This is a genomic window from Streptomyces sp. NPDC049040, assembly GCF_043197715.1.
GTDB lineage: Bacteria > Actinomycetota > Actinomycetes > Streptomycetales > Streptomycetaceae > Actinacidiphila.
The window spans coordinates 1-55936 of the sequence record NZ_JBICTO010000007.1 but is presented as its reverse complement, the minus strand read 5'-3'; the positions used below and the strand labels follow the sequence as shown (position 1 = coordinate 55936).

Below are 55936 nucleotides of genomic sequence, written 5' to 3'. Positions count from 1 at the left end.
AGGACTGAGAGGTCAGGCCTGGCGGGACGTCCTCAGGAGAGACCGGGCCGGTCCTGAGGGGGGATGAGGTCGGACAGCCCGGACCAGGCGAAGTTCATCAGCGTGGTGGCGAGGTCCCGGCCCGACCCGGCGGGGGAAGGGGACGACACGGCCCATCCGGCCAGCGACTCGGCTGCGCCGACCAGGGCGTGGGCGTAACCCAGCACGTCCTGCGAGCCGCAGGCCGCCGCGATCAGCGCGGCGACGAAGTCGACGATCTCGGCCCGCAGCACGGCGACCTCCGCCGCGAACGGCTCGCCCACCGTGCGGGCCTGGCTGTAGAGGATCGTCCAGCCGTCGGGGTGGGCCGCGGTGTGCTCGAAGAAGCCGAGCAGCCCGCTCCACAACTGCCCTTCCGGCGGCGCCCCGACCTCGACGGCGTCGCGCACGGCCGCGGTCAGGGACTCGGCCTCACGCCGGATGCACGCGCTGAAAAGCTCGTCCTTGGAGTTGAGGTAGAGGTAGACCAGGGGCTTGCTGACCCCGGCCGCCTCGGCGATCTCGTCCATGGAGGCGGCCCGGTAGCCGCGCCGGGCGAAGGTGGCCACCGCGGCGTCGAGCATCTGCCGCTCGCGCTCTGCCCGCGGCACCCGCCTGCTGCCGGCAGCGGGCATCAGGCGGTACGCGGCGCGCTGTCCCTCGCGGCGTCGTCGGCCGCGTCCTCCTGCTGGGCGTTGGCGGCCAGGTTGAGGCGGGTGCGCTCGACCTTCTGCGACACCGCGAGCGCGGCCTGCTCGCGCACCCCGCGCAGCAGCACCCAGCTCAGCGGGGCGGAGACGACGAGGGCCAGGAGTGCGACCCACAGGTAGTTCGAGTCACCGAGCCCGGCCGGCAGGATGTGCAGCCGCACCAGGCCCCAGATGACACCGAAGCTGGCGACGATGAGGCCGAAGCGCAGGGCGGTGTATCGGAGCATGCTCCCAGTGAAGCACGGCCCCGCCGCGCACCGACCGCCGCCCCCGCACCGGGGGCCGGGTCACAGGATGCGGAGCATCACGATGTCGTCGCGGTCGTCACCGGGCGCGACCCGGATGGCGCCGGGGATCCGCCCGACCTCCTTGTAGCCGCAGGCCGCGTAGAAGGAGTCCGCGCCCGTGCCGCCGCGGCAGGTGAGCCGGATCGCCTCGACGCCGTGGAAGCCGCGGGCGGCCTCCTCGACGGCGGACATCAGGGTGCGGCCGAAGCCGCGCCCCTGGTGGCGGGGGTGGACCATGACCGTGTAGACCCACACCCAGTGCGTCATGAGCCGGTGCGCGTTGTACGCGAGGAAGGCGGTGGCGGCGACGCGGCCGTCCTCGTCCCGGCCGACGAGGAGCCGCCGCGACCCGTCGGCGACCGCGGCGAGCGACCGGTCGAGGTCGGGCCTGATGTCCTCGGGCACGACGGGCGGCACGAAGCCGACCGCGCCGCCCGCGTTGGACACCTCGGCCCACAGCGCGAGGATCCCCTCGCGCAACTCCTCGTCGATCACCGGGTCCAGCTCGCACGTAAGGGTCATACGAGCAGGGTAGCCATTACGCCCCCGAGGGCGCCGTGGCCGGGGTCACACCCGCATCGGCTGCGGCGACTCCCGCCGCGAACCGTCGGGGCCCGGGTACTCGCGGATGATCTCGTAGCGCGTGTTGCGCTCCACGGGGCGGAAGCCGGCGTCCCTGATGAGGTCGAGGATGTCGTCCCTGGTCAGCTTGTTCGGGGTGCCGTAGTCGTCCGCGTCGTGGGTGATCTTGTACTCGACGACCGAGCCGTCCATGTCGTCGGCGCCGTGGTTGAGCGCGAGCTGCGCCGTGGACAGGCCGTGCATCACCCAGAAGACCTTGACGTGCGGCACGTTGTCGAAGAGCAGCCGGGAGACCGCGAAGGTCTTGAGCGCCTCCGCGCCGGTGGCCATCGTGGTGCGGGCCTGGAGGGTGTTGCGGACCTTGCCGTCCTTCATGTCCACGAAGTCGTGCTGGTAGCGCAGCGGGATGAAGACCTGGAAGCCGCCGGTCTCGTCCTGCAGCTCGCGCAGCCGCAGCACGTGGTCGACCCGGTGCCTGGGCTCCTCGATGTGGCCGTAGAGCATCGTGCAGGGCGTCTTGAGGCCCTTGGAGTGCGCGAGGCGGTGGATCCGGGACCAGTCCTCCCAGTGGGTGCGGTGGTCCACGATGTGCTGCCGCACCTCCCAGTCGAAGATCTCGGCCCCGCCGCCGGTCAGCGACTCCAGGCCCGCTTCGATCAGCTCGTCGAGGATGTCGGAGGCGGACATGCCCGAGATGGTCTCGAAGTGGTGGATCTCGGTGGCCGTGAAGGCCTTGAGCGACACCTGCGGCAGAGCTTCCTTGAGCGCCTTGAGCGAGCGCGGGTAGTAGCGCCACGGCAGCGTCGGGTGCAGGCCGTTGACGATGTGCAGCTCGGTGAGGCTGTCGGCCTCCATCGCCTTGGCCAGCCGGACGGCCTCCTCGATGCGCATCGTGTAGGCGTCCTTCTCGCCGGGCTTGCGCTGGAAGGAGCAGTACGCGCACGAGGCGGTGCACACGTTCGTCATGTTCAGGTGCCGGTTGACGTTGAAGTGGACGACGTCACCGTTCTTCTGGGTGCGCACGTGGTGCGCGAGACCGCCCAGCCATGCGAGGTCGTCGGACTCGTAGAGGGCGATGCCGTCCTCCCGGGTCAGCCGCTCGCCGGCGTGGACCTTCTCCTCCAGCTCCCGCTTGAGCCCCGCGTCCATGAACTCCTCCTCCTGCCGACCCCTGCCGGGTCGATCGGCTTCGACACTACGCCCCCGGCCCGCGGCCGGGAGGTGCCCCCGTCACGCCTCCTCGGGAAGCGCCCCCACCCGGTTCTCCCACTTCGTGGACAGCACGATCGTGGTACGGGTGCGGGCCACGCCCTTGGTGCCCGACAGCCGGCGGATGGTGTGCTCCAGCCCGTCGACGTCGCCGACCCTGACCTTGAGCATGTAGGAGTCGTCGCCGGCGATGAACCAGCAGTCCTCGATCTCGTCCAGGTCGCGCAGCCTGCCCGCCACGTCCTCGTGGTCGGCGGCGTCGCTGAGCTGCAGCCCGACCAGGGCGGTGACGCCCAGGCCGAGGGCGGCGGGGGCCACCGTGGCACGGTAGCCGGTGATCACCCCTGCCTGCTCGAGGCGGTTGATGCGGTCGGTGACGCTGGGGCCCGACAGCCCCACCAGCCGGCCCAGTTCCGCGTACGACGCCCTGCCGTTCTCGCGCAACGCCTGGATGAGCTGCCTGTCCACCGCGTCCATCAGAAGGGACCCTCCCGTTCGTGCCACGACTGCGCTGTCTGGACACGAATCTAAGGCATGAAAGGGTCCGCGCCCTGCGCATCTGCTCTTCCGTGCTCCGCCGCACCGGCCTCATGCACCGCACCGGCCTCATGCGCCGCACGGCCCAGCTCGCCCTGCCAGCGCCGGTACAGCTTGTGCGGCACCCCCGCCACGTCCAGCACCCGGCCCGCGACGAAGTCCACCAGGTCCTGGATGTGCACCGCGCCGGTGTAGAAGGCGGGCGACGCGGGCAGGACCACCGCCCCCGCGTCGTCGAGCGCCACCAGGTGACGCAGCGTCGGGCCGCCGAGCGGCGTCTCGCGGACCGCGACCACCAGCGGCCGCCGCTCCTTGAGCGTGACGCTCGCCGCCCGCTGCAGCAGGTCCTTGGACAGCCCGAGCGCCACCCCCGCCACGCACGCGGTGCTGGCGGGCACGATCAGCATCCCCTTGGTCCGGTACGACCCGGAGGACGGTCCCGCGGCCAGGTCGCCGGCCGGCCAGTGGCGTACCGCGGACAGGTCGGGGGGCGGGAAGCGGTCGGCGGTGCCGTCGGCGCCGCGGGCCAGCAGCCGCGCCAGGTCCTCGCGCCAGTGCGCGTCGCGGAAGCCGGCGCCCGTCTCGTCCAGCAGGGTCAGCCTCGCCGCCCTGCTGACCACCAGGTCGACGGCCTCGCCCGCGTGCAGCAGCGCCCGCAGCACGGCGGCGGCATACGGAGTCCCCGAGGCCCCGGACACACCGACCACCCAGGGGTCGCGTTCGCGGTGCGGGTCGCCTTCGGGGATGTCGTCCACGCCGACGAGCGTAACCGGACCAGGGCAAAGCCGCCGAAGCGGGAACCGGGTACGCGCGGTGGGCGTTGTCCACGGTGAAGGCACTGGACTCAGGGGGGTTTCGGTGGCATACGGACAGACGGCGGGCCGGACCGCGCGGCCGCGGACGGGCGCACTCGACACACTGCTCGCGCCGCTGCGCGCAGGCAGCCGGGTGGTCACCGCGGCGGCACTGATGGTGGGCTGGCTGGCACTGCTGTGGGCGCTCGAAGGGGTGAGCGCGCTGAGCGGCCAGCGGCTCGACACCTTCGGCATCACCCCGCGCAAGGGCAGCGAGCTGCTGGACATCGTGCCTGCCGCGTTCATGCACGTCGGCTTCGCGCACCTGGCGTCGAACAGCCTGCCGCTGCTCGTGCTGGGCTTCATCGCCGCCCTGCGCGGCATCGGCCGCTATCTCGCGGTGGCGCTCACCATCGTGGTCATCAGCGGCCTTGGGGTCTGGCTGATCGCGCCCGCGCACACCACCACCCTGGGCGCATCCGGGCTGATATTCGGCCTGTTCGGCTATCTGCTGAGCCGCGGCTTCGTGGACCGGCGACCGCTGGACGTCATCGTGGGCCTGATCGTCGGCGTGCTCTACGGCTCCATCCTGTGGGGTGTGCTGCCGTCCGCCGACGGGGTGTCCTGGCAGGCCCATCTGTTCGGGCTGATCGGCGGGGTGGTCGCGGCGTTCCTCTTCCGGGAGCGCACCGTCGCGGTCTCCGCCTGACCGGCCGGCGACCGGCCGGCCCGGACCGGCCGCCTCCGACGCGCCCCCCGCACACCGCACGTTGCCACGTCGTTGCCGCATCCCGGCAGCCCAGGCCGCCACAAGTCAGCCGGAAACCCCCGCCAGTTCACAGCCCCCGCACAGCTAGGCTTCTGTCAGCCCCCACACCGGCATCACCACCGATCACCGCCTTCCGCGATCCGCTCGCGGGCGTCCTAGGAGTCCGTCATCATCACCATGCGCAAGGGTCTCGCCGCCGCCGGAGTGGTGGCGCTGATAACCACCGGTGCTGCCGCGTGCGGCAACGAGGAGCCCAGCACCCCGCAGGGCAAGGTCAGCAACGCCTTCACCAACCTCGGCGAGCAGAAGTCGGTGACCTTCGGGCTGGCCTTCGACGGCACCCCGGACCAGATCTACGCGGCGCTCAAGGACCAGGACGACTTCGAGCGCGCCGACGCCGCACTGCTCGCCGGCCTGCACGTGAAGTCGTCGCTCAGCGCCGACAAGCCGCTCGCCGAGGTCAGGGGCGACGACAAGACCACCGCGTTCGGCCTGGAGATGACCGGCGGCGCCTCGGGCAAGTCCGAGGGCAAGTCCCTGCTCGGCGTACGGTCCGTGGACAAGAAGTTCTACCTCCGGGTGGACCTCAAGGGTCTCGCCGCCCTCGACACCGGCGACGACTCAGGGCTGGCCGACATCAACGGGATGCTGGGCTCGCTCGACGACATGCCGTCGTCCTTCGGATCCCTCAAGACCCTCGCCAAGGGCGGCTGGGTGTCCCTCGACCCCGACGCCTTCCTCGACTTCGCCAAGACGATGGGCGGTGGCGAGGAGGACTCCACGGGCTCCGACGACGTCGAAGGCTCGGCGCTCGGCGGCCTCGGGCTGCCCTCAGACCTGCCGACGGGACTTCCGACCGAGCTCGGGCACAAGACCTTCGCCCAACTGCTCGCCCCGGTGCAGCAGACCCTGACCAAGGACGCGAAGATCACCGACCTCGGGTCGAAGGACGGCGCCGACCACCTCAAGGTCAGCGTGCCGGCCCGGCAGTTCGCCAAGGACCTGCAGACCTCCTTCGGCTCGCTGACCAAGGAACTGCCCGGCGACCTCCAGGACAGCCTCGACGACGTGCCGAACAAGACGGTGTCGATCGACGTCGCGGTCAAGGACGGCAAGCTCAGCCACATCACCGTCGACCTGGCGCAGCTCGACGGCACCATCCACGGCACGCTCCCGCTCGACCTCTCCGTGGACGGCGGCGCCGACCCGGTCAAGGCCCCCGCGGGCGCCCAGCAGCTCAACCCGCAGGACCTGATAGGCCTGGCGATGTCGAAGTTCGCGGACTTCGGGGTGAAGGCCGAGAAGCTCGACTTCGGCCACCTGCCGGCCGCCTACGGCTCCCCCGAGAGCCTGCTCCAGGGCCTGAAGCCGGACGTCAGCGGCCTCTGAGCCCCGCCCGCGGGCGGCCTCGGCACCTCAGGTGCCGAGGCCGCGCGCGAGCAGGTCGAAGAGGGCGAAGACGAAGAGCGTGATGCCGATCACGCCGTTGACCGTGAAGAAGGCCCGGTTGAGCCGGCTCAGGTCGTGCGGCCGGACGATGGAGTGCTCGTAGAGGAAGGCCCCGGCGACCACCGCGAGGCCGGTCCACCAGAAGCCGCCCGCGCCCGTTGCCACCCCGTACCAGACCAGCAGGCCCGTGGTGACGACGTGGCAGACCCGGGAGCCGTGGAGGGCCGCCGGGATGCCGAAGCGGGCCGGCACCGACTTGACGCCGTGCGCCCGGTCGGCGGCCACGTCCTGGCAGCCGAAGATCAGGTCGAAGCCGCCGATCCAGACCCCGACCGCGAGGCCGAGGATCACCGCGTCCCACGACCAGGAGCCGGTGACCGCGAGCCACGCCCCGATCGGGCCCATCGCCTGCGCGAGGCCGAGGATGGCGTGCGGGAAGTCGGTGAAACGCTTGCCGTACGGGTAGACCACCATCGGCACCACCGCGACCGGCGCGAGCGCCAGGCACAGCGGGTTGAGCAGCGCGGCGGCGCCCAGGAAGACCACGACCGCGATCAGCGCGCCCGTCCAGGCGGACCGCACCGACAGGGCGCCGGTGACCAGTTCACGGGTCGCGGTGCGCGGGTTGCGGGCGTCGATCTCCCGGTCGATGATCCGGTTGCAGGCCATCGCGAAGGTGCGCAGGCCCACCATCGCCACGGTGATCAGCAGCAGTTCGCCCCAGTGCACCGTGCCGTCGTCGCGGAACATCGCGGTGAGGGCGGCGATGTAGGCGAAGGGCAGCGCGAAGATCGAGTGCTCGATCATCACCAGGCGCAGGAAGGCCTTGACCCTGCCGTCGGGGCTCGGCTGCCGTCCGAAAAAGTCCGAAGCGGCGGATTCCGCGCTCACAGGCCGTACTCCCTCCATCGGCGGTCGACCTTCGCCGCCGTCTCCGGGTCGGAGAGCACCATCTCCGGCCAGCCCCCGTCCCGCGTGTAGCCCTCCTCGGGCAGTTTGCGGGTCGCGTCGATCCCGGCCTTGCCGCCCCAGAACTGCTGGTACGAGGCGTGGTCGAGGTGGTCGACAGGCCCCTCCACGACGGTCAGGTCGCGGGAGTAGTCGGTGTTGCCCAGCGCCCGCCAGGCGACCTCGTGCAGGTCGTGGACGTCGCAGTCGGCGTCGACGACCACGATCAGCTTGGTGAGCGACATCATGTGGGCGCCCCAGATCGCGTGCATCGTCTTCTGCGCGTGCTTGGGGTACTTCTTGTCGATCGAGACGATCGCGCAGTTGTGGAAGCCTCCCGCCTCCGGCAGGTGGTAGTCCACGATGTCCGGCACGATGATCTTGAGCAGCGGCAGGAAGAAGCGCTCGGTGGCGCGGCCCAGCGGCCCGTCCTCGGTCGGCGGCCGGCCGACCACGATCGACTGGAACAGCGGGCGCTTGCGCATCGTCACGCAGTCGATGGTCAGCGCGGGGAAGGGCTCCTGCGGGGTGTAGAAGCCGGTGTGGTCGCCGAACGGCCCCTCTGGCAGCATCCTGCCCGGCTCCAGCCAGCCCTCGACCACCACCTCGGCCTGCGCAGGCACCTGGAGCGGCACGGTCTTGCAGTCGACCAGCTCGACCCGCTTGCCCTGCACGAAGCCGGCGAAGAGGTATTCGTCGATGTCGCCGGGCAGCGGCGCGGTCGCGGCGTAGGTGACGGCCGGCGGGCAGCCGAAGGCGATGGCGACCGGGAGGCGCTCGCCGCGGCGCTGGGCGACCTGGTAGTGGTTGCGGCTGTCCTTGTGGATCTGCCAGTGCATGCCGATGGTGCGCCGGTCGTGCCGCTGGAGCCGGTAGAGGCCCAGGTTGCGCACACCGCTGTCGGGGTCCTTGGTGTGGGTCAGACCCAGGTTGAAGAACGACCCGCCGTCCTGCGGCCAGGTGAACAGTGCGGGCAGCGCGTCGAGGTCGACGTCGTCACCGGTGAGCACGACCTCCTGCACGGGCGCGTCGCCCGCCTTGACCTTCTTCGGCGGCACGTGCACCATCCCGGCCAGTTTCCCGAAGGCCTCCCGCACCCCGACGAAGCCGTGCGGAAGCTCGGGCTTGAGCAGCCCGGCGATCTTCTCGCCGATGTCGGTGTACCCCTTCAGGCCGAGCGACTTCAGCAGCCGCCGGTCGGTGCCGTAGACGTTCATCGCCAGCGGCGCGACCGAGCCCCGCACGTTCTCGAAGAGCAGTGCGGGGCCGCCGGACTTGTTCACCCGGTCGGTGATCTCGCCGACCTCCAGGTACGGGTCGACCTCGGCGGTGATCCGCCGCAGGTCGCCCTCCTTCTCCAGCGCCCGGAGGAACGAGCGGAGATCGTCGTAAGCCATGGCGCCAGTCTCGCATCCCGCTCCGGCGGCTTCGTCAGACCCCGGCGTAGGAGTGCTTGCCGCTGACGAAGATGTTCACGCCGTAGTAGTTGAACAGGAAGCAGCCGAAGGCGATCAGCGCCAGGTAGGCGGCCTTGCGGCCCTTCCAGCCGGCCGTGGCGCGGGCGTGCAGGTAGCAGGCGTAGGCGACCCAGGTGATGAACGCCCAGGTCTCCTTGGGGTCCCAGCCCCAGTAGCGGCCCCATGCCGCCTGCGCCCAGATCGCGCCCGCGATGATGGTGAAGGTCCACAGCGGGAAGACCAGGGCGTTCATCCGGTACGCGAACTTGTCCAGGCTCGCAGCCGACGGCAGCCGCCGCATGACGTCGCCCCAGCGCCCCTCGCTCGACTTGCCCGCGGTCACCGCGACCTCGTAGTGGTCGCGGAAGAGGAAAAGCAGCGTGCCGACCGCGGCCAGGTAGAAGATCGCGCCGGAGATGATCGCGCACGACACGTGGATCCACAGCCAGTACGAGTGCAGCGCGGGCACCAGCTGCTCGCTCGAGGTGTAGAGCACCGACAGGGCAAGGCCCAGGTCCAGCAGCACCGAGGTGGTCAGGAAAAGCCCGATCCAGCGGACGTCCTTCTTCAGCGCGAGCAGCAGCAGGTACGCGCCGACGGCGACCGCGCCGAAGGTCGTCGAGAACTCGTACATGTTGCCCCAGGGGGCACGCTGCACCGAGGCCGCGCGGAAGGCGACGCCCGAGGCGTGCAGCAGCCAGGCGAGCACGGTGAAGGACACCGCGATACGGCCGTAGAGGTCGCCCTTCTCGTTGTCGCCCGCCGCGCCGGGACCGTCCGCGATGCCGCGGTCGCTGGCCGAGGCGCGGGTGACGACCTCGGGGCGCTCCAGGGTGACCGTGCTGCCCGCCGCGGTCTTCACCGTGACCTGCCGGGCGGCCTTCCGCTTCGCCGCCTCGGCGTCGGCCTCAGCGGCCTGCGCCTCGGCGATCAGCGCCGCGGACTGCACGGCGATCTTGCTGCGTCCGCCGAAGACCCACTCCGCCAGGTGGGCGAGGAAGGCGAGGGCGTAGACGAACATCGCCGAACGGATCAGGTAGTTGCTGTCGTTCGCGAAGTTCTCGTTGACCGCGGCAGCGATGTTCACGCGCGCGCTCCTTCGTCATCGTTCACGGCTGTGGTCCCGGCTTCGGCTTCGGCCGGTGGTTCGGGGGCGTCGTCCGGTCTGACGGGCGCGTCCGGCATCAGTTGCAGCGCCACATCGCCGATCTCGTCGGCGATCCGGGCGGACTCGCTGCGGCCGAGGCCGCCCATCTCCACGACGGTCACGCCGTCCTCGGCGCGTACCGCGCGCACCCAGATCCTGCGGCGCTGGATGAACAGCGAACCGGCCAGGCCCAGGATCGCGCCGACGCCGCTCACCAGGGCGGCCTCGTTCCCCGACTGGTGGTTGATGGTGAAACTGGCCCAGGTCTTGATGCCGTCGAAGGTGAGGCTGCCCGCGCCGTTCGGCAGATCGACCCTTTCGCCTTGGGCAAGCCTGACGCCGTTGACGCCAGTCTTCGTGCCCAGCTGGAACTGCTTCATGCCCGAGGTGTCGAGCTGGTATACGTTCTGCGCGACACCGTCGTCGATGCCCAGGTCGCCATGGAACGCAGTCAGCCAAAGCAGTGGCTGGTCAAGTTCCGGGAAGAGCGAGATCGGGCCCTTGCTGGGGTCACTGGTCGGGGTGAAGAAGCCCCCGAAAGCGAGTTGGTCGACCTTGCCGTTCTTGTCCAGCGCGTCCGGGACCTTGATCACCCCGGTGGAGGTGAGGTTGCTGTCCTGCGGCAGGAAGGGCACCGGGCCGGTGAAGGCCACATTGCCGCCGCCGTCCCTGACGGTGACGACCGGGGCGTAGCCGTGCGAGATGAGGTAGACCTTCTCGCCGCCGATGCTCAGCGGGTGGTTGACCGAGATCTCGCCCTTGACGGGCTTGCCGTCGGAGCCGCTGTAGTAGTGGATGTTGGCCTGGAACTTGAGCGCGGTGCCCCGCTCGGGGCCACTGGTGGCGTACTTCTGCTCGAAACTGTCCAGGTCGAAGCCGAAAGGCTTGAGGTCGTCGGCGCCGTAGAGGGTGCCGCCGCTGAAGTCGTCGTACTGGGTCAGGTTGTTGACGAAGCCATCGCCCTGGACGATCAGCTTGCCGCCCTCGGCCTTCTCCAGCGACGTCAGCGCGAAGGCGATCAGCAGCCCGAACAGCGAGATGTGGAAGACCAGGTTGCCGAACTCCCGCAGGTAGCCCTTCTCGCCCGCCACCGAGGTGTCGCTGACCGAGGTGCGGAACCTGCGCCCGCGCAGCGTCCTGCGGGCGGCCTCGGTCACCTCCTCCGGGCTCGCGTCGGTGCGCCAGGTGCTGTACGCGGGCAGCCGGGTCAGGTTGCGCGGGGCGGCCGGCGGCCGCGCGCGCAGCTGGCCGACGAACTGCCAGGTGCGCGGCACGATGCAGCCCGCAAGCGAGATGAAGAGCAGGATGTAGATCGACGCGAACCACGGCGAGCTGTAGACGTGGAAGAACCCGAATTTCTCGTAGATCGGGCTGACCGTGGGGTGCTTGACCTTGAAGGCGTCGACCTTGAGCTGGTCGCTGTGCTGCGGGATGAGCGAGCCGGGGATCGCGGCCAGCGACAGCAGGAACAGCAGGATCAGCGCGACCCGCATCGAGGTGAGCTGCCGCCACATCCAGCGCATCCAGCCCAGCACGCCGAGCGCGGGCGCTTGCGCGAAGGTGTCGACGGGCTGGGTGCTGAGCTGCGCCCCTGCCGCGCCGAGGCCCTCGCGCTCGGTTTTGTCCGTGATGCTCATGGGTTCAGACCCCTGGTGTGAAGCTGCTCGACCAGATCTGCATCTGGTAGGTGATGTGTTCCCAGACGCCGGTCAGCAGCAGGACGCCGACCGCGACGAGCATGCCGCCGCCGGCCCGCATGACCCACACGTAGTGGCGCTTGACCCACGCGAAGGCGCCCAGCGTACGGCGGAAAGCTATGGCCGCCACGATGAACGGCACGCCCAGGCCCGCGCAGTAGAAGGCCATCAGCACCGCGCCGCGCACCGCGCTCGCGTCGTCGAAGGCGAGGGTGTTGACCGCGCCCAGCGTCGGTCCGACGCAGGGCGTCCAGCCGAGCCCGAACAGCACCCCGAGCAGCGGCGCTCCTGCCAGGCCCATCGTGGGCCTGGTGTGGAAGCGGAACTCGCGCTGGGTGAGCCCGCCGACGAAGCCCATGAAGGCCAGGCCCAGCACGATGGTCAGGGCGCCGAAGATCTTCGTCAGGCCCTCGCGGTGCACCTGGAGGGTCTGCCCGAAGTTGCCGAACAGGGCGCCGCCGGAGACGAAGACGGCGCTGAAGCCGAGGACGAACAGGCACGAGCCCGCGAGCATCCTGCCTCGCTTGGCCTCGGCCAGATCGGTGCCCGTCACCCCGGTCACGTACGACAGGTAGCCGGGCACCAGCGGCAGCACGCAGGGTGAGAAGAACGACACCAGACCGGCGAACATCGCGATCGGGATGGCGGCCAGCAGCGCTCCGGTGAGCACGGTCTGGTTCTCGTCGATCGCCAGGGCGATCAGCGCGCCGTTGCCGCCCACGTCACTTCTCCGCGACGATCGGGTCGATCAGCTTGTTCAGGTCGTACTCGCCCAGCGGCTTGAGCGCCCGGGCCGCGATCCGCCCCTGCCGGTCGATGACGAGGGTGGCCGGCAGGCTCTGCGGGTTCAGGCTGCCCTTGGGGAAGCGCAGGATCAGCTTGCCGTAGGGGTCGAACAGGCTCGGGTAGGTGATGCCGAAGCGCTTGTCGAACTGGACAGCGTTGGAGGCGTCCAGGTCACGGGTGTTGATGCCGAGGAACTGCACGCCCTTGGGGGCGTCGGCGGCGGCGACCTTCGCCAGGTTGGGTGCCTCGGCCCGACAGGGAGAGCACCAGGAGCCCCAGATGTTGACGACGACGACCTTGCCCTTGTACGCCGCCAGGCTGTCCTGGGCGCCGGACACGGTCTTTCCCGACAGTTCGGGCGCCGCCTTGCGCTCGGCTGGCTCGACCACCGTGATCCTGCCGCTGCCGCTGACGAAGTTGGAACTGCCGGAGCTCGAACCGCTCGATGAAGAGGAGCACGCGGTGAGCGTCAGCGCCGCGACGGCGGCACCCGCCAGTGCGGCGGCACTGCGGGGGGTGCGGCGTCGGGCGGCGCGGGTAGGACTCATGTGAAAAGTTTCGCATGTGCCCTGAGGCGATCTTCCACACCCCCGACACCAACCCCAAAAGCGGCAATCGCCCCAAGTAAGGACCAGATCACGGCCGCCGGGACCATCCGGGCATGATCAGGAGATGGGCGCCGTGGACGGCGTGGTCACGGCGGGGACCGGGGCCGGCAGCGTCATGAAGTCCTTCCATCCCTGCGACGGCGACTGGCCGACCTCCAGCGTACGCAGCCGCTCCAGCACCGCCGGGTCCTGCGCGTCCAGCCAGTCCACGAACTGCCGGAAGGACACCATGCGCACGTCGTCGTGGCCGGCGGCGGCGATGTACTTGAACGCCTCCTCGACCGCGTCCATGTAGATGCCGCCGTTCCACTGCTCGAAGTGGTTGCCGATGTAGAAGGGCGCCCGGTTTGTCTGGTAAGCCCGCTCGAACCCGGCGATGTACGAGGCAGTGGCCTGCTCGCGCCAGTACGGGTAGTTGCGCGGGTCGCTGCTGGTCGCCGCGTGCGACTGGTTGGCCAGCATGTTGTAGTCCATCGACAGCACCTCGAAGGTGTGCCCGGGGAAGGGGATCAGCTGGAGCGGCAGGTCCCACAGGCCCTGCTTCTTCGACGGCCAGATCTGGTTGCCGCCCGGCGAGCTGGCGTCGTAGCGGAAGCCGAGGGCGGCGGCGGTCGGCAGCCACTGGCTCTGGCCCAGCAGGCAGGGGGTGCGGCCGCCGATCAGCTCCTTGTCGTAGTCGAAGGGCAGCGGGTCCTCCTCGTGCCAGCCGGTCTGGGTCTTCCAGGAGGTCACGAAGGTCTTGGCCTGGTCGATCTCGCTCTTCCAGTCCGCCGGGGTCCAGCGGCCGACACTGCCCGCGCCGGCGCAGAAGTGGCCGTTGAAGTGGGTGCCGATCTCATGGCCCTCCTGCCAGGCCTGCCGGACGTTGTCCAGCGTCATGCGCAGGTGGTCGTCGGCCAGGTAGCCGATGTCGGAGGCGCCGAGCGGGCTGTTCGGCGGGGCGTACTCCATCTTCCTGCTTTCGGGCAGCAGGTAGAGCCCGCTCAGGAAGAAGGTCATGGAGACGCCGTGGTCGGCGGCGAGCTTGCGGAAGCGGGGGAAGAGGCCGTTGCCGACCTCACCGGCGCCGTCCCAGGAGAAGATCACGAACTGCGGGGGGGTACGGCCGGGTTCCATCCGCTCCACCGCGGGCTGGTTGGGCTGGTCGCCGGTGTACGCCGTCGAGCCGTCCCCGATGAGGGTCACCGTCTTCGGGGCGTGCGCCCCACTGGCCCCCGAGGGCTCTCCCGTGTGGTCGGCGCCCCCGCTCTTCTTCCCGGTCCCGCACCCTGCGACGGCCAGTCCGGCCGCCGCCCCAGCGGTTGTCGTCAGCAGGCTCCTTCGGCTCATCCCACTCATCCGTGATCCCCGTCTCTCGGCGTGCGTGCCGTGCGGCTGGGGCGGGCGGAAGTGTGGACGCCCACCATGACGTCCACACGTTCCTCAGGAATTGTCCTATTTAATTCAAATCATTTGATTGTCCCTCGCATGGCTCCCCCCGCACCCCCCACCTGGCCCCCTTTACGCAGGGCGGCACCTCGCAGGGCCACGAGCCCCTTTCACGCAGGAGGACGCCCTGCATGCGAAGCCCTGGGGGGAGAACTGCGCGCCCGGCCGTCGCGTGGACGACACCCCCACCACCCCAGGGGCGCTGGGGGCACCCCCAGGCGAAGCCCTGAGGGCGGAACTGCGCGACACGCCCCCCACCCGGGGCGCGGGTCGTCACCGGACCGGAGGGGCTGTTGCTGTCGTCTCCGGCCCACCCGCCGGTGGCCGGTTGCGCGCGCCGTTCCCCGCGCCCCTGAGGGGCATGCCCTTGGCGAAGGGGAGCCGGACCGCGTCCGCGGGTGGGGATGGGCGCTGTCCGAGGCGAAGGCGCCGCACCCCCGCGGGTCCGGGGACAGGGGGAGGCCGGCGCGGTGAGGGGCTAGGCGCCGAAGGCCTTTGTTGCGCCTTTGGGGGCCTTGGCGCCGCCGCCGCGCAGGTGGATGGGAACGAGGTCGATCGCAGGCTCGGCGTAGCCGACGGAGACGATCTCGTCGCCCCGGTAGGTGAAGCTCGTGATGCTGGCCAGCGTGCACTGCCGGCGCCGTGGGTCATGCCAGAGGCGACGCCGCTCGGCGTACGAGCGGATCACCCAGATCGGCAGCTGGTGGCTGACGCACACCGCCTCGTGGCCCCTGGCCGCGTCCCGTGCCGCGGCCAGGGCGGCGGTCATCCGGACGACCTGGTCGACGTACGGCTCCCCCCAGCTCGGCCGGAAGGGGTTCGTGAGGTACTTCCAGTTGGCCGGCTTGCGCAGCGCCCCGTCCCCGACGCCGAAGGTCTTGCCCTCGAAGATGTTGGCGGCCTCGATGAGCCGGGCGTCCTCCGCGACATCGAGGCCGTGCGCCTCGGCGATGGGGGCCGCCGTCTCCTGGGCCCGCTCGAGCGGTGAGGCGACGACATGCGCCACGTCCCGCTCCGCGAGGTGCTCCGCGACCCGGTCGGCCATCTTCCGGCCCAGCTCGGACAGGTGGTAGCCGGGCGCCCTGCCGTAGAGGACCCCGTCGGGATTGTGGACCTCGCCGTGCCGCACGACGTGCACCACGGTCAACTCGTCATTGCCGGAACTCATGCGTGGGCCTCCGCTGCGGCACGTGCGGCGGCGGGCAGCGCGGCGGCGATCCGCTCCACGGCCCGCTCGTCGTGTGCGGTCGACACGAACCAGGACTCGAAGGCGGACGGGGGCACGTACACGCCCTGCGCCAGCATCGAGTGGAAGAACGGGGTGAAGCGGAAGGCCTCCTGCCGCTTGGCCGCCTCGAAGTCACGGACCTCCTCGTCCGTGAAGAAGACGGAGAACATACTGCCCGCCGTCTGCAGCCGGTGCGCGACCCCCTCCTTGCTGAGCGCCGCCGTCACCAGGCCGCGGATCTCCGCGGAGACCGCGTCGACGGCCGCGTAGGCCGCGTCGTCCAGCAGTCGCAGCTGTGCGAGTCCGGCCGCGGTCGCCACCGGGTTACCCGACAGGGTGCCGGCCTGGTAGACCGGGCCGACCGGTGCGAGCTGGGCCATGACGTCGGCGCGACCGCCGAACGCGGCCGCGGGGAAGCCGCCGCCCATGACCTTGCCGAAGGTCATCAGGTCGGGGCGCACGCCGTCGAGCCCGTACCAGCCGGCCTTGCTGACCCGGAAGCCGGTCATGACCTCGTCGGAGACGTAGAGGGCGCCGTCCGCGGCGCAGAGGTCCCTGAGCCCGGCGTTGAAGCCGTCGCGGGGCGGCACCACGCCCATGTTGCCGGGCGACGCCTCGGTGATGACGCAGGCGATCTGCCCCGGGTTCGCGGCGAAGGCGGCGCGCACCGCGTCGAGGTCGTTGTACGGCAGCACGATCGTGTCGCCGGTCTGCGCGCCGGTCACCCCGGGGGTGTCGGGCAGCCCGAAGGTGGCGACGCCGGAACCCGCGGCGGCCAGCAACGCGTCCACATGGCCGTGGTAGCACCCGGCGAACTTGACCACCTTGGCCCGGCCGGTGAAGCCGCGGGCCAGCCGGATCGCGGACATCGTCGCCTCGGTGCCGGAGGAGACCAGCCGCACCTGGTCCAGGGGTTCGACCCTGGCCACCATCTCCTCGGCGAGTGCGACTTCACCCTCACTGGGAGTCCCGAAGGACGTACCATGGGTCACCGCGGCCTGGACGGCGGCGATCACCTCGGGATGCGCGTGGCCGAGGATCATCGGTCCCCACGAGCAGACCAGGTCCACATACTCCCGGCCGTCGGCATCGGTCAGGTACGGACCGGTACCGGACACCATGAAACGGGGCGTACCGCCCACAGCACGGAAAGCCCGCACCGGAGAGTTCACGCCTCCTGGGGTCACGGCCGCCGCGCGGTCGAACAGTTCCTGGGACACTGGTGCTTCGTACGGATAGCTCACAGACACATGCTCTCAAACCCCGGGCGTTGCGCCACAACGTCTCAACCGTGCATCTGAGACGATGATCGGGTTGCATGGTTGGGGCGGCAGATGGTCGGGTAGTGGAATGCAGCAGACGGGTGGCGGGCCGGGCGAAGGACCGGGCGAACACGTACCCGATCCCGGCGACGCCCGCCCGACCGGCAAGCGCCGCCGCACCCCGCAGGACTCGCAGCAACGACACACCGCAGAGCCGAGCAGTACGGAACCACGCGACCAGGAACACCACGAGCAACAGCAACACCGCGATCAACGCGATACGAACGAACGCCGATCGACCGCAGAGGGCAGGAGCAGGGGTGGCCGAGTGGGGGTGACCTACAAGTACTTCGGTGCGCCCGACGGTGCCACTGCGGCCCGCGTCCCGATCTCGATGCGACCGGAGGAACTCGGCGGCGACGAACTCGGCCAGGGCCTGTACACCAAGGTCAAGCCGGAGACGATGGCGGCGATGGTCCTCACCGGTATCGAGGGCATACCCCCGGCCAAGGTCCCGCCGCTCGAACTCGTCGTCCTGCACCCGGACTACGCGGTCGTCCGGCTGCCCGCCTCGGTGGTCGAACCGCTGCGCAACGCGAACGAGGAGTCCCTCGGCGCCGCCGCCTTCATCTGGTCCACGGTCCCCGACCGCCGCGGCCCGCGCGACGCGTTCGTCATCTACAGCATGCTGCACGAATGGCAGGACTTCGCCCGCCGCTGCCAGGAGTCGGGCCATCAGCTCTACTGCCTGGTCTGGCCGTAGCCGGGCCTGGACACGTTCCGCGGGCCGGCCCGGGGGTGGCGGCATTAGCCTGCCGCCATGGACCTCAGGCAGCTCGAATACTTCGTCGCGGTCGCGGAGGAACGGAATTTCACCAGGGCCGCCGGGCGCGTGCACATCAGCCAGTCCGGGGTCAGCGCTCAAATCCGGCACCTCGAAAGGGAGTTGGGGGCCGAACTGTTCGACCGGTCCGGCCGGGCGGTACGGCTGACGGTGGCGGGGAAGGCCGCGCTCGAACACGCCAGAGCCGCACTGGCCGCCGCGGAGGCGGTGGGGCAGGCGGTCGGCGAGGTGGCCGGTGTCATCCGGGGCCGGCTCGTCGTGGGGATGGTCCTCGGGTGCACGCTCACCCCGCTCTTCGACGCACTGGCCGGCTTCCACCGGGCGCACCCGGGAGTCGAGATCGCGCTCGTCGAGGACTCCTCCGAGCGGTTGGCCGAGGGGGTGCGCGACGGCGGTATCGATCTGGCGCTCATCGGCACCGCGGGCGGCCCGCCGGCCGGGCTCGACGCCTTCACCGTGGTCAGCGAGCGCCTCGTCGCGGTCGTGCCCCACGACCATCCGCTGGCCGCGAAGCAGAGTGTCGGGCTGCGCGAACTGGCCGGCCACCCGCTGGTCTGCATGCCGCAGGGAACGGGCCTGCGCGGCGTCCTGGACCAGGCGTGCGCCGAGCTGCGGTTCGAGCCCGCGATCGGGCTCCAGGCCAGCGCCCCGGACGCGATCGCCGACCTCGCGGCGCGGGGCCTTGGCGTCGGCGTGCTGAGCGAGTCGATGGCGCCCCGTTACACCGACCGGCTCACGGCCCGCGCGATCGGGGACGTGCGGACCTCGGCGCTGCTCGTGCTGGTCTGGCGCGCCTCGCCCGCTCCCGCGGTGCGGGAGCTGGTGGCGCACGGCAGGCGGGCCTTCAGCCTGCCGTAGCACCGGCCTCCCGGCCGGTCCCGCCGTCGGCCGCGCGTCCGTCGGCCCGGCCCGCGCCCTCGTCGCCCTCGTCGCTCCAGGCGAGCGCCTTGAGCTGCATGCGGGCGGCCGGTGCGCTGTGGGGCACCGTCGCCCAGTACGGATGCGCGGTGACCTGGACCGACAGCCGCACCAGACGGCGGCGCAGCACGGTGGTCTGGGTGCCGGCGGCGCCGGCCAGTTGGCGATACGTGGCGTACCAGTCGCGCTGCGCCTGGACGAGGTCGGCGGGGAAGGTGTGGTGGTGCATGCTCGGGATTCTCGCACACGTTCGAACGTATGTACGAGATCCGGCTCAGCCCGGCGTGCCGCCCGGTACCCGACAGCGCCAGGACCGAGCGGGGAAGCACATAGGGTCCAATAGTGGGCTGACGTCACTCGTCCTGACGAGTGACGTCAGCCCAGAAACGCACCATGGGAACGCGAGGCGCCGTCGAATGCGCCGTGCGTGTGGCGGACGTCGTACCCGCCCGCCCCAGACCGCCGGGCGGCGGGTCACAGGCAGATCAGCAGCACGCACACCTGGCGCGGTGGAGCCTGAGGGTCGGTCGTGGCCGGCGGCTGCGTCGGTGTGGCGGTGGCGGGCGGCGGTGTGGTCGCCGTGGGCTGCGGGGCCGGAGTGGTCGCGGTCGGCGCGGGAGTGACCTGGACCCGGGTCGCGGTCGGCGGGGCGGAGGGGGATGACGGCTGCCGGGCCGCAGCCCGCTGCGGCGCCGCCGTGCGCGGGACGACGGGAACGGAGACCGCGCCCGTACGCGACGGTGTCGTCGCCCCGGCGTGCGGGGCGGCCGGTGTGCCGGTCGAGTGCGGGGCGGGCGCCGCGGGGGTGGTGCCCGGAGCGGTCGCGGTGGGCAGCACCTCGCCCACCGGGGTGTCAGGGGTCGTCGCGGCTGCCGAGTGGCCGCCGGAGCCGCCGGTCGGCATCGCCGCGATCGTCAGTCCGCCGCCGGCCAGCGCGACGGCCGTGGCCGCCACCGCCCTGCGCCGGTTCTTGCGCCAACGGGCCTGCCGGCGGCGCCTGACGGCCCGCCCGCCGCTGTCCGGCAGGGCGGCGACGGGCGCGGCCTGCCGCTCCGGCTCCACGGGGGGCGGCGGACGGTAGGCGGAAGCGGGCGGGGCGATGTCCGGTGCGTAGGCCCCACAACCCGGGCATACCAGAGCGCCGTTGAGGTTGCGGCGGCATTGATAGCAGTAGTCCATTTTTTCGGCTTGTGGCTTTCTGTGCTGCTGCCGGCTGACCGCAGAAAAGCTAACAGCAGCTGCCGAAGGCCCTGCGGGGCAGTTGTGAGGCTTTCGCAAAGATCGCCCGCCCAATTCCGGCGAAGTCAGCCGCAAAACCCGTGAAACCGCGCCGCCGGACCGGCCGCCCGGCCCGGGTCAGCCGCGGTCGCGGGTGTACCGCAGCAGCACCACGCCGTTGCCGAAAGCCCGGGTCCCGACGAGGCGCAGCCCTTTGCGGTCGGCGGCTGCGGGGAAGAGCCGCTTGCCCTCGCCCAGCAGCACGGGATGCACGTAGATCAGATACTCGTCGATCAGGTCGTGCGCCGCGAAGGCGGCGGACAGGTCGGCCCCGCCGAGGGCCAGATCCCCGCCCGGCTGCGCCTTGAGCGCCTCGATCTCGGCCGGCACGACCTCGCGTACGACGGTGGTGTTCCACTCCGCGTGCTCCAGCGTCCGCGAATAGACGATCTTGGGCATCTCGCGCCAGATACGGGCGAATTCCTTGACCGGCTCGGGGGCCGAAGGATCCTCGTCTGCGGTCGGCCAGAATTCGGCCATGAGTTCGTATGTGACGCGACCGTCGAGAAATGCGCCCATCCCGCTGAGATGGGCATTGAAGTAGCCGTGCAACTCGTCGTCCACGAGGTGCCAGTCGATCTCGCGCTTCGGGCCCTCCATGAAACCGTCGAGCGACACCGACATCATCAGTACGATCTTTCGCATCGCCTTCGCACTCCTCTGCTCGCCGACCGGGACGTTCTCCTCCGCGAATTGTGGCGCGGGGGTCCGACAATGGCCCGCGACCAGCGCATTCGCGCGCACGATAGGCTCGGCGCGTATACGAGGACGGCAGCAGGAGAGGGCGGCCCGGTGCACGATCAGGCGCGGATCCAGGACGAGACGGTCGGCGGCTACCTGGACCGGCTGGCAGCCAGGTCGCCGGCCCCCGGTGGCGGAGCGGCCGCGGCGCTGCACGCGGCACAGGGCGCGGCCCTGCTGGGCATGGTGGCGCGGTACACGACCGGCGCGAAGTACGCCGACCAGGCAGAGGCCATCACGCGGATCACCGCGGAGAGCGACGAACTGCGCGCGGCGGCACTGGACTTGGCGGCGGCCGACGCGGCTGCCTTCACCGCGGTCACCGACGCGTACGGCCTGCCGCGCGAGAGCGAGGATCAGAAGGCGGCCAGGTCCGCGGCCATCGCGCAGGCCCTGGTCGGTGCCGCCCGGCCGCCCGCCGACGTCATCGACGTGGCGCGGCGGATCATCGGCCTGGCCGAGGAACTGCTGCCGATCGGCAATCCGAACGTCGTCACCGATGTCGCAGCCGCCGCGGAGGCGGCCAGGGCCGCGGCCACCACCGCCCGGGTGAACGTCGAGATCAACCTCGGCGGCATCAAGGACCCGGCCGCGCGCGCCGGGCTGGCCGCGGCCACCGCCGACGTCGACCCGCTCGCCGCCCGCGCGAGCGCGGTGACCGAGTCGGTCCGCGACACCCTGACCCGATGACCACGACCGCCCGCCGGGCCGCACACGAGGAGCCGCCGCGATGACCGAGACCACCCCACTGCCCGGCGCCGGGCGCGCCGCCGCCCTGCGGGACGAGGCGCGGGAGATCGCGGAGCGGCTGGAGCGGGAGCACGGTGTGCGGCCCCGCCTGGTGGTCGTCGTGGCGACCGAGGACGAGAGCACCGCCTGGTACGTGCGGTCGATCACCAGGGCGGCGGACAGGGCCGGCATCGCCTGCGACACCGTACGGCTGCCCGCGGACGCCGAACCTGCCGCGATCCGCAAGGAGTTGGCCGGGCTGAGCGCCGACCCCGCGGTGCACGGCGTCATCCTCCAGACACCCCTGCCGCCGGGGGCGTCCGCCGCGGAACTGGCGGGGGCCATCGCACCGGAGAAGGACGTGGACGGGGCGAACCCGCTGAGCCTGGGCCGGCTGGCCGCGGGCCTGCCGGCTTTCGCGCCCGCCACCGCGGAGGCCGTCGTCAGCCTGCTGGACGCGCACGGCATCGAACTGTCGGGGCGCGGCGTCGCGGTCGTCGGCCGCTCCACCGTCGTCGGGAAACCGCTGGCGCACCTGCTGCTGGACCGCGACGCGACGGTGACCGTGTGCCATTCGCGCACCGCCGACCTGGCCGCCGCGACCCGCACCGCGGACATCGTGGTGGCCGCGGCGGGCCGCGCAGGACTGATCACCGCCGACCATGTGGCCCCGGGCGCGGTCGTGATGGACGTCGGCACCAACCCGACCGAGGACGGCGGCCTGATCGGCGACGTGGACGCGGAGTCGGTGAACGGCACGGCCGCCGCCCTGTCCCCCGTGCCCGGCGGCGTCGGCCCTGTCACCACCGCGCTGCTGCTCCGGCACACCGCGCTCGCCGCCTTGAGGGCCGTCACCGCCGACCGGTGACATCTGTCATGCCGGAGTGCGGATGTACGGCTCTGCCGGCCGCACCCGGCCGGCGGCGATGCTCATGCCATGGCAATCACCGAGGCGGTACAGAGCGGCGGCACCACGACGGCGGCCGGGGACGCGACCGGCGGCAAGGCGGCGGACACGGCGGGCGACGCGTCCGGCTTCCGGCCCGTCCCGGTGTGGTTCTTCGCCTTCGAAGGCCTGATGGGCGCGTCCTACGACATCGTCAAGACCTCGCCGCACGCCTGGATCTTCCTCGCCGCCTCCGCGGTCGTGAACATCGCGCTGGCCCGTACCGTGCTGCGCGGCCGGCTCAAGATGGCCAAGGCGATGCTCAAGGGCAAGCGCACCCGCAAGATCGCGGTCGGCCTGATCGCCCTGCGCTTCGGCGTGCACGCGGCACTCGGCGCGATCGGGATGCAGGCGACCTCGGGCGCCGCGCACTTCGCGCTGGCCCTCGCCATGTGCGCGGCCACGGTGGCGCTGCTGGCCTTCGACCAGCGGGTGATGCTGCGGGCGCTGGCCGCGGCCTGAGAACCGTGCGGTGATCCCGGGCGGATCAGCGTGCGGCGGCAGACGCGGTGCGTCGCAGGGCGGTGGGGGCATGACCGGACGGAGTCCGAGGAGGTCGACCTCATAAGGGGCCGTATGCAGGGCGCGCGTGCCGCGGAGGCCGCCGCATATGCTGCGCGGGAGAGCACCGCACCATCCGAGAGTCCGAGAGGCAGCACGACATGAGCACCCGTACCGCAGTGGTGACCGGCGCGAGCAGCGGCATCGGGGCCGCCACCGCCCGCAGGCTCGCCGAGGCCGGTTTCCACGTCGTGCTCACCGCCCGGCGGGTGGAACGGCTCGACGCCCTCGCCGCCGAACTGGCCGCCGACGGCCGCAGCGTGGCCGTCCACGCCCTGGACGTGACCGACAGGGCCGCGGTGGACGCCTTCGCGGCGGGCCTCGACGCCTACCCGCCGCTGCACGTGCTGGTCAACAACGCGGGCGGCGCCATCGGCACGGAACCGGTCGCCGCCGCCGACCCGGCGGACTGGCGGGCGATGTTCGAGGTCAACGTGCTCGGTGTGCTCAATGTCACGCAGGCGCTGCTGCCCGCGCTCAGCTCGTCGGGCGACGGCACGATCGTGGTGCTGTCCTCGACCGCGGGCCTGGCGACGTACGAGGGCGGCGGCGGCTACGTGGTCGCCAAGCACGGCGCCCATGTCATCGCCGAGACGCTGCGGCTCGAACTCAACGGCCACCCGGTGCGGATCATCGAGATCGCCCCCGGCATGGTCAAGACCGACGAGTTCGCCCTCACCCGCTTCCGCGGTGACGAGAGCCGCGCCGCGGCGGTCTACTCCGGTGTGGCCGAGCCGCTGACCGCCGACGACGTCGCGGACACGGTCGCCTGGGCGGTCACGCGCCCGGCGCATGTGAACGTCGACCTGCTGGTGCTGCGGCCGCGCGCCCAGGCGTCCAACTACAAGGTGCACCGCGAGCAGTGACCCGCGGCCGCCCGGCGGACCGGGACCGTTGTGGGGTCCCGGCCCGCCGGACGCTCGCCGTCAGCTGTGGGCGACGGTGAGCGCGTAGAAGGCGACGCGGGCGCCGTTGGTGGTGCTGCTCGAGGACGACTGGTTGTAGGAGCCGGCCTTGAAGTACTGCTTGTAGGGGTTGAAGGACGACGGGATGGCGTAGTGCGTGGCGCTGCCGTTGACCGTCAGGTCGATGGTGTTGCCGCCGGACACGGCGATCGTGTAGCTCCACTTGGTGCCGACCGCGACATGGCCGACGGTGTGCGTGGTCTGGCCGCCGTCGGGGGAGTTCTCCACGCCCGCGACGATGTCGCCGTTGGAGTGGTAGTACAGCTCGATCAGCGGCTTGGTCGAGGTGCCGCCCGAACCGAGGTGGATCTGCCCGACGCACACGTTCGACGTCACCGAGACCACCCGAAGCGTCGCGTTCATCCGGTGGGTGCCGGACAGCGACCAGTCAGCGGCGCTGCCGTTGGTGTTCATCTCGCGCAGCTCGGAGCGGGCGTAGTTCGAGTTCGGCGTCGTGACGCCCTTCTCCGGCGCCCAGAAGGTCATGGCGCCGTCGGACCCGTCGGTGTAGAAGTACGAGTCCTGGTAGCCGCCCGCGCCCTGGAGCCGCGACGACGAGATGGTGGTGGGCGAGCCGGGCGAGCCGACCGGCTCCTGGAGCTGCCACACCGACAGGTTGAAGTTCCCGCCGGGCGCCACCCCGGTGTCGAGCCCCCCGGACGGCGGTGTCGACCCGCCGGGCAGTGTCCACTTCTGGTTGGCCGCGCCGGTGCACGTCCATATCTGGAGCTGGTTGCCGTTGGCGGAGGACTGGCCCGTGGCGTCCAGGCACTTGCCGGAACCGGTGTTCACCAGCGCCCCGTTGCTGACGGTCCACTGCTGGGCGGCGGTGCCGTTGCAGTCGTACAGCTGCACTTTGGCGCCGCTGGCCGTCGAGGCGGCCGTCACGTCCATGCACTTGCCCAGCGACCGCACCGTGTTGTCGGAGTTGCCGACCGTCCAGTTCTGCGCGGCCGTCCCGTTGCAGTCGTACAGCTGCACGTGCGCCCCGTTGGCACTCGACGCGGCGGCCACGTCCACGCACTTGCCGCCGAGCCCGGTGATCGGCCCGGCGGTGGCGGCCGAGGCGCTGGGCGAACCCAGCACCCCGAGCGCGCCGACGACACCCGCGGCGCTGACGGCCGCGAGCACTTTTGAACGGCTTTTCATGTGGGGGGTCCTTAAGCCTAGAGGTGATGGTCTAGTCCAAAGGGTGCGCCCCAGTTGAATAACACGCCCCAACCGCCCCGTCAACGTCCCCGTCCACGGGCGGACTTGGCCGCGGGGTGCGGCTCAGCCCTTGACGCAGACGACCTGCTTCAGCTTGGCCACCACCTCGACCAGGTCGCGCTGCTGGCTCATCACGGTGTCGATGGACTTGTACGCGCCCGGGATCTCGTCGACCACGCCCGCGTCCTTGCGGCACTCGACGCCGCGGGTCTGATCCTCCAGGTCCCTGGTGGTGAAGCGCTTCTTGGCCGCGCTGCGGCTCATCTTGCGGCCGGCGCCGTGCGAGGCCGAGTTGAAGGCCGCGGTGTTCCCCAGGCCGCGCACGATGTAGGTCGCCGTGCCCATGGATCCCGGGATGATGCCCAGGTCGCCGCTGCCCGCGCGGATCGCGCCCTTGCGGGTGACCAGCAGGTCCATGCCGTCGTAGCGCTCCTCGGCCACGTAATTGTGGTGGCAGGAGATCTCCGGCTCGAACGTGGGCCGCGCCTTCTTCAGCTCGCGCCTGACGACGTCCTTGAACAGCGACATCATGAGCGTGCGGTTCCACTTCGCGTACTCCTGAGCCCAGTACAGGTCCCGCCGGTAGGCGGCCATCTGCGGGGTGTCGGAGACGAAGACCGCGAGGTCGCGGTCGACCAGGCCCTGGTTGTGCGGCAGCTTGCGCGCCTCGCCGATGTGGAATTCGGCCAGTTCCTTGCCGATGTTGCGCGACCCGGAGTGCAGGGTGAGCCACACCGCGCCGTCCGCGTCGAGGGACAGCTCGATGTAGTGGTTGCCCGAGCCGAGCGTCCCCATCTGCTGGGCGGCACGCTCGCGGCGGAACCTGACCTCGTCCGGCACCGCGTCGAAGCGGGTCCAGAAGTCGTCCCAGCCGCCGGTCGCCTGGCCGAAGTACCGCCCGGGGTCGAGCGGGTCCTGGTGCATGCCGCGGCCGACCGGGATGGCGTCCTCGATCTTGCCGCGGATACGGGACAGGTCACCCGGCAGGTCGTTGGCGGTCAGCGAGGTCTTCACCGCGCTCATGCCGCAGCCGATGTCGACGCCGACCGCGGCGGGGCAGACCGCGCCCTGCATGGCGATGACGGAGCCGACCGTGGCGCCCTTGCCGTAGTGGACGTCGGGCATCACCGCGAGGCCCTTGATCCAGGGAAGCGTGGAGACGTTGCGGAGCTGCTGCATCGCCCCGCCCTCGACGGTGGACGGGTCGGCCCACATGCGGATCGGCACCCGGACGCCGGGCACTTCGGTGTAAGACATGGCTGCCCCCCGGACATCGACCACTGGACAAAGGGATGAAGTGTGACGGAACGGTGCTTTTCACCGTATTCGTCGAAAAGAGCTACGCGTCATCTGATAAACCCACCCCAGCGGGCGGTTTCGGCGAAGCGTGCGGTAGACATTGTGTCCAGGCTTCGCTCATGCGCGCCAAGGATTTACCGCAGCGGGTCGCCCGGCACACACCGTCCGGCCGAATCCGCCGCATTCCGGGCGCATTCCGATCGAAAGGCGGCACGTGAGGCAAGGGCTCCGCCCAGTGCGGTCAACGCGAAGGCCGCAGGTCGCGCTCGGCGCGCTGGTGGTCGCGCTCGCGGTCGGCGCGCTCGGCGCCTGTACCGGCGGCGGCGCCGACGGCTCGGCGAACGACGGCAAGTCCGCGCAGCTACCCGGCAGCGAGACCGTGTCCCCCGCGCCGCCGGGCAAGTACAAGACGCTGCCGCAGCCGTGCGCCGCCGTCGACCTGGACACCCTCAAGGCACTGGTGCCGGGTGCCGTCGACTACGCGGGGACCGAGGCGGTGACCTACGACACCGATCGTCTCGTCGGCTGCGGCTGGCAGGCGAAGACCCCCGACGGTTCGAGCCGGTCGCTGCGCATCGACATGGAGCGGGTGGTGTCGTACGACCCGGCGGTCAGCGACGAGGTCGAGGCCAAGTCCGACTTCGACGACCAGGCGGTGGCCGCGTCCATCCCGCCGCTGCCGCTGCCGGGCACGAGCCCGACCACCACACCGCCGACCAGCCCGACCACGGGCACCGGGGGCACTCCCCCGGCCGGCCCCGAGGACGGCAGTGCCGACCTCTCGCCGCGACGGCTGACGAATGTGGGAAACGCCGCATTCATCAACGACGTGGCCTCGACGCCGAAGGGCAGCCACCGCCGCGACGTGACGCTGGTCTTCCGCACCGCGAACGTCGTCGTGCGGGTCCGCTACGCACAGTCCTCGCCGACCGACGCCACGCCACCGCAGAGCGCTGACCTGCAAGGAGGCGCCGAGAAGGTGGCCGACCAGCTGGAGCACAAGGTCGAGGGCTGAGCGGCGGGCGGCACGGCCGCCCGCCGGCGACCCCTTAGGGTGGAGGGCCGACCGGCCCGGCGGCCCCGCACCTGGCCGCAGGCAGACACACGAGGACTGGGACCCATGGAACGACGACGACGCACCGCACCGCGGCCCGCCCTGCTGCTCGCCTGCGCGCTGGCTGTCCCCGCGGTTCTGCTCGCAGGCTGCTCGTCGGGCGGCGGTTCCGACTCAGACGGCGCCGGGAGTACGGACACCGCGGCCGGCACGCCGACGACCCCCACGCTCGCCCCTGCGAAGTACTCCGCGCTCCCCAGCGGCTGCGCCACGGTCGCCAGGGCCACCATCACCGCGCTGGTGCCGAAGGCCAAGGTGCCGGGCGGCACGGCCGCGGCCGACGACAACGGGGCCCGCGGCGGCTGCTCCTGGACCGGCAACGGCTCCGACGGCTACCAGTACCGCTGGCTCTCGGTGACTTTGCAGCGCTTCAGCTCCACCGCGTCCGCCTCCGCGGACCAGCAGGCCAAGGACCGCTACACCGAGCAGATCGCGCTGCTGCGCAAGGCGCCGGGCGCCACCACCTCCGTCGTGACGGGCGTCGGCGACCAGGCGGGTTCCGTCGCGGCGAAGGCGACCGTGGCCAAGGTCACCTCGCAGAACGACACGCTCGTGGCACGCACCGGGAACGTCGTGGTGATCGTCGAGTTCAACGGCGCGGGCCTCGAAGGCAAGAAGAACCCGACCGCCACCACCGTGCGGGACGGCGCGCAGCGGGCCGCCAAGGACGTCGTCGCGGCGGTCGTCGGCGCCAACAGCTGACGTCCGCCACCGCCTCGGCGGGGCGGTCGCGGCGGCGAACACGTAACAAACGCTGCCCCGCCCGTCCGTAATCCATCAGCAATCCGTACGTTTGTCCGGCGAGGGTGCCGCCGGAGGGCCATTCGCGTATGACAGTCTGGGGCGGCCAGTTGCCGAGCGGCAGGAGGGGTCGCGGGTGGCCGCGATACATTTGACCCGGACACACCGGATATTGGTCGGGGTGGTCGTCGCCGGCGCTGTGGTGATCGCCGGAATCGGCTTCGCCGGTTCCTACGCCGCGGTGCGCACGCTCGCGCTGGACAAGGGCTTCGGCTGGTTCGCAAATGTCTTCCCGATCGGCGTCGACGCGGGCATCGTGGTGCTGCTCTCGCTCGACCTGCTGCTGACCTGGCTGCGCATCCCGTTCCCGCTGCTGCGGCAGACGGCATGGCTGCTGACCGCCGCGACGATCGCCTTCAACGGCGCCGCGGCCTGGCCCGACCCGCTGGGTGTGGGCATGCACGCGATCATCCCGGTGCTCTTCGTGGTGTCGGTCGAGGCCGCGCGGCACGCGATCGGCCGGGTCGCCGACATCACCGCCGACAAGCACATGGAGTCGGTGCGCATCACCCGCTGGCTGCTCGCGCCCTTCCCGACCTTCCGGCTGTGGCGGCGGATGAAGCTGTGGGAGCTGCGCAGCTACGAGGAGGTCATCAGGCGCGAGCAGGACCGGCTGGTCTACCGGGCCAGGCTGCGCGCCAGGTACGGCGTCGCGTGGCGCCGCAAGGCCCCGGTCGAGGCGATCATGCCGCTGCGGCTGGCGAAGTACGGGGTGCCGCTGACCGAGACCGCGGAGGCCGGCCTCGCCGCCGCGGGCATCGAACCGCACGCGCCGGTCGCGGAGTTGACGGCGGCGCCGGAGCCGGTGGCGGCGGCCGCGCAGCCGGCGGACGGGCCGGCGAAGCAGCAGGAGAAGCCGCAGCCGGCCGAGCAGCCCGCGGAGCAGCCCGACGACGTGCCCGAGCCGCTGTACGCCGAGCAGGTCTACGGGCACCCCTACGATCCGCGCTACGACCCGCACTTCGACCCGCGCTACGACCCGCGGTACGACCCCCGCTACGCCTACGACCAGCAGATGCAACAGCAGATGCAGCAGTGGCAGGGCGCGCCGCACAACAGCCCCTGGTTCGCGGCCCAGCAGGGCTACGTGCAGAACCCGCAGTACGGGCCGCAGCCCGAGATGGTCCCGCAGCCCGACGTGGCCCCCGAGCCGGAGCCCGAGCCCGCGGGCCAGATACGGGTCCCGGCCGGCCCGAACCGCACCCGCCCGCTGGGCGGCGCCGCGACCGCGGCCGTGAACGGCGCCAACGGGGTCAACGGCAACCACCTGCGGACGATCCCCGCCCCGCGCACCGAGGACTTCCCCGGCCAGACCCAGGCACAGGCCCCGCAGCAAGCCCAGGCACAGGCACAAACCCAGGCCCAGGCCCCGCAGCAGCAGGCGCAGCCGGTGCGGGAGTTCGCACCCGCGCCCGAGCCGGCGGCGGAAGCCGAGCAGGGCCCCGCGCCCGAGTCGGGGCTCGACATACCCGACGGCGTCTCGGTGGAGGAGGCCTACTTCGCCGCCTACCGCCAATACGTGCGCGAGCAGGGGCACTTCCCCAACGCCCGGCAGTTCGCCCGCTACCTGCCCAGCCTGTACGGCGGCACCGCCCCCGAGGAGCGCCACCTGGTCGCGTCCATCCGCGACATGCGCTACCGCTTCCAGTCCGAGGCCGACACCGAGCACATCCCGTAGATCGCGGGCGGGGTCACTGACGGCGAAAGGGCCGGGTGGAGAGATCCACCCGGCCCTTTCCGTTGCCTTCAGGGCCACCGCGGGCCCCGGCGTCAGCCGCCGGCGCCCAGCAGGGTCCGCACCCGGTCCTGGCCGACCGCGAGCAGCAGCGTCGGCAGCCGGGGGCCGGTGTCGCGGCCGACCAGCAGCTCGTAGAGCAGCGCGAAGAAGGACCGCTGCGCGACCTTGAGCTCCGCGGTCGGCTTGGCGTCCGGTTCGAGACCGGCCTGGACCTTCGGCACCGCGTAGACCAGGGTCGTCAGGCCGTCGAGCGACCAGTGCGACCCGAGCCCTTCCGCCAGCAGCTTCAGCGCGCCCCGCTCGCTGTCGCCCAGCGCGGCGAGCCTGGCGGTGTCGGGCTCGGCCCGCACCACGGTCCGCTGCTCGGCCGGGACCTGGGTGGAGATCCACGCCTCGGCCCGGTCCAGCCGCGGGCGGGCCTCGTCGAGCGAGGCCAGCGGGTGTCCGGGGTCAAGCTCCGAGAGGATCCGCAGGGTCTGCTGCTCGGCGCCCGCGGTGATGTCGGCGACCGAGGCCAGTGTCCGGTAGGGCAGCGGCCTGGGCGTGCGGGGCAGCTCACCGGCGGCGGTGCCGGCCGCCCGGGCGTGGGCGGCGACGTCGGCGGGCAGCGCGGTGCCGTCCTCGACCTTGCGGGTCAGCGCGTCCCACTCGTCGTAGAGCCGCTGGATCTCCTGGTCGAAGGCGATCTTGAAGGACTGGTTGGGACGGCGGCGGGCGTAGAGCCAGCGCAGGATCTGCGGCTCCATGATCCGCAGCGCGTCGGACGGGACCGGCACCCCGCCCTTGGACGAGGACATCTTCGCCATGCCGGAGATGCCGACGAAGGCGTACATCGGCCCGATCGGCTGCTTCCCGCCGAAGATCGGCCCGACGATCTGCCCGCCGACCTGGAAGGACGACCCGGGAGACGAGTGGTCGACGCCGGACGGCTCGAAGACGACGCCCTCGTAGGCCCAGCGCATCGGCCAGTCGACCTTCCAGACCAGCTTGCCGCGGTCGAACTCGCTGAGCAGCACGGTCTCGCTGTGCCCGCACGCGCAGGTGTAGGTCAGCTCGGTCGTCTCGTCGTCGTACGCGGTGACCGTGGTGAGGTCCTTGCCGCACTGCCCGCAGTAGGGCTTGTACGGGAAGTACCCGGCGCCGCTCCCGCTGCCGTCGTCCTCCTCGGCCGCGCCGGAGCCCTGCTCCGCGGCCAACTCCGCCTCGTCCACCGGCTTCTGCGACTGCTTGGCGGGGGCCTTCTTGGTGCGGTACTGGGCCAGGATCGCGTCGATGTCGGCGCGGTGCCGCATGGCGTGCAGGACCTGCTCCCGGTAGGCGCCCGCCGTGTACTGCGCGGTCTGGCTGATGCCGTCGTACTCGACGCCCAGCTCGGCAAGCGCCTCCGACATCCCGGCCTTGAAGTGCTCCGCCCAGTTCGGATACGGGGAGCCGGCGGGGGCCGGCACCGAGGTCAGCGGCCTGCCGATGTGCTCGGCCCAGGAGTCGTCGACGCCCTCGATGCCCTGGGGCACCTTGCGGTAGCGGTCGTAGTCGTCCCAGGAGATCAGGTGCCGCACCTCGTGGCCGCGCCGCCTGATCTCGTCGGCGACCAGGTGCGGGGTCATGACCTCGCGGAGGTTGCCCAGGTGGATCGGCCCTGAGGGGCTGAGCCCGGACGCGACGACTACGGGTTTCCCGGGTGCGCGGCGCTCCGACTCGGCGATGACGTCGTCCGCGAAACGGGAGACCCAGTCGGTCTCGGTGCTGCCAGCCACGGCTCTACCTTCCTGGTCGGCGGGGCCGCCCCTGAGGCGCCCCGGCCGCTCCAGTCTCCCAGACCCGCGGCCCCCCGTGCCGCCACCCTGTGGACGACCGGGGTCCCGGCCCGCCCCTGTGGACAAACCATTCGCCCCGCCCGGCGCACGTGGGAGACTGGTACGTCGGCGCACCGGCGCCGGCGTCCACGATCCCGACACACGAAACGGCACCTCCATGGCCTCGGTCGCTTCCCTTTCCGCCTCGCTCCAGCAGCGTGTCTCGGCCGCCCTCGCGGCGGCCGTGCCGTCGGCCGCAGGTGCCGACCCGCTGCTGCGCCGAAGCGACCGGGCGGACTTCCAGGCCAACGGGGTGCTCGGCCTGGCCAAGCGGCAGAAGGCCAACCCGCAGGCGCTCGCGGCCGAGGTCGTCGCCGCCCTGCCCACCGCGGGCGAGGGCGACGGCAAGGGCGACGACACGATCGCCGCCGTCGAGGTGTCGGGTCCCGGCTTCCTCAACATCACGGTGTCCGACGCCGCCATCACCCGGAATCTCGCCGCCCGGGCCGCCGACGACCGGCTCGGCGTGCCCGTCAAGGAGCACCCGGGCATCACCGTGGTGGATTACGCGCAGCCGAACGTCGCCAAGGAGATGCACGTCGGCCACCTGCGGTCGTCGGTGATCGGCGACGCGATCGTGAAGATCCTGGAGTTCGGCGGCGAGCAGGTCGTCCGCAGGCACCACATCGGCGACTGGGGCACCCAGTTCGGCATGCTCGTGCAGTATCTGATCGAGCACCCGCACGAGCTCGACCACAGCGAGGGCGAGGGCGACACCGGCGAGGCCTCGATGTCCCGCCTCGACCGGACGTACAAAGCGTCGGGCGCGCTCTTCAGGTCCGACGAGGCCTTCAAGGAGCGGGCCAGGCGGCGGGTGGTGGACCTCCAGGCGGGCGACCCGGAGACGATCGCGCTGTGGCAGCGGTTCGTGGACGAGTCGAAGATCTACTTCGACTCCGTGTACGGGAAGCTCGACATCGAGATCCGCGACGAGGACATCGTCGGCGAGTCGGGTTACAACGACATGCTGGTGGAGACCTGCGACCTGCTGGAGAAGTCCGGTGTCGCGGTGTGGTCCAACGGCGCGCTGTGCGTGTTCTTCGACGACATCAAGGGCAAGGACGGCGAGCCGGTCCCGCTGATCGTGCGCAAGACCGACGGCGGCTTCGGCTACGCGGCCACCGACCTGTCCGCGATCCGCAACAGGACCGGTGACCTGCACGCCGACACCCTGCTCTACGTGGTCGACGTCCGGCAGTCGCTGCACTTCCGGATGGTCTTCGAGACCGCAAGGCGGGCCGGCTGGCTGACCGAGGACGTCACCGCCAGGCACCTGCCCTTCGGCACCCTGCTGGGCAAGGACGGCAAGCCCTTCAAGACCAGGGCCGGCGAGAGCGTCCGGCTGGAGGACCTGCTGGACGAGGCGGTGCAGCGGGCCACGGCGGTGGTGCGGGAGAAGGGCGAGAAGATCGGCCTGACCGAGGAGGAGATCACCGCCAACGGCACCCAGGTCGGCATCGGCGCGGTGAAGTACGCCGACCTGTCCACCTCACTGGGCCGGGACTACGTCTTCGACCTCGACCGGATGGTGTCGCTGAACGGCGACACGAGCGTCTACGTCCAGTACGCCTACGCCAGGACCCGGTCCATCTTCCGCAAGGCCGCGCAGGGGCAGCAGGCGGTGGCGCACCCTGAGCTGGCCCTGGAGCCGGCCGAGCGGGCGCTCGGCCTGCACCTCGACGCGTTCGGCGACACCCTCGCCGAGATCGCCGAGGTCTACGAGCCGCACCGGCTGGCGTCCTACCTCTTCCAGCTGGCGTCGCTCTTCACCACCTTCTACGAGCAGTGCCCGGTGCTCACCGCCGCCGGCGGCCCCGCCGAGGTGGAGAACAGGCTGTTCCTCTGCGACCTGACCGCCCGCACCCTGCGGCAGGGCCTGGCGCTGCTCGGCATCCGCACACCCGAGCGGCTCTGACGCCGCCGCCCGCCCGCCGTGCCCGGCGGGCGGGCCGCCGCCACCTGTGGTCCGATGGTGGGTACGGCAGTGACGGCACGAGGCGGGCGGACGGCACGTGACGGATCCGGAGATCGACTACCGGGCGGTGTACAACAGGCTGCCCGCCGGTATCGCGCTGCTGACCCCGGACCTCTGCTACGCCGACGCGAACGAGGCGTACCTGGCCCTCGCCGGCCGCCCTTTCTCCCAGCTGGCCGGCCGCTACATCTTCGACGTCTTCCCCGACAGCCCCGAGCGCGCGGAGACCGCGAACGGCCCGACCAGCCTCGGTGCCTCCTTCCGGCACGTGCTCGCCACCAGGGAGCGCGACAGCCTCGCCCTCCAGCGCTACGACGTCGAGGTCGCCGACAAGCCGGGCACGTACGAGGAGCGGTACTGGAGCACGATCAACACGCCGATCCTCGACAGCGACGGCGAGGTCGCCCTCATCGCGCACCGGGTCGAGGAGGTCACGGCCTTCATGCGGACCAAGGACAAGGGCGCCGCGGACCGCAAGCTCCAGGCCGAGCTGTACATGCGCGCCCGCGAGCTCCAGGAGATCAACGAGCGGATGCGCAAGGCGCACGCCAGGGAGCGGGAGGTCGCGCTCACCTTGCAGGCCGCGCTGCTGCCCGCGCCGCAGCCGGTCGGCCACCGGGCCGCCGTCCGCTACCAGCCCGCGGTCAGCGCCCTCAACGTGTGCGGCGACTGGTACGACCTGGTGGACCTGCCGGACGACCGCACCGCGGTGGCCGTCGGTGACGTGGTCGGCCACGGGCTGACCGCGGCCTGCGTGATGGGCCAGCTCAGAAGCGCCCTGAGCGCAGCCTCCCGGGTCACCTCGGGCCCCGCGGAGTCGCTGGACGCGCTCGGGCTCTACGCCAGGTCGGTGGAGGGAGCCGAGTCCACCACCGTGGTCAAGGCCTTCATCGACTGGCCTTCCCGCACCATCGCCTACAGCAACGCGGGGCACCCGCCGGCCGCGCTGCTGCACCCTGACGGCACCGTCGACTTCCTCGACCAGGCGACGGACCCGCCGCTCGGCGCCCGGCCGTTTCACCAGCCCCGCCCGGAGGCCCGCGTCGGCTTCACCGAGGGATCCACCCTGGTCCTCTACACCGACGGCCTCATCGAGCGGCGCCGCGAGGACATCGACGTCGGCCTCGCCCGGCTGGCGGCGGCGCTCGGCCGCCGCCCGGGGTCGGACCCCGAGACGCTGGCGGACGCGCTGCTCACCGAGCTGATCCCGCCGACCGGCGCGACCGACGACACGGCCCTGGTCGTCCTGCGGCTCTGAGCACCGCGCGGAGGCGGGGCGTCCGCCGCCTCCCGGACAGCGGAAGTTCATGAAAAATGCTCGCCCCGGCAAGTCCGGGGTAGCTTGTTTCCCGCACGTGTTCGTATCGCGTGCGGCGTGACGCCGAGGCGGCCGTTGAAACGGCCGAGCAGAAGGCAGGACCCAACCGATGACATCACCTGTGGACGAGGGCCGGCTCCTCCCCAGGCAGGCCGCCGTGCCGCTGCCTGCCCCCGAGCCCCGCCCTGACACCGACGGCCGCCCCGCGCCGCCGGTGGCGAAGCGTCCCGGCAAGAGGCGGCTCTACGTTCTGGACGGACTGCGGCTGGTCGCCGCGCTCATGGTCGTCGCCTACCACTACCTCGGGTACAACCGCTCGCATCCGTGGGGCAAGAGCAACGCGGTGATCTTCCCTTCCCTGCACCGCCTGGCCATCTACGGCTGGCTCGGCGTGTACCTCTTCTTCCTGATCAGCGGCTTCGTGATCTGCATGTCCTGCTGGGGGCGCACCCCACGGCAGTTCATGGTGTCGCGCTTCATCCGGCTGTACCCGGCCTACTGGGTCGCCCTGATCATGACGACGACGGTGCTGTGGCTGCGCCCGGGCGGCTCGAACCTGCGGCTCACCGACGTGCTGACCAACGCCACCATGGTCCAGCAGGGCCTGGGCGCCCCCAACGTGGACGGCGTCTACTGGTCGCTGTGGGCGGAGCTGCGCTTCTACCTGCTCTTCGCCGTCGTCGCCGTGATGGGCGTGACCTACCGCAGGGTCGTCAGCTTCTGCGTGATCTGGCTGGTCGCGGCGGTCGTCGCCGAGCAGTCCGACAGCGATCTGCTGACGCTGCTGGCCGACCCCCAGTACGCGCCGTTCTTCATCGGCGGCGTGGCCATCTACCTGATGTACCGCTTCGGCCCGCGGCCCGAGTTGTGGCTGCTGATCGCCGCGTCCTGGCTCGACGGGCAGCACCAGATGTACGGGCTCGCGGCGGGCGCCTCCAACGTCGCCAAGAGCCATGTGTCCTGGGCGGTGTCGGTGGTCTTGATGACGGTCTTCTTCGGGCTGGTGATCGCGGCGGCCCTGGGCAAGCTGAGCTTCTTCAACTGGCGCTGGCTCACCGTGGCCGGCTCGATGACCTACCCGCTGTACCTGATCCACGAGGACATCGGCTGGGAGATCATCCGCCACACCCACGACCACCTGCCGCCCTACGTGCTGCTCGTCGGCCTGGTCCTGGTGATGCTGCTGGCGTCCTACCTCATCCAGCGGCTCATCGAGCAGCCCACGGCCCGGCGGCTCAAGGACTGGCTGTCCCCGGCCCGTGCGGCCTCGGTGCGGGCGCCGTCCTAGGACGGACCAGGAACCGACGCGACGCCGCCCCCGGCACTGCCGGGGGCGGCGTCGTCACAAGCGGGCGTCACCAACAGGCGTCACCAACAGGCGTCACCGTCCGGGTGTCACAGGCGGTGCGCGACCTCCGTCGCCCAGTACGTGAGGATCATGTTGGCGCCCGCGCGGCGGATCGAGGTGAGCGTCTCCATGATGGTGCGGTCGCGGTCGATCCAGCCGTTCGCCGCCGCCGCCTCGACCATCGCGTACTCGCCGGAGATCTGGTAGGCCGCCACCGGCACGTCCACCGTGTCGGCGACCTTGCGCAGCACGTCGAGGTAGGGCAGTGCGGGCTTGACCATCACCATGTCGGCGCCCTCCGCGAGGTCGAGCGCCAGCTCGCGCATCGACTCGCGGAAGTTCGCCGGGTCCTGCTGGTAGGTCTTCCGGTCGCCCTTGAGCGAGGAGTTCACAGCCTCGCGGAAGGGGCCGTAGAAGGCGGAGGCGTACTTGGCGGTGTAGGCCAGGATCGCCACGTCCTGCCGGCCGATCTCGTCAAGGGCGTCACGGACGACACCGACCTGGCCGTCCATCATCCCGGAGGGGCCGACCACGTGGACGCCCGCGTCCGCCTGGACCTGGGCCATCTCCGCGTAGCGTTCGAGGGTCGCGTCGTTGTCGACCCGGCCCTCGGCGTCCAGGACGCCGCAGTGGCCGTGGTCGGTGTACTCGTCAAGGCACAGGTCGGACATGACGACCATCGCGTCGCCGACCTCGTCGACGACGTCCCTGATCGCCAGCTGCAGGATGCCGTCCGGCTCCGTGCCCTGGCTGCCGATCGCGTCCTTGACCTCGGGCACCCCGAACAGCATGATCCCGCCGACCCCGGCGGACGCGGCCTCGACGGCCGCCTTGCGCAGGGTGTCCCGGGTGTGCTGGAAGACGCCCGGCATCGAGGAGATCGCCTGCGGTTCGCTGATGCCCTCCCGTACGAAGACCGGCAGGATCAACTCCGCCGGGTTCAGCCGGGTCTCGGCGACCAGTCGCCGCATCGCAGGGCTGGTGCGCAGCCGCCGCGGCCGCGTACCGGGAAACTCGCCGTAGCTCACCATGTCTCCACGGTACGCCCGCGCCGCGCGTGCTCTTCCCGACGCCGAGTCGGCGCCGGGCAGGGCAGCGCGGCGCCCACCGTGCCCGGGGAGAGCGCCCCCTGGCGGCCCTCAGACGCGGGCGCGGCGCCGGGCGCCGGGGCGGCGCTCGCTCGGGCGGGTGACCGGGTCGCCCGCGGCGCCCGCGGCCTCGCGGCGGGCGAGGCCGAAGTCGGCGAGGGCCTGGGCGAGGGCGTGCACGGACGGCTCGGGGGCCATCACGTCGACCCGCAGCCCGTGCTCCTCCGCCGTCTTGGCCGTGGCCGGCCCGATGCAGGCGATCACGGTGACGTTGTGCGGCTTGCCCGCGATGCCGACCAGATTCCGCACGGTCGAGGACGAGGTGAAGAGGACCGCGTCGAAGCCGCCGCCCTTGATGGCCTCACGGGTGTCGGCCGGCGGGGGCGACGCCCGGACGGTGCGGTAGGCGGTGACGTCGTCGACCTCCCAGCCCAGCTCGACCAGGCCGGCGACCAGCGTCTCGGTGGCGATGTCGGCGCGCGGCAGGAACACCCGGTCGATCGGGTCGAAGACCGGGTCGTAGGGCGGCCAGTCCTCCAGCAGCCCGGCGGCCGACTGCTCGCCGCTGGGCACCAGGTCCGGCTTGACGCCGAACTCGACCAGCGACTGGGCGGTCTGCTCGCCGACCGCGGCGACCTTTATCCCGGCGAACGCACGGGCGTCGAGCCCGTACTCCTCGAACTTCTCCCGTACGGCCTTGACCGCGTTGACCGAGGTGAAGGCGATCCACTCGTAGCGCCCGGTGACCAGGCCCTTGACCGCGCGCTCCATCTGCTGCGGGGTGCGCGGGGGTTCCACCGCGATGGTCGGCACCTCATGCGGCACCGCGCCGTACGAGCGCAGCTGGTCGGAGAGCGACGCGGCCTGCTCCTTCGTCCGCGGCACGAGCACCCGCCAGCCGAACAGCGGCTTGGTCTCGAACCACGACAGGTGTTCGCGCTGGCCGGCCCGCTCCCCGACCACGGCTATCGCCGCGATGGGTCCCTCGGGGGTGGGCAGCGCCTTGGTCGCCTTGAGTTCCGCGGCGATGGTGGCGAGGGTGGCGGTCCAGGTGCGCTGCCTGGTGGTGGTGCCGGCGACGGTCACCGACAGCAGGGTGTCCGGCTTGCGCCCGGAGCCGATCAGCTCGGCGGCGGTCGCGGCGACGGTCTGCAGGGTGGTGGAGACCACCAGCGTGGCGTCGCTCGCGCCGACCTCGCTCCAGCACCGGTCGGAGGCGGTCGCGGCGTCCACGAACCGTACGTCGCCGCTGAGCGGCACACCGGCGTAGGCGGGGACGCCCACCGCGCTGGCGATGCCGGGCACGACCTCGAAGGGGATGCCCGCTTGGGCGCAGGCCAGCATCTCGGCGGCGGCGCAGGCGTCGAGGCCGGGGTCGCCGGCCACGGCACGCACCACCCGCTTGCCGGTCCGCGCGGACGCCATGACAAGCTGTGAGGCGGCATCGGCAATGGCGGTGGTGTCCAACACCTCGCCGTCCACGGCCGGTTCTGCCGTGTTCACGTCCGCGGGGGCGTGGGTGCGGACGACGTCGAGCACGGGCCGGTCGCCGACCAGGAGGTCGGCGAGGGCGAGCGCTTCGACGGCGCGCAGGGTCAGCAGCCCGGGGTCACCGGGCCCGGCACCCAGGAAGGTGACGTGACCGGTGGCGGACCGCCCGGCGGAGCCGGGACTTGCGGTGCCGGCCGAAAGGGCCGTACCGGCGGCGGTGTTCGTCGTAGCAGCGACGGCGGCGGGGTTCAAAGTGCGCGCTCCCCCATAAGACCGGCTGCACCCTTGGCGAGCATCTCGGCGGCGAGTTCGCGGCCAAGGGCGCGCGCTTCGTCGTCGGACGCCGGTGCGGTACCGGTGATGGACATCTGCACCAGCGAGGTGCCGTCGGTGGTGCCGACGACGCCGCGCAGGCGCAGCTCGGTAGTCTGCCCGTCGGCCACCAGGTCGGCCAGCGCGCCCACGGGGGCGCTGCAGCCGGCCTCGAGGGCGGCGAGCAGGGATCGCTCGGCGGTCACGGCGACCCGGGTGAACGGGTCGTCGAGCCCGGCGAGCTGTGCGGCCAGCTCCGGGTTGGAAGCGGCGCACTCGACGGCCAGTGCCCCCTGGCCGGGGGCGGGCAGTACGGCGTCGGCGGCGATCAGCTCGGTCGCCTCCGCGATCCTGCCGATACGGTTCAGCCCGGCGGCGGCCAGCACGACGGCGTCGAGCTTGCCGGAAGTAACGTACCCGATCCTGGTGTCAACGTTGCCACGGATCGGGACCGTCTCGACATTCCGGCCGTGTGACCGCGCCCACGCGTTGAGCTGGGCCATCCGGCGGGGCGACCCGGTGCCGATCCTGGCGCCGGGCGGCAGTGCCGCGAAGGTGAGGCCGTCCCTGGCGACCAGCGCGTCCCGCGGGTCCTCGCGGACCGGGACCGCGGCCAGCGTCAGACCCTCGGGGGCGGCGGTGGGCAGGTCCTTCAGGCTGTGCACGGCGAAGTCGATCTCGCCGGCGAGCAGCGCGTCGCGCAGCGCGGAGACGAAGACTCCGGTGCCGCCGATCTGGGCCAGGCTCTCTCTGGAGACGTCGCCGTAGGTGGTGATCTCCACGAGGTCGACGTCCCGTCCGGTCAGCGCGCGGACCTGGTCCGCGACCATCCCTGACTGGGCCATCGCCAGCTTGCTCTTCCGGGTGCCGAGCCGTAGGGCACGTACCGGGTTATTCATTGCCGCCCTCAATTCGGTTGGGCACCCGGGCCGGAGGCCTGGGGGTTTCGGCCCGGCTGACGGCGGCGACCGCCTGCGGGTCGAGGTCGAAGAGTTCCCGCAGCGCGTCGGCGTACCCGGCGCCGCCGGGCTCGCCCGCGAGCTGCTTGACCCGCACGGTCGGCGCGTGCAGGAGCTTGTCGACGACGCGGCGCACGGTCTGGGTGATCTCCGCGCGTTCCTTGTCGTCCAGATCGGGCAGCCTACCGTCGAGCCGGGAAAGTTCACCCGCCACGACGTCCGCCGCCATGGCGCGCAGCGCCACCACCGTGGGGGTGATCCGGGCGGCGCGCTGGGCGGCGCCGAAGGCGGCGACCTCCTCGGCGACGATCGCCTCGACCGCGTCCACGTCGGCGGCCATCGGCGCGTCGGCGGACGCGGCGGCCAGCGACTCTATGTCGGCCAGCCGTACATCTTCGAGGTCGTGCGCGGCCGGGTCGACATCGCGCGGCATGGCCAGGTCGAGTACGGCGAGCGGGCCCGCCGCCCGCAGGTCGTCCGCGGTGAGCACCAGCCCGGTGGACCCGGTGCAGGACACCACGAGGTCGGCGTCGGCGAGCGCGGGTCCGAGCTCGGCCATGGTCACCGCGCGGGCGTCGGCGCCCTGCTCGGTGAGCAGCCGGGCCAGCCGGACGGCGCGCTCGGCGGTGCGGTTGGCGATCGTCAGCCGGGCGACCCCGGCGCGGGCCAGGGTCGCGGCGGCCAGCGACGACATGGAGCCGGCGCCGACCACCAGGGCCCGCTTGCCCTCCAGCGAGCCGGTCGCGGGGGCGAGCTGGGCCAGGCCGAAGGTGACGAGCGACTGGCCCGCCCGGTCGATGCCGGTCTCGGAGTGGGCGCGCTTGCCGACCCGCAGGGCCTGCTGGAAGAGGTCGTTGAGCAGCCGGCCCGCGGTGTGCAGCTCCTGGCCGACCGCGAGCGCGTCCTTGATCTGCCCGAGGATCTGGCCCTCGCCGACGACCATCGAGTCCAGGCCACAGGCCACCGACAGCAGGTGGTGGACGGCCCGGTCCTCGTAGTGCACGTACAGGTAAGGGGTCAGCTCGTCGAGGCCGACGCCGCTGTGCTGGGCGAGCAGCGTGGACAGCTCGGCGACACCAGCGTGGAATTTGTCGACGTCGGCGTACAGCTCGATGCGGTTGCAGGTGGACAGCGCCACCGCCTCGCTCGCGGGCTCGGCGGCCAGCGTGTCCTGGAGCAGCTTGGCGCGCGCGTCCTCGGTGAGCGCGGCCCGCTCCAGCACGCTCACCGGCGCACTGCGATGCGAGAGCCCGACGACCAGCAAACTCATGCGGGCATCACGGCGGGTACGTCCCCGTCGGGCTCCTGGCGCCCTTCACCGGCCTTGCGCTGCTCGTGGAACGCGAGGATCTGCAGCTCGATGGACAGATCGACCTTGCGTACGTCCACGCCGTCCGGCACCGAGAGCACGGTGGGGGCGAAGTTGAGGATCGAGGTCACCCCGGCGTTGACCAGCCGGTCGGTGACCTCCTGTGCGGCGCCCGCCGGGGTCGCGATGACCCCGATCGACACCTGGTTGTCGGCGACGATCGCTTCCAGCTCGTCGATGTGCCGTACCGGGAGTCCCGCGACCAGCCGCCCGGCAAGCGACGCGTCGGCGTCGAGCAGGGCCGCGACACGGAATCCGCGGGAGGCGAACCCGCCGTAGTTGGCGAGGGCGGCGCCGAGGTTGCCGATACCGACGATGACGACCGGCCAGTCCTGGGTGAGGCCCAGCTCGCGGCTGATCTGGTAGACGAGGTATTCGACGTCGTAGCCGACGCCCCTGGTCCCGTACGAGCCGAGATAGGAGAAGTCCTTGCGCAGCTTGGCCGAGTTGACCCCGGCAGCGGCGGCGAGCTCCTCCGAGGACACGGTGGGCACGGAGCGCTCGGACAGAGCGGTCAGCGCCCGCAGGTACAGCGGAAGCCTGGCGACGGTGGCCTCGGGAATCCCTCGGCTGCGGGTCGCCGGTCGGTGCGATCGGCCAGTTGCCACGGTGCTCCTGCGGGTAGAGCTGGGCTGAGGGCGACCACGGCCTTTGGGGCCGCCCCGTGCGTGCCAGGCTATGTCTTTGTGAACGCGTGCACAAAGATGGTGTCCGTTTTGCCCGGCGGAAGTGATGGGCATCACGCGCTCCCATTACGGACATTGGGCACGCTTTGCCATGGCGAATCGTTGCTGCGGCGCTTCCAGAGTGCGTCGGCGGCCGCCGGCAGGCCAGGGGCCTCGGGCCAGTGGACACCTGCGGCCTGCGCCAACTGCCGCTCCAGCGGCGAACCGCCGGCGGTGCCCGCACCGGCGGCGGCATCACGGGACCGCGCCACAAAGTGGCCGAAAAGCGCCGCCGTGGCGCGGGCGTCGCCGAGCGCGGTGTGCGGGGCCCAGCCGGTCACCCCGAGCGCCTGCGCGCACGCGCGCAGCGACAGGCCGTAGGGCGCCGGCTCGTCCCGGTGGCTCTCGGCGGCCATCCGCATGGTGCACAGCTCGGGTACCGCGGGCAGCCGCACACCCACCCGGGCGTACTCGGCGGCCAGGAACGCCCGGTCGCAGCCGACGTTGTGCCCGACCAGGACGCGGCCGCGCAGCAGCGTCAGCAGCCGGGCGGCGATCCCCGCGAAGCGCGGTGCGCCGCCGAGGTGCGCCGGCTCGATGCCGTGGATGTGGGTCGGGCCGACCGGGCCCTGCGGGTCCACGAGGGTGGTGAACTCACCCTCGGGTTCGAGATCGCGGTCGAGCAGGACCAGCGCCAGCTCGACGACGCGGTGCCGCCTGGAGGAGGAGCCGGTCGCCTCGACGTCGACCACCGCGTAGCCGCTCACCGGGATCCTCGGCACCGGGGGCACTCGGCACGCTCCTCACACAACACCCCCGACCGTACAAAACGCCACCGATCCTACCCGACCTCCCCGGTCCCGAACCCCGACGGACCCGCAGCCCCTCAGGGGCGCTCCGCGGGGACGCGTGGGGGCACCCCGGGCGAAGCCCTGGGGGGAGAACCGCGCGAGCGACCCACCACCGGCCGGTGGTCCGTCTGCGACAGCGCCAGCCCCTTCGGGCCACGCGACGACCCGCGCCCCGGTGGGGCCCCAGCGCAAACGGGGAGCTCAGGGAGTCAGAGCCCGCCGCAGGCGCTGTTCGTCGACACGCCAGAACGTGTGCTGCTCCCCGTCGACCAGGACGACGGGAATCTGCTCCCAATACCGCCGGTGCAGCTCCTCGTCCTGCGTGATGTCCTGCTCGAGGACGACCGCACCGGCCTCGGCGGCGACCCTCTCCACCACGGCACGGGCGTCATCGCACAGATGGCACCCCGGCTTCCCGATCAGCGTCACGGTCCTGGCAGTCGTCATACGGCACATTGTGACTCCTACGGTTCACGTGTCCGCATCGTGGCCGAACCGGCCATGTCGCACTGGGTGGTTATGCTCGCGCTATGGCCGCTATCAGATGGCTCACCCCACGCAGGCAGTCCGCCACGCAGCGGAGCGTGCTGGCGGGCGAGGCCGCCGCAGCCGCCGCGGAGGCGACGGTCGTGACGCAGCCCCGGCCCGATACCGCAGCGCCGGAATCCGCGCCCGAATCCGGACCGGAATCGGCACCGGCCGAGGAGAGGGCCGGCGAGCCGGCCTTCCCGGTCGCGGGCGAACCGCGGGCCGCCGCGTTCTTCGACCTGGACAACACCGTGATGCAGGGCGCCGCGCTCTTCCACTTCGGGCGCGGCCTCTACAAGCGGCACTTCTTCGACACCCGCGACCTGCTGCGCTTCGCCTGGCAGCAGGCGTACTTCCGGCTGGCGGGCGCCGAGGACCCCGAGCACATGCAGGACGCCCGCGACAGCGCGCTGTCGATCGTCAAGGGCCACCGCGTCGAGGAACTGATGTCCATCGGCGAGGAGATCTACGACGAGTACATGGCGGGGAAGATCTGGCCCGGCACCCGCGCCCTCGCCCAGGCGCACCTGGACGCGGGCCAGCGGGTGTGGCTGGTCACGGCCGCGCCGGTGGAGACCGCCACGATCATCGCCCGCAGGCTCGGCCTGACCGGCGCGCTGGGCACGGTCGCGGAGTCGGTCGACGGCGTCTACACCGGGCGGCTGGTCGGCGAGCCGCTGCACGGCGCGGCGAAGGCCGAGGCGGTACGCGCGCTGGCCGCCGCCGAGGACCTGGACCTGGAGCGCTGCGCCGCGTACAGCGACTCCCACAACGACATCCCGATACTGTCGCTGGTCGGCCACCCGTACGCGATCAACCCGGACAGCAGGCTGCGCAAGCACGCCCGCGCCAGGGGCTGGCGGCTGCGCGACTACCGCACCGGCCGCAAGGCCGCGCGGATCGGCATCCCGGCCGCCGCGGGCATGGGCGCGGTCGCCGGCGGGGCCGCCGCGGCCGTCGCCATCAGCCGCCGCCGCAAGTGACCCCGGTGCACCGGCAGTACGCCGCGCGGGGCCGACCCGCGCGGCGCGCACACGGTCACAACACGGGCTCTCCGCGAGCTGTTCACGAACGGAAGTGGTCAACAAGGGCCACCTGTTCGATAATTGGTCGATCGTCATTCCGTACAGGAAGTGGCGCAAACGGCGATTTGCGCAACTCGGTGTAGCGTCGCCTGTACGAAGCGTTATTCTCCTCAGACGCAATCCGGAACCCACGCGTCGCCACGACGGGTGAACGGTCCCGTACTGCACGTGATGGAAGTTCTGCCTCTGGGAGTCCCGTGTACCCACACGACGGGGTTGACACCTCCGGCCTGGCTGCGTTGCGCGCACTGGTGCTCGACCGACTGATGCGCACAGTCCCCACGTACGCCCTGCCCACCCTCGCCACGTCAGGTCCCACCGTCCCCGGTCCGGCGTACGCGCTGGCCGAAGTCAGCACAGCCGCAGGCAGACGCACCCGCAACAGCTCGGACACGGCCGGCACCAACGCCGCAGCCCCCGGCACCCACGCCCGCCGGCCCGCCTCCGACACCGACTCCGGCCGCATGATGGACCTGGTCGAGCGCGCCCAGGACGGCGAGACCGAGGCGTTCGGGCGGCTGTACGACCACTACAGCGACACCGTCTACCGCTACATCTACTACCGGGTCGGGTCCAAGGCCACCGCGGAGGACCTGACCAGCGAGACCTTCCTGCGCGCCCTGCGCAGGATCGGCACCTTCACCTGGCAGGGCCGCGACTTCGGCGCGTGGCTGGTCACGATCGCCCGCAACCTGGTCGCCGATCACTTCAAGTCGAGCCGTTTCCGGCTGGAAGTGACCACAGGCGAAATGCTCGACGCCAACGAGGTCGAGCGCAGCCCGGAGGACTCCGTCCTTGAGTCGCTGTCCAACGAGGCGCTGCTCACCGCCGTACGCAAGCTGAACCCGCAGCAGCAGGAGTGCGTGACCCTGCGCTTCCTGCAGGGCCTCTCGGTGGCCGAGACCGCCCGCGTGATGGGAAAGAACGAGGGCGCGATCAAGACCCTCCAGTACCGGGCCGTGCGTACGCTGGCCAGACTCCTGCCCGACGACGCGAGGTGAGACCTCGGTGGCCCCGCCCGATCATCACACCTGCGTAACCCAACTGGCGCGGCACTCGTTGCCTCACATGCAGACAACTTTGTGCCGTACTCCGGAACGCACCCCCAGCCGGGTTTCACTCGATCGGGTGCATGACGGTGAACAGCGCAACCCACGGGCGGCACGGGGAGTCGAGTGTGGATGACGAGAGGAGGTGCCGCCCGTGATCGGACAGGCAACGGCACACCGCCGGGCGAACGCCTTCGCCCAGGCCCTTGAGACCGTCGAGGGCGCGGCTGCCGCGGAGGACGCCCAGCAGGACACCGCGGCCGGGCGGCCGCAGGGCTCGCCCGGCGGGCACGGCAGCCATGCCGCGGCCCGGCACGCCGACCCCGAGCAGGCCGCGCTGCTTGCGCTCGCCACATCGCTCGCCCGGCAGCCGCGCCCCGCGCTCGACCCCGAGCGCAAGACCGTGCAGCGCGCGCAGCTGATCGCCGCGATGGAGCAGGCGCTCGCCGACGGCAGCTTCCCGGCCACCGTCAGGGTGCCGGAGCAGCGCGGCGACGGGCAGGGCAGCCACCGGCTGCGCCGGATCACCCCGAGCAGCAAGCTCTCCCGCCGGCTCGCCGTCGGCGGCCTCACCGTCGGCGTCGCCGCGGGCGCCCTCGGCGGAGTCGCCGCGGCCAGCACCAACGCGCTGCCCGGCGACACCCTCTACGGCCTCAAGCGCGGCATGGAGGACCTCAAGCTCGACATGGCGAGCGGCGACGCCTCCCGCGGCAAGGTCTACCTCGACATGGCCTCCACCCGCCTCCAGGAGGCCCGCCGCCTCATGGAGCGCGGCCGCGGCGGCCAGCTGGACGACGAGTCGGTCTCCGAGGTGCGCAAGGCGCTGTCCGGGATGCACCAGGAGGCCACCGAGGGCCACCGGCTGCTCAGCCAGGCCTACGCGGAGGACGGCTCGCTCCAGCCGATCGAGACGCTCAACTCCTTCGCGGCCACCCATCGGCAGGGCTGGAGCGAGCTGCGGGGCAAGCTGCCCAGCCAGCTCACCGACGTCTCCGAGCAGGTCTCCTCGGTCTTCGACGCCATAGACCAGGAAGTGGCTCCGCTCCAGGAGCTGCTGCCGCAGCCGAAGAAGGGCGACCCGGCGCGCGAGGGCTCCGGCTCCACGGACTCCGGCCCCTCCGCCGGCACCCCGACGGCGCCGCCCTCCTCACCGCCCGCCACGCCGGGTACGGACGGCACGGGCACGCCGAGCGCGAGTCCTTCGCCGTCCGGCTCGGTGCCGGCCGGCGGGCTCATCGGCGGCGCGAACCCGCTCGGGCCGCTGCCGACGCTTCCCACCCCGAGCTCCACGTCTCCTTCGGCCCCGTCGGACCACTCGGTCACCCTGCCGCCGCTCCTCCCCGGTCTCGGCCTGGGCCTCGGCCTCGGCACGACCACGGACGACGAGGGCTGACCCCTTCGGGGACCGCACGCCCCGCGGCCGAGCCCCCCACCGGGATTCCGGTGGGGGGCTCGGCCGCGGGGGGCGGGCCGCCGGGCTCGGCGCAGGCCCGGCCCCGAGGCCCGGCTCAGAAGAAGACGGACCGGCGCTGCACCAGGAGTTCGTACAGCGTGTGCTGGATCGTCTCGCGCACCTGGTCGGTCAGGTTGAAGACCAGCATCGGGTCCTCCGCCGCCTCCGCCGGGTAGCCGTCGGTGGCGATGGGCTCGCCGAACTGGATGACCCACTTGGTGGGCAGCGGGACCAGGCCCGCGGGCCCCAGCCACGGGAAGGTCGGCGTGAGCGGGAAGTACGGCACTCCCAGCAGCCGCGCCATCGTGCGGGAGTTCCCGATCATCGGGTAGATCTCCTCGGCCCCCACCACGGAGCACGGCACGATCGGCACCTTCGTCTTGAGCGCCGTCGCGACGAAGCCGCCCCGCCCGAAGCGCTGGAGCTTGTAGCGGTCGGCGAAGGGCTTGCCGAGGCCCTTGAAGCCCTCGGGCATCACCCCGACCACCTCGCCGCGCCCCAGCAGCGTCTCCGCGTCCTCGGAGCAGGCCAGCGTGTGGCCGAGCTTGCGGGCCAGCTCGTTGACCAGCGGGAGCATGAAGACCAGGTCGGCGGCGAGCAGCCGCAGGTGGCGCCCGGCCGGGTGGTGGTCGTGGACGGCGACCTGGGCCATCAGGCCGTCGAGGGGCAGGGTGCCGGAGTGGTTGGAGACGACCAGCGCACCGCCCTGCGCGGGGATGTTCTCGATGCCGCGGACCTCGACGCGGAAGTACGCGCCGAACATCGGCCGCAGCAGCGACATCAGCACCTGGTCGGTCAGGTCGGCGTCGTAGCCGAACTCGTCGACCTCGTAGTCGCCGGTGACCCGGCGCCGCAGGAAGGCCAGGCCCGAGGCGACCTTGCGCTCCCAGTCGCCGCCGAGCACCCGGTCGGCGACGGCCCCGAGCGCCGCGGCCGCGTCGAAGGCCCGCGGGTCCTGGCCCGGCTCGGGTCCGGCGCCTTCCGCCGGGTCGGGGCCCTGCCGCCCTCCGGCGGCCTGTGCGGGGATGCCGGCAGGCGGAGCGGCTCCTTCCTCCGGCACCGCGGCAAGGGGCGGCTGCGGGCCGTCTGCGGCCGCCTTGCCGCCTGCCTTGCCCGCGGCGGGCGTGCGGCCGCGCGGCGCCCGGGGGCGCCCGGAGCCGCGCCTGCCGCGCGAGTCCTCGTCGAACGGGATCACCTTGGCATCGGCCATGGTCCCTGCTCCTTCTCCTGGGGCCGCCGCGGCGCCCGACGTACCCATGGCGCCGCCCGTCACTTCCGCGCCTCCGTGGCCGCGCCCGCGCCCGCCTGCCGCGGCACGGCCGCCGCCAGCCGGTCCACCGCGGCGGTGAGCCTGGCCGGGGGCAGCAGCCCTGGCCCGTGGCTGAGGGCGAAGTCGTGGAAGGTCCCGGCCGTGGTGTAGGTCGGTTCGAAGCCGAGGGTGTCGCGCATCTGCGCGGTGTCCACCACCCGGCCGTGGGTGAGCAGCCGGATCTGCTCGGGTGCGAAGTCCGTGATGCCGGCCGTCCGCAGCACCTGCCCGATCAGGTTCACCGCAGGCAGCAGCACCGGCACGGTGGGCTTGCCGAGCCGTCTCGCGGCCTGCGAGAGCAGCAGCACCCCGTCGCCCGCGATGTTGAAGGTGCCGCTGTTGAGGGTGCCGCGGCGGGCGTCGAGGGCGGCCAGCACCAGGACGTCGTCGACGTCGTCCTGGTGCACGAACTGCAGCCGGGGGTCGTAGCCGAAGACCGTCGGCAGCACCGGCAGCGCGAAGAACTCCGCGAGCGGGGTGTCCGCGTCGGGCCCGAGGATGTTCGCGAAGCGCAGCACCGCGACCGCGACGTCCGGGCGGCGGCGGGCGAAGCCGCGCACGTAGCCCTCGACCTCGACGGCGTCCTTGGCGAAGCCGCCGCTGGGCAGCGACTTGACCGGGGTGGTCTCGTGGAAGACCGCCGGGTCGCGCGGGGCGGAACCGTAGACGCTGGTGGTGGACTTCACCACGAGCCGCCGGACGGTCGGTGCCTTCTGGCACGCGCCGAGCAGCTGCATCGTGCCGATGACGTTGGTCTCCTTGACCTGCGTGCGGCCGCCTGAGCCCAGCGGGGTGCCGGTGACGTCCAGGTGCACGACGGTGTCGACCGAGTGCTGTGCCAGCACCTTCGCGATCATCGGCTGCCGGATGTCGGCCCTGACGAACTCCGCACCGCCCAGGCCGTGCTCGGGCGGCACCGCGTCGACGGCGACGACCCGCGCGACCTCGGGGTCGTGCTGGATCCGCCGGACGAACCTGCCGCCGAGCCGCCGCGCGGCGCCTGTGACGAGCACCACCTTGCCCACGCCCACGGTTCAGCGCCTTCCTCGGGGAATACCCGCACCGTATCCCCTGCGCCTCCCCCGCGTGCCCCCCGACATGCACCCGTTGCGCCCCGGACACCTCCGGATGCGGCAGCGCACCCGCCCGGACATGCCACTGCCCCCTTCCACCACCGGAAGGCGGTGGAAGGGGGCAGGGAGTGCGGCGGAAAAGTCGCCCGCTTACTTCTTGTTGCGGCGCTGGACACGCGTCCGCTTCAGCAGCTTGCGGTGCTTCTTCTTGGCCATACGCTTACGCCGCTTCTTGATGACAGAGCCCACGACTACCCTCGCTTCGGTTTCACTCGGTGCGGGGCGTCCGAGCCCACACGACCTACGTCGGCCAAGCCTACCCGTCCGGAGCGGACGGGCATAAACGAGGCCCACGCGGACGGTCGTCTGCCCGTCAGGGCCTTCTCAGGCAGATTCCACCCCCACGTAGGACTCCCGCAGGTACTCGTGGACTGCCTGCTCCGGAACCCGGAACGAGCGGCCCACGCGAATCGCCGGCAGATGACCGCTGTGCACCAGCCGGTACACCGTCATCTTCGACACCCGCATCACCGCCGCCACTTCGGCGACGGTGAGGAAAACGACCTCGTTGAGAGGTCGGGTTTCTGTAGTAGCCATGTCACACCTGAACCTTCCGCACACGCCGGGCACCGGCTTCCCCTCCGGCGACTCAAAGCGGCATGTGCGCTCCCCCCCAGATTAGGGGCGCATGAGGTAAGTGGGGAAGAGGAGTTGCCAATGGTTGACTACTGTGACAGCCAGGCGCGTTTGAGTACGTAGCGCGTCAATGGCCGGTAGTAATCGGACCGGACGGCGTCGTCCACCGGCACCGCCACCGACACGCTGCCCTCCGCCTCCGCCACGAAAACAGCGGGGTCGTCGGAGTCCGCGAGACCGATGGCCTCGATGCCCAACTGACCTGCGCCGCATACGAATCCGTGGTCGCCGACGACCAGTCCCGGCAGCATCCCGCCCTGCTCGGCCGCCGCCGCGAGAGCCGCTCTGACCGGCAGCGGGGAGTGGGTGTGCGCACCCGGCTCGACCGGCGGCCCGTCACTGTCCGTGTCCACCGGGCGGACCACGGCGACCCCGCCGACGTACCACAAATGGTGTCGGCGTACGCCGAACTGCGTCGGCACGTCCACATCGCGGCCGTACGCGGGGGTGAGGACGACACACCCCGCCGCCGAGAGCGCCGCGGCCAAAGATGCGTAGAAACCAAGAAGACGATGTGGATGTCCTGTGCCCAAGAGCACCGGAATGCGGTCATGCGCGGCCCTCGCGAGCCGCTCCGCGAACGCGTCCAGCGCCGCCACCGTACAGTCCGGGTCGATCACATCGGGACCCGACGTCTGCTCCGGGTCGGGCGACACACCGCACCGGTCCGCCATCAGCCGGAGCAGGTCCGCCGCCGTCCACTCCCCCGACGGGTCGAGACCCAGCGTCTGCCGCGGATCGCGGGCCGCGAACAGCCGATAGCTCGCCAGGCTCTTCTCCCGCGGGGTCGCGACCTGCCCGGCCAGCCCGGTCGCCACCAAATGCGCGCGCAGCGCGCCGACACTCACCACACCATGATCGTGACGGCCCAACTGCCCCAAGGCGTGCGGAAACCGCCAAATTCACCCTCCAGGTGCCCGCCGCACGAGCACCGGCCCGTACACCGGCGGCCGCACCCCGCCGCTACGGCAGCAGCCCGTGCAGCGGGAAGACCGCACGCCGGGTCGCCAGGATCGCCTGGTCCAGCCGGTCCGCCGGGTCGTAGCCGGCCTCCTCGAAGCCCGTCCAGCGCGGCTCGCACCCGTCGGTCATCCGCAGCGGCGCCGGATGCCGGGTGCGGGCGTAGACCTGGTGCCGCCACTCCTCCGGCACCGGCGACTCCGGTGCCACCGGCACACCCGCCGCGATGGCCACCAGATGCGTCCAGGTCCGCGGCACCACGTCGGTGACCGCGTAACCGCCGCCGCCCAGCGCCACCCAGCGCCCTCCCGCGTGCTCGTGCGCCAGCGCGTGGCAGGCCTCCGCCACCGCCCGCTGGGCGTCGAGGGACACCGCCAGGTGCGCCAGCGGGTCCTCGATGTGCGTGTCCGCCCCGTGCTGGCTCACCAGCACCTGCGGGCCGAAGGCGGCCAGCAGCTCGGGCACCACCGCGTGGAAGGCCCGCAGCCACCCCGCGTCGCCCGTCCCCGCCGGCAGCGCCACGTTCACCGCACCGCCCTCGGCCGCGGGACCGCCGGTCTCCTCCGGCCAGCCGGTCTGCGGGAAGAGCGTGCGCGGATGCTCGTGCAGCGAGATCGTCAGCACCCGCGGGTCGTCCCAGAACGCCGTCTGCACCCCGTCCCCGTGGTGGACGTCCACGTCGACGTACGCCACCCGCTCCGCACCGAGCTCCAGCAGCCGGGCCACCGCCAGCGCCGCGTCGTTGTAGACGCAGAAGCCCGCGGCCGACCCGGGCATCGCGTGGTGCAGCCCGCCGGCGAAGTTCACCGCGTGCGCGGCCTCACCGCCCCACACCGCCTCGGCCGCGCCCACCGACTGCCCGGCGATCAGCGCCGCCGTCTCGTGCATCCGCGGGAAGACCGGGTTGTCGTCGGTCCCCAGCCCGTAGGACGCGTACGCCTCGTACGACACCGGCACCGCCGCGGGCTCGGCCGACGCCCGCCGCACCGCCGCCACGTAGTCCGCGTCGTGCACCAGCGCCAGCGTCGACTCCCCCGCGGGCGGCGCCGCCACCACCCGCAGCGCCGGGTCGAGCCCGAAGGCCCGCACCAGCTCCCTGGTCAGCGACAGCCGCATCGGGTCCATCGGGTGCCCGGGTCCGAAGTCGTAGCCGGTGACCCGCTCATCCCACATCAACTGTGCTCGGCCGCTCATGGCCGACACCGTACCCGGCGGGTCCCGCCGCGAAGGACGGGGCATAGTGCAGGGTCGCCCCCACCAGCACCATCGGCACGAGCATCGCCCCGCGGTAGCTCCACGCGTCGCCCAGCGCCCCCACCAGCGGGGAGCCGACCAGGAACCCCACGTAGTTGAAGACGTTCAGCCGCGCGATGGCCGTGTCCGACGCCCCCGGGAACAGCCTTCCGGCCGCGGCGAAGGTCTGCGGCACGATCACGCACAGCCCGAAGCCCAGCAGGGTGAAGCCGAGCATCCCCACCCACGCGCCCGGCGCCACCGCCACCACCGCGAAGCCGGCCATCGCCACGACCGTCCCCAGCCGCACCACGGCCACCGCCCCGAAGCGGCGCACCCCGGCGTCGCCCACCGAGCGCCCCAGCAGCGTCGTGACCATGTAGACCGCGTACGGCACCGTCGACAGCTGTTCCGAGCTGTGCAGCGTGTCCTGGAGGTACTTCGCGCTCCAGTTGGAGACCGTGGAGTCCCCGATGTACGCGAACGCCATCACCAGGCAGAGCGGCATCAGCAGCCGCATCACCACCGGCTGCGTCTCCTTCTGCCCCGCCACCGCCGCCGTGCCGGCCGCGTCGGCCGTGTCCGCGGCGTCCCGGTACCAGCGGCTCGCCACCAGCGTCAGCGGGATCAGCACCAGCACCGCCGGCCCGTACAGCGCCACGAGCGAGACGTGCCAGTGCGCCCCCGACCAGGCCAGCGACGCCCCGACGATGCCGCCGAGGCTGTACGCGGCGTGGAAGCCCAGCATGATGCTGCGCCCGTACTCCCGCTGGAGGCTCACCCCGAGCATGTTCATCGACGCGTCGAGACCGCCGACGCACACACCGAACAGCGCCAGCGTCACCGCCGCGGCCCACATGCGGTCCCCCGCGCCCAGGCCGAGCAGCACCAGCGCGACCACCGGCTGCACCCAGCGCAGGACGACGCTGGGCCGCACCCGCTTGACCAGCTGCTCGGTCCCGACGCTGCCGAGGCCCGCCAGGATCGGCACCGCGGCAAGGAACACCGGCAGCAGCCCGTCACTGATCCCGTAGCGGTCCTGGATCGCCGGAATCCGGGTCACCAGCAGCGCGAAAAGCGCCCCCTGCGCGAAGAAGCTGATCGCGAGGGCGGCACGGCCGTGCCGCAGGGCCTGCGGGCGAGCGTCGTCCATAAGCGAGCACGGTAGACGCGAAAGCTACGGATGAGTAGGTGTGCGGAGGCACGATCCCGAGTCGTGATCGCCGACGGCGGACCGTCTCCCGCCCAGGGCGCCCCGGCTCAGCCGAACAGCAGGTCGGGCAGCTCCGCCATGCTCCCGAAGAGGGCGGTGGCGTCGGCGAGCTTGGCGGCCGGCGTCATCGCGGTGTAGCCGTACACGTCCATCCCTGCCGCCCGCGCCGCCGCCACCCCGAGCGCGCTGTCCTCCACGACGGCACACCGCTCCGGCGGCACCCCCATGGTGCGGGCCGCGTGCAGGAAGAGGTCCGGCGCCGGCTTCCCCCGCCCCACGTCCTGCGCCGAGAAGATCCGCCGCTCCCCGAACCCCGCATACAGCCCGGTCTTCCGCAGCGCGACCCTGATCCGCTCATGCCCCCCGGAGGAGGCCAGGCAGTACGGCACCCCATCCGCGGCCAGCTTCTCCAGGACCACCCCGACCCCCTCGACCGGCTCGAGCTCCCGCTCGAACTCGGCGAAGACCCGGGCGTGATAGCCCTGGTCGAACCCCTCGGGCAGGCTCCCCCCGGTCCGCTCGAGCACCACGTCGTGCACCCGGTGCATCGCCGCACCCATGAAGTCCCTGACCGAGTCGTCGAAGGTGGTGGGATACCCGGCCTCGGTCAGGCACTCCGCCAGGATGCGGTTGGAGATCCGCTCGCTGTCCACGAGGACGCCGTCGTTGTCGAAGATGACCAGGTCGTATGGCATCGCACCACTGTAAACGGCGTAACCCCTGCTGAAGTACGCCACTTGCGACGTCCCGGGTGACGTGGACAGGGCAAGGTAACCTCCCGGCCAGACCGTCCTACCCAGGGGGACCCATGCACGCCACCACCCGGTTACGCACGCCCGCCGTCGTCCTCGCCCTCGCCGCGCTGCTCAGCGCGGCCACCGGCACCACCGCGGCGACCGCCGCGGGAGGCTGCGCCCACCCGGGCATCCGCATCCTCGACACCCTCGGCCCGGCCCCGCAGCGCGGCGAGGTCATGGCCTTCGGCCGCGGCACGATCGCCGCGGGCAACAGCGCAGGCGTCCCCGCCTACTGGATCGGCACCGACGTGCTGAAGGTGCCGCTGCCGGCCCGCTACGGGAACGGCACCGTCACCGCCGTCAACCGCCACGACCTCATGGTCGGCACCGTCCACGACACCACCACCGACAAGAACGTGGCCTTCAGCTACCGCATCGGCGCCGCGAGAGCCCGCATCCTGCCCGGTGGCAGCTATGCGAGCGACGTCAACGACAGCGGCCTCATCGTCGGCGGCGACAACAGCACCACCCAGGCCACCGCCTACATCTGGCACGGGACCGCCATCGAGCGGACCTTCACCGTCCCGGCCGACTACGACTTCACCACGGTCACCGCCATCAACAACCAGGGCACCGTCGTCGGCGCCGGCAGCCGGCTCGTCGGCAGCACCTGGGCGTCGGCCGGCCTGGTCTGGTCCGCTGACCCGGCAACCCCCGTCGTCCCGCTGCTGCCGATCGACGCCACCGACGACAACGGCCTCACCGTCATACCCGAGGACATCGACGAGAACGGCAGGATCGTCGGCGAGACCGAGAGCTTCTGGTCCGACGGCGCCTACGAGATGTACTGGGACGCCCCCTACACCGCCGACGGCACCCGGCTGGCGGGACTCCCCGGCTACTACGGCGAGGGCTACTTCCGGGCCATCAGCCCCACCAGCGGCGTCGTCGTCGGCGAAGCCCCGACCTCCTACTACGCGGAACCGGGCACCGCCGAGATCTGGACCGGCTCCGGCCCGATCCGCGCCCTGCCCACCCTGAACGCCGCCTACGACTCGGGCGCCCAGGCCGTGGCCGACAACGGCAACGCCGGCGGCTACTCCACCGACGCCGACGGCGTGAGCCACCCGGTCATCTGGACCTGCGCGCCTGAACAGGGGCTGTAACGCAGAAAAGCGTCAGCCCCCGTGCAAGGCACGGGGGCTGACGCTCTATCAATAATTGTTCGGCGGTGTCCTACTCTCCCACAGGGTCCCCCCTGCAGTACCATCGGCGCTGAAAGGCTTAGCTTCCGGGTTCGGAATGTAAC

Annotated in this window: 55 protein-coding genes and 1 rRNA gene (1 of these 56 cut by a window edge); 19 read left to right on the top strand and 37 right to left on the bottom strand. The window is 71.8% G+C overall.

Annotated features, from left to right (window positions below):
- Positions 1-8, top strand: the end of a protein-coding gene (locus tag ACGFMP_RS19680; protein ID WP_393673874.1) for a TIGR03086 family metal-binding protein. Its footprint begins 577 nt before the window's first position; only the last 8 of its 585 coding nucleotides appear in the window; its start codon lies off the left edge, out of view; it ends in the stop codon at positions 6-8.
- Positions 9-32: 24 nt separating this feature from the next.
- Here ACGFMP_RS19680 and ACGFMP_RS19675 read toward each other — a convergent pair whose 3' ends face one another.
- The 6 genes from ACGFMP_RS19675 to ACGFMP_RS19650 form a co-directional block, all read right to left on the bottom strand.
- Positions 33-653 carry a TetR/AcrR family transcriptional regulator gene (locus ACGFMP_RS19675; protein WP_393673872.1) on the bottom strand — a complete coding sequence of 207 codons (621 nt, stop codon included), beginning with the start codon at positions 651-653 and terminating at the stop codon, positions 33-35.
- Positions 653-955, bottom strand: a complete 303-nt coding sequence (locus ACGFMP_RS19670) for a DUF4229 domain-containing protein (protein WP_393673870.1) — start codon at positions 953-955, stop codon at positions 653-655. The genes ACGFMP_RS19675 and ACGFMP_RS19670 overlap by 1 nt, the downstream gene beginning before the upstream one ends.
- Positions 956-1015: 60 nt before the next feature.
- Positions 1016-1537, bottom strand: a complete 522-nt coding sequence (locus tag ACGFMP_RS19665; protein ID WP_393673868.1) for a GNAT family N-acetyltransferase — start codon at positions 1535-1537, stop codon at positions 1016-1018.
- A gap of 45 nt (positions 1538-1582) precedes the next feature.
- Positions 1583-2746 (bottom strand): aminofutalosine synthase MqnE, encoded by a 1164-nt coding sequence (gene mqnE, locus ACGFMP_RS19660; protein WP_393673866.1) that lies wholly within the window; start codon positions 2744-2746, stop codon positions 1583-1585.
- Between the two features lie 81 nt (positions 2747-2827).
- Positions 2828-3283, bottom strand: coding sequence for an Lrp/AsnC family transcriptional regulator (locus ACGFMP_RS19655; protein ID WP_251500241.1), 456 nt, complete (start codon positions 3281-3283; stop codon positions 2828-2830).
- 50 nt (positions 3284-3333) lie between these two features.
- Positions 3334-4098 (bottom strand): UbiX family flavin prenyltransferase, encoded by a 765-nt coding sequence (locus ACGFMP_RS19650; RefSeq protein ID WP_393673864.1) that lies wholly within the window; start codon positions 4096-4098, stop codon positions 3334-3336.
- A gap of 214 nt (positions 4099-4312) precedes the next feature.
- Between ACGFMP_RS19650 and ACGFMP_RS19645 the strand changes: the two genes are divergently transcribed.
- Positions 4313-4846 (top strand): rhomboid family intramembrane serine protease, encoded by a 534-nt coding sequence (locus ACGFMP_RS19645; protein ID WP_393674291.1) that lies wholly within the window; start codon positions 4313-4315, stop codon positions 4844-4846.
- 237 nt (positions 4847-5083) lie between these two features.
- Positions 5084-6295: a hypothetical protein gene (locus tag ACGFMP_RS19640; protein ID WP_393673862.1), complete on the top strand. Its 1212-nt coding sequence runs from the start codon at positions 5084-5086 to the stop codon at positions 6293-6295.
- 27 nt (positions 6296-6322) lie between these two features.
- On the opposite strand, the gene mqnP is transcribed toward ACGFMP_RS19640, so the two are convergent.
- The 9 genes from mqnP to hemL all read right to left on the bottom strand — a co-directional run bounded on the left by mqnP (position 6323) and on the right by hemL (position 16898).
- Positions 6323-7246 (bottom strand): menaquinone biosynthesis prenyltransferase MqnP, encoded by a 924-nt coding sequence (gene mqnP / locus ACGFMP_RS19635; protein ID WP_393673860.1) that lies wholly within the window; start codon positions 7244-7246, stop codon positions 6323-6325.
- A complete protein-coding gene (locus ACGFMP_RS19630; RefSeq protein ID WP_393673858.1) occupies positions 7243-8700 on the bottom strand; it encodes a menaquinone biosynthesis decarboxylase in 1458 nt (485 codons plus the stop codon). The genes mqnP and ACGFMP_RS19630 overlap by 4 nt, the downstream gene beginning before the upstream one ends.
- Positions 8701-8734: 34 nt before the next feature.
- On the bottom strand, positions 8735-9847 hold the full coding sequence (ccsB, locus tag ACGFMP_RS19625) for a c-type cytochrome biogenesis protein CcsB (RefSeq protein WP_393673856.1): 1113 nt from the start codon (positions 9845-9847) through the stop codon (positions 8735-8737).
- On the bottom strand, positions 9844-11544 hold the full coding sequence (locus ACGFMP_RS19620; protein WP_393673855.1) for a cytochrome c biogenesis protein ResB: 1701 nt from the start codon (positions 11542-11544) through the stop codon (positions 9844-9846). The genes ccsB and ACGFMP_RS19620 overlap by 4 nt, the downstream gene beginning before the upstream one ends.
- A gap of 4 nt (positions 11545-11548) precedes the next feature.
- Positions 11549-12307 carry a cytochrome c biogenesis CcdA family protein gene (locus ACGFMP_RS19615; protein ID WP_393674290.1) on the bottom strand — a complete coding sequence of 253 codons (759 nt, stop codon included), beginning with the start codon at positions 12305-12307 and terminating at the stop codon, positions 11549-11551.
- A gap of 19 nt (positions 12308-12326) precedes the next feature.
- Positions 12327-12938: a TlpA family protein disulfide reductase gene (locus ACGFMP_RS19610; RefSeq protein ID WP_393673853.1), complete on the bottom strand. Its 612-nt coding sequence runs from the start codon at positions 12936-12938 to the stop codon at positions 12327-12329.
- A gap of 117 nt (positions 12939-13055) precedes the next feature.
- Positions 13056-14336 (bottom strand): hypothetical protein, encoded by a 1281-nt coding sequence (locus ACGFMP_RS19605; protein ID WP_393673851.1) that lies wholly within the window; start codon positions 14334-14336, stop codon positions 13056-13058.
- A gap of 568 nt (positions 14337-14904) precedes the next feature.
- Positions 14905-15594 (bottom strand): histidine phosphatase family protein, encoded by a 690-nt coding sequence (locus tag ACGFMP_RS19600; protein WP_393673849.1) that lies wholly within the window; start codon positions 15592-15594, stop codon positions 14905-14907.
- The gene (gene hemL, locus ACGFMP_RS19595) at positions 15591-16898 is read right to left on the bottom strand and encodes a glutamate-1-semialdehyde 2,1-aminomutase (RefSeq protein WP_393673847.1); all 1308 of its coding nucleotides are present in this window, start codon (positions 16896-16898) and stop codon (positions 15591-15593) included. Before hemL ends, ACGFMP_RS19600 begins: the two co-directional genes overlap by 4 nt.
- A gap of 106 nt (positions 16899-17004) precedes the next feature.
- Here hemL and ACGFMP_RS19590 point away from each other — a divergent pair, with 106 nt between their 5' ends.
- On the top strand, positions 17005-17679 hold the full coding sequence (locus ACGFMP_RS19590; RefSeq protein WP_393673845.1) for a hypothetical protein: 675 nt from the start codon (positions 17005-17007) through the stop codon (positions 17677-17679).
- A 57-nt stretch (positions 17680-17736) separates the two neighbouring features.
- A complete protein-coding gene (locus ACGFMP_RS19585; protein WP_393673843.1) occupies positions 17737-18618 on the top strand; it encodes a LysR family transcriptional regulator in 882 nt (293 codons plus the stop codon).
- Here the strand turns inward: ACGFMP_RS19585 and ACGFMP_RS19580 are convergent.
- From ACGFMP_RS19580 to ACGFMP_RS19570, 3 genes are all read right to left on the bottom strand, one after another.
- Positions 18605-18907 carry a hypothetical protein gene (locus tag ACGFMP_RS19580; protein ID WP_393673841.1) on the bottom strand — a complete coding sequence of 101 codons (303 nt, stop codon included), beginning with the start codon at positions 18905-18907 and terminating at the stop codon, positions 18605-18607. The genes ACGFMP_RS19585 and ACGFMP_RS19580 overlap by 14 nt on opposite strands.
- 245 nt (positions 18908-19152) lie before the next feature.
- Positions 19153-19740 carry a hypothetical protein gene (locus ACGFMP_RS19575; protein WP_393673839.1) on the bottom strand — a complete coding sequence of 196 codons (588 nt, stop codon included), beginning with the start codon at positions 19738-19740 and terminating at the stop codon, positions 19153-19155.
- Between the two features lie 294 nt (positions 19741-20034).
- Positions 20035-20601, bottom strand: coding sequence for a dihydrofolate reductase family protein (locus ACGFMP_RS19570; protein ID WP_393673837.1), 567 nt, complete (start codon positions 20599-20601; stop codon positions 20035-20037).
- 147 nt (positions 20602-20748) lie between these two features.
- On the opposite strand from ACGFMP_RS19570, the gene ACGFMP_RS19565 reads away from it, so the two are divergent.
- The 4 genes from ACGFMP_RS19565 (at position 20749) to ACGFMP_RS19550 (ending at position 23799) form a co-directional block, all read left to right on the top strand.
- Entirely contained in the window at positions 20749-21387 is a 639-nt protein-coding gene (locus tag ACGFMP_RS19565; protein WP_393673835.1) for a cyclodeaminase/cyclohydrolase family protein, read from the top strand.
- A 40-nt stretch (positions 21388-21427) separates the two neighbouring features.
- Positions 21428-22294, top strand: a complete 867-nt coding sequence (locus tag ACGFMP_RS19560; RefSeq protein WP_393673833.1) for a bifunctional 5,10-methylenetetrahydrofolate dehydrogenase/5,10-methenyltetrahydrofolate cyclohydrolase — start codon at positions 21428-21430, stop codon at positions 22292-22294.
- A 69-nt stretch (positions 22295-22363) separates the two neighbouring features.
- Positions 22364-22834 (top strand): hypothetical protein, encoded by a 471-nt coding sequence (locus tag ACGFMP_RS19555; protein ID WP_393673832.1) that lies wholly within the window; start codon positions 22364-22366, stop codon positions 22832-22834.
- A gap of 200 nt (positions 22835-23034) precedes the next feature.
- On the top strand, positions 23035-23799 hold the full coding sequence (locus ACGFMP_RS19550; RefSeq protein ID WP_393673830.1) for an SDR family NAD(P)-dependent oxidoreductase: 765 nt from the start codon (positions 23035-23037) through the stop codon (positions 23797-23799).
- A 60-nt stretch (positions 23800-23859) separates the two neighbouring features.
- Here ACGFMP_RS19550 and ACGFMP_RS19545 read toward each other — a convergent pair whose 3' ends face one another.
- Positions 23860-25047: a polysaccharide lyase family 7 protein gene (locus ACGFMP_RS19545; RefSeq protein WP_393673829.1), complete on the bottom strand. Its 1188-nt coding sequence runs from the start codon at positions 25045-25047 to the stop codon at positions 23860-23862.
- Positions 25048-25170: 123 nt separating this feature from the next.
- Positions 25171-26364 (bottom strand): RtcB family protein, encoded by a 1194-nt coding sequence (locus ACGFMP_RS19540; RefSeq protein ID WP_393673827.1) that lies wholly within the window; start codon positions 26362-26364, stop codon positions 25171-25173.
- Positions 26365-26641: 277 nt separating this feature from the next.
- Between ACGFMP_RS19540 and ACGFMP_RS19535 the strand changes: the two genes are divergently transcribed.
- The 3 genes from ACGFMP_RS19535 (at position 26642) to ACGFMP_RS19525 (ending at position 29999) form a co-directional block, all read left to right on the top strand.
- Complete coding sequence (locus ACGFMP_RS19535; RefSeq protein WP_393673825.1) at positions 26642-27421, top strand: hypothetical protein; 780 nt, start codon at positions 26642-26644, stop codon at positions 27419-27421.
- 105 nt (positions 27422-27526) lie between these two features.
- Positions 27527-28222: a DUF3558 domain-containing protein gene (locus tag ACGFMP_RS19530; protein WP_393673823.1), complete on the top strand. Its 696-nt coding sequence runs from the start codon at positions 27527-27529 to the stop codon at positions 28220-28222.
- A 175-nt stretch (positions 28223-28397) separates the two neighbouring features.
- Positions 28398-29999, top strand: a complete 1602-nt coding sequence (locus ACGFMP_RS19525; protein WP_393673822.1) for a DUF2637 domain-containing protein — start codon at positions 28398-28400, stop codon at positions 29997-29999.
- Positions 30000-30091: 92 nt separating this feature from the next.
- On the opposite strand, the gene lysS is transcribed toward ACGFMP_RS19525, so the two are convergent.
- The gene (lysS, locus tag ACGFMP_RS19520) at positions 30092-31816 is read right to left on the bottom strand and encodes a lysine--tRNA ligase (protein ID WP_393673821.1); all 1725 of its coding nucleotides are present in this window, start codon (positions 31814-31816) and stop codon (positions 30092-30094) included.
- 217 nt (positions 31817-32033) lie between these two features.
- On the opposite strand from lysS, the gene argS reads away from it, so the two are divergent.
- The 3 genes from argS to ACGFMP_RS19505 all read left to right on the top strand — a co-directional run bounded on the left by argS (position 32034) and on the right by ACGFMP_RS19505 (position 36496).
- On the top strand, positions 32034-33830 hold the full coding sequence (gene argS / locus ACGFMP_RS19515) for an arginine--tRNA ligase (RefSeq protein WP_393673820.1): 1797 nt from the start codon (positions 32034-32036) through the stop codon (positions 33828-33830).
- A 97-nt stretch (positions 33831-33927) separates the two neighbouring features.
- The gene (locus ACGFMP_RS19510) at positions 33928-35148 is read left to right on the top strand and encodes a PP2C family protein-serine/threonine phosphatase (RefSeq protein WP_393673819.1); all 1221 of its coding nucleotides are present in this window, start codon (positions 33928-33930) and stop codon (positions 35146-35148) included.
- A gap of 169 nt (positions 35149-35317) precedes the next feature.
- Entirely contained in the window at positions 35318-36496 is a 1179-nt protein-coding gene (locus ACGFMP_RS19505; protein WP_393673817.1) for an acyltransferase family protein, read from the top strand.
- Between the two features lie 107 nt (positions 36497-36603).
- Here ACGFMP_RS19505 and hemB read toward each other — a convergent pair whose 3' ends face one another.
- The 7 genes from hemB to ACGFMP_RS19470 form a co-directional block, all read right to left on the bottom strand.
- Positions 36604-37587 (bottom strand): porphobilinogen synthase, encoded by a 984-nt coding sequence (gene hemB / locus ACGFMP_RS19500; protein ID WP_393673815.1) that lies wholly within the window; start codon positions 37585-37587, stop codon positions 36604-36606.
- Positions 37588-37695: 108 nt separating this feature from the next.
- Positions 37696-39273: a uroporphyrinogen-III synthase gene (locus ACGFMP_RS19495; RefSeq protein WP_393674289.1), complete on the bottom strand. Its 1578-nt coding sequence runs from the start codon at positions 39271-39273 to the stop codon at positions 37696-37698.
- A gap of 110 nt (positions 39274-39383) precedes the next feature.
- The gene (gene hemC, locus ACGFMP_RS19490) at positions 39384-40346 is read right to left on the bottom strand and encodes a hydroxymethylbilane synthase (protein ID WP_393673814.1); all 963 of its coding nucleotides are present in this window, start codon (positions 40344-40346) and stop codon (positions 39384-39386) included.
- On the bottom strand, positions 40339-41676 hold the full coding sequence (locus ACGFMP_RS19485; RefSeq protein ID WP_393673812.1) for a glutamyl-tRNA reductase: 1338 nt from the start codon (positions 41674-41676) through the stop codon (positions 40339-40341). The genes hemC and ACGFMP_RS19485 overlap by 8 nt, the downstream gene beginning before the upstream one ends.
- Entirely contained in the window at positions 41673-42383 is a 711-nt protein-coding gene (locus tag ACGFMP_RS19480; RefSeq protein WP_033177671.1) for a redox-sensing transcriptional repressor Rex, read from the bottom strand. Before ACGFMP_RS19480 ends, ACGFMP_RS19485 begins: the two co-directional genes overlap by 4 nt.
- Before the next feature lie 131 nt (positions 42384-42514).
- Positions 42515-43231, bottom strand: a complete 717-nt coding sequence (locus tag ACGFMP_RS19475) for an exonuclease domain-containing protein (RefSeq protein WP_393673810.1) — start codon at positions 43229-43231, stop codon at positions 42515-42517.
- A gap of 261 nt (positions 43232-43492) precedes the next feature.
- Positions 43493-43738, bottom strand: coding sequence for a glutaredoxin family protein (locus ACGFMP_RS19470; RefSeq protein ID WP_393673809.1), 246 nt, complete (start codon positions 43736-43738; stop codon positions 43493-43495).
- An 83-nt stretch (positions 43739-43821) separates the two neighbouring features.
- Here ACGFMP_RS19470 and ACGFMP_RS19465 point away from each other — a divergent pair, with 83 nt between their 5' ends.
- The 3 genes from ACGFMP_RS19465 to ACGFMP_RS19455 all read left to right on the top strand — a co-directional run bounded on the left by ACGFMP_RS19465 (position 43822) and on the right by ACGFMP_RS19455 (position 47346).
- Entirely contained in the window at positions 43822-44802 is a 981-nt protein-coding gene (locus ACGFMP_RS19465) for an HAD family hydrolase (RefSeq protein ID WP_393673807.1), read from the top strand.
- A gap of 299 nt (positions 44803-45101) precedes the next feature.
- Positions 45102-45905 carry an ECF subfamily RNA polymerase sigma factor, BldN family gene (locus tag ACGFMP_RS19460; protein ID WP_393673806.1) on the top strand — a complete coding sequence of 268 codons (804 nt, stop codon included), beginning with the start codon at positions 45102-45104 and terminating at the stop codon, positions 45903-45905.
- 202 nt (positions 45906-46107) lie between these two features.
- Positions 46108-47346 carry a DUF5667 domain-containing protein gene (locus ACGFMP_RS19455; RefSeq protein ID WP_393673805.1) on the top strand — a complete coding sequence of 413 codons (1239 nt, stop codon included), beginning with the start codon at positions 46108-46110 and terminating at the stop codon, positions 47344-47346.
- Between the two features lie 115 nt (positions 47347-47461).
- Here the strand turns inward: ACGFMP_RS19455 and ACGFMP_RS19450 are convergent, their stop codons facing one another.
- The 8 genes from ACGFMP_RS19450 to ACGFMP_RS19415 all read right to left on the bottom strand — a co-directional run bounded on the left by ACGFMP_RS19450 (position 47462) and on the right by ACGFMP_RS19415 (position 54585).
- A complete protein-coding gene (locus ACGFMP_RS19450; RefSeq protein ID WP_393673803.1) occupies positions 47462-48616 on the bottom strand; it encodes a lysophospholipid acyltransferase family protein in 1155 nt (384 codons plus the stop codon).
- A 59-nt stretch (positions 48617-48675) separates the two neighbouring features.
- Positions 48676-49740: an NAD-dependent epimerase/dehydratase family protein gene (locus ACGFMP_RS19445; protein ID WP_393674287.1), complete on the bottom strand. Its 1065-nt coding sequence runs from the start codon at positions 49738-49740 to the stop codon at positions 48676-48678.
- A 198-nt stretch (positions 49741-49938) separates the two neighbouring features.
- The gene (locus tag ACGFMP_RS19440) at positions 49939-50037 is read right to left on the bottom strand and encodes a 30S ribosomal protein bS22 (protein WP_003948845.1); all 99 of its coding nucleotides are present in this window, start codon (positions 50035-50037) and stop codon (positions 49939-49941) included.
- 135 nt (positions 50038-50172) lie between these two features.
- Positions 50173-50385, bottom strand: coding sequence for a helix-turn-helix domain-containing protein (locus tag ACGFMP_RS19435; protein ID WP_031524045.1), 213 nt, complete (start codon positions 50383-50385; stop codon positions 50173-50175).
- A gap of 128 nt (positions 50386-50513) precedes the next feature.
- Positions 50514-51335 (bottom strand): phosphatase, encoded by an 822-nt coding sequence (locus ACGFMP_RS19430; RefSeq protein ID WP_393673802.1) that lies wholly within the window; start codon positions 51333-51335, stop codon positions 50514-50516.
- 112 nt (positions 51336-51447) lie between these two features.
- Positions 51448-52638 carry an acetoin utilization protein AcuC gene (locus tag ACGFMP_RS19425; RefSeq protein WP_393673800.1) on the bottom strand — a complete coding sequence of 397 codons (1191 nt, stop codon included), beginning with the start codon at positions 52636-52638 and terminating at the stop codon, positions 51448-51450.
- A complete protein-coding gene (locus tag ACGFMP_RS19420) occupies positions 52607-53830 on the bottom strand; it encodes an MFS transporter (protein ID WP_393673799.1) in 1224 nt (407 codons plus the stop codon). The genes ACGFMP_RS19425 and ACGFMP_RS19420 overlap by 32 nt, the downstream gene beginning before the upstream one ends.
- 107 nt (positions 53831-53937) lie before the next feature.
- Positions 53938-54585: an HAD family hydrolase gene (locus ACGFMP_RS19415; protein ID WP_393673797.1), complete on the bottom strand. Its 648-nt coding sequence runs from the start codon at positions 54583-54585 to the stop codon at positions 53938-53940.
- Positions 54586-54698: 113 nt separating this feature from the next.
- Between ACGFMP_RS19415 and ACGFMP_RS19410 the strand changes: the two genes are divergently transcribed.
- Complete coding sequence (locus ACGFMP_RS19410) at positions 54699-55793, top strand: hypothetical protein (protein WP_393673796.1); 1095 nt, start codon at positions 54699-54701, stop codon at positions 55791-55793.
- Positions 55794-55850: 57 nt separating this feature from the next.
- Here the strand turns inward: ACGFMP_RS19410 and rrf are convergent.
- Positions 55851-55936, bottom strand: a 5S ribosomal RNA gene (rrf, locus tag ACGFMP_RS19405); the annotation flags it as partial.

Bases quoted from the DNA above. Each gene is read 5' to 3' on its own strand.
- ACGFMP_RS19655 (WP_251500241.1), bottom strand. From the start codon at position 3,283: ATGGACGCGGTGGACAGGCAGCTCATCCAGGCGTTGCGCGAGAACGGC.
- ACGFMP_RS19470 (WP_393673809.1), bottom strand. From the start codon at position 43,738: ATGACGACTGCCAGGACCGTGACGCTGATCGGGAAGCCGGGGTGCCAT.
- ACGFMP_RS19605 (WP_393673851.1), bottom strand. From the start codon at position 14,336: ATGAGTGGGATGAGCCGAAGGAGCCTGCTGACGACAACCGCTGGGGCG.
- ACGFMP_RS19570 (WP_393673837.1), bottom strand. From the start codon at position 20,601: ATGCGAAAGATCGTACTGATGATGTCGGTGTCGCTCGACGGTTTCATG.
- ACGFMP_RS19670 (WP_393673870.1), bottom strand. From the start codon at position 955: ATGCTCCGATACACCGCCCTGCGCTTCGGCCTCATCGTCGCCAGCTTC.
- hemB (WP_393673815.1), bottom strand. From the start codon at position 37,587: ATGGTGAGCTACGGCGAGTTTCCCGGTACGCGGCCGCGGCGGCTGCGC.
- mqnE (WP_393673866.1), bottom strand. From the start codon at position 2,746: ATGGACGCGGGGCTCAAGCGGGAGCTGGAGGAGAAGGTCCACGCCGGC.
- ACGFMP_RS19640 (WP_393673862.1), top strand. From the start codon at position 5,084: ATGCGCAAGGGTCTCGCCGCCGCCGGAGTGGTGGCGCTGATAACCACC.
- ACGFMP_RS19415 (WP_393673797.1), bottom strand. From the start codon at position 54,585: ATGCCATACGACCTGGTCATCTTCGACAACGACGGCGTCCTCGTGGAC.
- ACGFMP_RS19505 (WP_393673817.1), top strand. From the start codon at position 35,318: ATGACATCACCTGTGGACGAGGGCCGGCTCCTCCCCAGGCAGGCCGCC.
- ACGFMP_RS19600 (WP_393673849.1), bottom strand. From the start codon at position 15,594: ATGAGTTCCGGCAATGACGAGTTGACCGTGGTGCACGTCGTGCGGCAC.
- hemC (WP_393673814.1), bottom strand. From the start codon at position 40,346: ATGAATAACCCGGTACGTGCCCTACGGCTCGGCACCCGGAAGAGCAAG.
- ACGFMP_RS19465 (WP_393673807.1), top strand. From the start codon at position 43,822: ATGGCCGCTATCAGATGGCTCACCCCACGCAGGCAGTCCGCCACGCAG.
- ACGFMP_RS19610 (WP_393673853.1), bottom strand. From the start codon at position 12,938: ATGAGTCCTACCCGCGCCGCCCGACGCCGCACCCCCCGCAGTGCCGCC.
- argS (WP_393673820.1), top strand. From the start codon at position 32,034: ATGGCCTCGGTCGCTTCCCTTTCCGCCTCGCTCCAGCAGCGTGTCTCG.
- ACGFMP_RS19620 (WP_393673855.1), bottom strand. From the start codon at position 11,544: ATGAGCATCACGGACAAAACCGAGCGCGAGGGCCTCGGCGCGGCAGGG.
- ACGFMP_RS19485 (WP_393673812.1), bottom strand. From the start codon at position 41,676: ATGAGTTTGCTGGTCGTCGGGCTCTCGCATCGCAGTGCGCCGGTGAGC.
- ACGFMP_RS19645 (WP_393674291.1), top strand. From the start codon at position 4,313: ATGGTGGGCTGGCTGGCACTGCTGTGGGCGCTCGAAGGGGTGAGCGCG.
- ACGFMP_RS19630 (WP_393673858.1), bottom strand. From the start codon at position 8,700: ATGGCTTACGACGATCTCCGCTCGTTCCTCCGGGCGCTGGAGAAGGAG.
- ACGFMP_RS19410 (WP_393673796.1), top strand. From the start codon at position 54,699: ATGCACGCCACCACCCGGTTACGCACGCCCGCCGTCGTCCTCGCCCTC.
- ACGFMP_RS19540 (WP_393673827.1), bottom strand. From the start codon at position 26,364: ATGTCTTACACCGAAGTGCCCGGCGTCCGGGTGCCGATCCGCATGTGG.
- ACGFMP_RS19450 (WP_393673803.1), bottom strand. From the start codon at position 48,616: ATGGCCGATGCCAAGGTGATCCCGTTCGACGAGGACTCGCGCGGCAGG.
- ACGFMP_RS19550 (WP_393673830.1), top strand. From the start codon at position 23,035: ATGAGCACCCGTACCGCAGTGGTGACCGGCGCGAGCAGCGGCATCGGG.
- ACGFMP_RS19435 (WP_031524045.1), bottom strand. From the start codon at position 50,385: ATGGCTACTACAGAAACCCGACCTCTCAACGAGGTCGTTTTCCTCACC.
- ACGFMP_RS19555 (WP_393673832.1), top strand. From the start codon at position 22,364: ATGGCAATCACCGAGGCGGTACAGAGCGGCGGCACCACGACGGCGGCC.
- ACGFMP_RS19590 (WP_393673845.1), top strand. From the start codon at position 17,005: ATGCAGCAGACGGGTGGCGGGCCGGGCGAAGGACCGGGCGAACACGTA.
- ACGFMP_RS19580 (WP_393673841.1), bottom strand. From the start codon at position 18,907: ATGCACCACCACACCTTCCCCGCCGACCTCGTCCAGGCGCAGCGCGAC.
- ACGFMP_RS19560 (WP_393673833.1), top strand. From the start codon at position 21,428: ATGACCGAGACCACCCCACTGCCCGGCGCCGGGCGCGCCGCCGCCCTG.
- ACGFMP_RS19420 (WP_393673799.1), bottom strand. From the start codon at position 53,830: ATGGACGACGCTCGCCCGCAGGCCCTGCGGCACGGCCGTGCCGCCCTC.
- ACGFMP_RS19585 (WP_393673843.1), top strand. From the start codon at position 17,737: ATGGACCTCAGGCAGCTCGAATACTTCGTCGCGGTCGCGGAGGAACGG.
- ACGFMP_RS19425 (WP_393673800.1), bottom strand. From the start codon at position 52,638: ATGAGCGGCCGAGCACAGTTGATGTGGGATGAGCGGGTCACCGGCTAC.
- ACGFMP_RS19530 (WP_393673823.1), top strand. From the start codon at position 27,527: ATGGAACGACGACGACGCACCGCACCGCGGCCCGCCCTGCTGCTCGCC.
- ACGFMP_RS19675 (WP_393673872.1), bottom strand. From the start codon at position 653: ATGCCCGCTGCCGGCAGCAGGCGGGTGCCGCGGGCAGAGCGCGAGCGG.
- ACGFMP_RS19545 (WP_393673829.1), bottom strand. From the start codon at position 25,047: ATGAAAAGCCGTTCAAAAGTGCTCGCGGCCGTCAGCGCCGCGGGTGTC.
- ACGFMP_RS19665 (WP_393673868.1), bottom strand. From the start codon at position 1,537: ATGACCCTTACGTGCGAGCTGGACCCGGTGATCGACGAGGAGTTGCGC.